The organism is Metapseudomonas phytobenefica (genome assembly GCF_043392685.1).
Classification (GTDB): Bacteria; Pseudomonadota; Gammaproteobacteria; order Pseudomonadales; family Pseudomonadaceae; genus Metapseudomonas.
On the sequence record NZ_JBHZGM010000014.1, the window covers coordinates 1 to 56898 of the forward strand.

A 56898-nucleotide genomic window follows, 5' to 3' on the forward strand; every position below is an offset into this window, starting at 1 on the left:
TGCCTTCCGCTAGCACTTCCCCTTGCCGGGCGTGCAGAGGACTTCCACCTCCAAGTCGTCCAGTTCACCACCACAGTGAACCGAACAGCGCCAGTCACGGCGCTACGCGCCATGCCTGGCGCACCCAAAAGAAAAGGGCCTGCATTTCTGCAGGCCCTTTCGGTATGGCGCACTCAGGAGGATTCGAACCTCCGACCGCCCGGTTCGTAGCCGGGTACTCTATCCAGCTGAGCTATGAGTGCGTGTGGTGCTTTTTGACCAGATCACCTCTGGTTTTTCCAACCATCCGGGGCATGCCGAAGGTTCGGAAGATGGCGCACTCAGGAGGATTCGAACCTCCGACCGCCCGGTTCGTAGCCGGGTACTCTATCCAGCTGAGCTATGAGTGCGTTGTGGGCGCGCATTATAGGGAATTTTCAGCCTTGGTCAACTGTTTTTTCGAGAAGTTTCAATAACTTATCGATCTTACCGCTGACCGCCCTACAACACAGAATATGGCGGAGAAGGGGGGATTCGAACCCCCGACACCCTTTTGAGGTGTACTCCCTTAGCAGGGGAGCGCCTTCGGCCACTCGGCCACCTCTCCGCAACACGGGGCGCATGATATCCATGTTTTCCCCGTTTGCAAAGCAAAAAATGCAGAAAAATTAGTGGCTTGGTTCCTGGTCTTTCTCTTTCTGTATGCGCTGGTAGATTTCTTCGCGATGCACGGCAACCTCCTTGGGAGCATTGACACCAATGCGCACCTGATTACCTTTCACGCCAAGCACGGTCACAGTGACATCGTCACCCACCATCAGGGTCTCTCCGACCCGGCGAGTCAGAATCAGCATTCCTTTCTCCTTACGGATTCGTTTCGGGACAACAGTCTGCAAAAAAGAAATGGTTACGGCCCCGGCACGGAATTGCCGCTGGAGCTTACACCCAAGTATTGACCAGCCCCGGCAAAAGGAAAGTTCCGCCGTAGCGGCCAAAAACGACAAAAGGCGCGGGATGAGCCGCGCCTTTTGGAAATTGCCTTACTCGCCCTGTCGAGACGGGGCGTCCAGCTCGAATGCGGTGTGCAGTGCGCGAACCGCCAGTTCGAGGTACTTCTCTTCGATCACAACGGAAACCTTGATTTCCGAGGTGGAGATCATCTGGATGTTGATGGTTTCCTTGGCCAGGGCCTCGAACATGCGGCTGGCAACGCCCGCGTGGGAACGCATGCCGACACCGACGATGGAGACCTTGGCGATCTTGGTGTCGCCGATCACTTCACGGGCACCGAGCTCGTTGGCGGTCTGTTCCAGCACGCGCAGGGCGTTCTGGTAGTCGTTGCGGTGCACGGTGAAGGTGAAGTCGGTGGTGTTATCGTGCGCGACGTTCTGCACGATCATGTCGACTTCGATGTTGGCGGCACTGATCGGGCCCAGGATCTTGAATGCCACGCCGGGAATGTCCGGCACGCCACGGATGGTCAGCTTGGCTTCGTCGCGGTTGAAGGCGATGCCGGAGATGATCGGCTGTTCCATGGATTCCTCTTCATCAAGGGTAATGAGGGTGCCCGGACCCTCCTGGAAGCTGTGCAGCACGCGCAGCGGGACATTGTATTTGCCGGCGAATTCCACCGAGCGGATCTGCAGCACCTTGGAACCGAGGCTGGCCATTTCCAGCATCTCTTCAAAGGTGATCTTGTCCAGGCGCCGGGCCTGGGGCACCACACGCGGGTCGGTGGTGTAGACGCCATCTACATCGGTGTAGATCTGGCACTCGTCCGCTTTCAGCGCTGCAGCCAGGGCCACGCCGGTGGTATCGGAACCGCCACGGCCAAGGGTGGTGATATTGCCGTGCTCATCCACGCCCTGGAAGCCGGCGACCACGACCACGCGGCCGGCCTTGAGGTCGGCACGGATCTTCTGGTCGTCGATCTGCAGGATGCGCGCCTTGTTGTGGGCGCTGTCGGTGAGAATGCGCACCTGGTTGCCGGTGTAGGAAACCGCCGGCACGCCGCGCTTGATCAGTGCCATGGCCAGCAGGGCGATGGTGACCTGCTCGCCGGTGGAGACCATCACGTCCAGTTCGCGCGGTACCGGCTGCTCGCTGATCTGTTTGGCCAGATCGATCAGGCGGTTGGTTTCGCCGCTCATGGCGGAAACCACGACCACGATGTCATCGCCGCCTTCGCGGAACTTCTTCACCTTCTCGGCCACCTGCTCGATGCGCTCGACAGTGCCGACCGAGGTCCCCCCAAACTTCTGTACGATCAAAGCCATTTCAAAAGCCGCCTAATCCCGTGAAGGGCGCCCATTAAACAATCAACGCAGAACACTGCCAAGGCCCGCCGGGCGTGGGGCGGGCCGCTGGCGGCGGGCCTCAGAGGCCCTGTTCGACGAACGGTGCGGCCAGGGCCAGAGCCTGCTCCAGGGCCGCAGCGTCGGTACCGCCGCCGCGCGCCATGTCAGGACGACCACCGCCCTTGCCGCCAACCGCTGCCGCGGCCTGCTTCATCAAATCGCCGGCTTTGAGTTGGCCGGTCAGGTCCTGGGTGACGCCGGCGACCAGTGTCACCTTGCCCTCCAGCGCACTGCCGAGCAGGATCACCGCACGGCCGAGCTTGTTCTTCAACTGGTCGACCAGCGCCAGCAGCGCGTCGCCGTCCAGTCCGTCCAGACGCGCAGCCAGCACCTTCACGCCTTTCACATCGATGGCGGAAGCAGCCAGGTCGTCGCCAGCGGCGCTCGCCGCCTTGGCCTTGAGCTGTTCCAGCTCTTTTTCGAGCTGACGGTTGCGCTCCAGCAGCGCGGACAGCTTGTCCAGCAGATTGTCGCGGCTGCCTTTGACCAGGCCCGCGGCTTCCTTCAGTTGCTCTTCGGCACCGTTCAGGTAGGCCAGCGCAGCCGCGCCGGTCACCGCTTCGATACGGCGTACGCCAGCGGCCACGCCGCCTTCGCTGATGATCTTGAACAGGCCGATGTCGCCGGTGCGGGACACGTGGGTGCCACCGCAGAGTTCAACGGAGAAATCGCCGCCCATGGTCAGCACGCGGACCTGGTCGCCGTACTTCTCGCCGAACAGGGCCATGGCGCCTTTCGCCTTGGCGGTGTCGATGTCGGTCTCTTCGGTCTCGACTTCGCTGTTCTTGCGGATTTCGGTATTGACGATGTCTTCCAGGGCCTTCAGCTGTTCGGGCTTGATGGCCTCGAAATGGCTGAAGTCGAAGCGCAGGCGCTGGCTGTCCACCAAGGAACCCTTCTGCTGGACGTGATCGCCCAGCACGCGGCGCAGGGCGGCGTGCAGCAGGTGAGTGGCAGAGTGGTTGAGCGCAGTGGCCTGGCGGACGGTGGCGTCGACCTGGGCGGTAACCGCGGCGCCTACGCGCAGGGTGCCGTGATCGACCACGCCGTGGTGCAGGAAGGCGCCGCCAGCCTTGGTGGTATCACGCACGTCGAAACGCAGGCCGCTGGCGGCGATGAAGCCGCAGTCGCCCACCTGGCCGCCGGATTCGGCGTAGAACGGAGTGCGATCCAGGACCAGCACGCCCTCCTCGCCCTCGGCGAGCTGCTCGACGGCCTGGCCGTCCTTGAACAGGGCGATCACCTTGCCTTCACCGTGAGTGCAGACATAGCCGGTGAAATCGGTATCGGCGTCCACCTTGACCAGGGCGTTGTAGTCCATGCCGAAGGCGCTGGAGGCGCGGGCGCGCTCGCGCTGGGCTTCCATTTCGCGCTCGAAGCCGGCTTCGTCGATGGTCAGGCCGCGCTCACGCGCGATGTCGCCGGTCAGGTCGACCGGGAAACCGTAGGTGTCGTACAGCTTGAACAGGGTCTCGCCGGGAATCATCTTGCCCTTCAGGCCGACCAGGTCCTGCTCGAGGATCCTCAGCCCCTGCTCCAGGGTCTTGGCGAACTGTTCTTCCTCGGTCTTGAGCACGCGCTCGATGTGCGCCTGCTGCTGTTTCAGTTCGGGGAAGGCGTCACCCATCTCGGCGACCAGCGCCCCGACGATCCGGTGGAAGAAACTGCCCTTGGCGCCCAGCTTGTTGCCGTGGCGGCAGGCGCGGCGAATGATCCGGCGCAGTACGTAGCCGCGGCCCTCGTTGGACGGCAGCACGCCGTCGGCGATGAGGAAGCTGCAGGAACGGATGTGGTCGGCCACCACTTTCAGCGATGGGGCATCGTCATTGGCGCAGCCGATGGCGTCGGCGGACGCCTTGAGCAGGCTCTGGAACAGGTCGATCTCGTAGTTCGAATGCACGTGCTGCAGCACGGCGCTGATGCGCTCCAGGCCCATGCCGGTATCCACGCTGGGCGCCGGCAGCGGGTGCATCACGCCGTCAGCCGTGCGGTTGAACTGCATGAACACGTTGTTCCAGATCTCGATGTAGCGGTCGCCGTCTTCTTCCGGCGAGCCGGGCGGGCCACCCCAGATTTCCGGGCCGTGGTCGTAGAAGATCTCGGTGCAGGGGCCGCAGGGGCCGGTGTCGCCCATGGCCCAGAAGTTGTCGGACGCGTACGGGGCGCCCTTGTTGTCACCGATACGCACCATGCGCTCGTGGGGAACACCGACTTCCTTGGTCCAGATGTCGTAGGCCTCGTCGTCGCTGGCGTACACGGTGACCCAGAGTTTCTCTTTCGGCAGCTTCAGCCACTTGTCACCGGTGAGGAATTCCCAGGCGTAGTGGATGGCGTCGCGCTTGAAGTAGTCGCCGAAGCTGAAGTTGCCCAGCATTTCGAAGAAGGTGTGGTGGCGCGCAGTGTAGCCGACGTTTTCCAGGTCATTGTGCTTGCCGCCGGCGCGCACGCATTTCTGGCTGGTGGTGGCACGGGTGTAGGCGCGCTTTTCCAGGCCAAGGAAGCAGTCCTTGAACTGGTTCATCCCCGCATTGGTGAACAGCAGGGTCGGGTCATTGCCCGGAATCAGGGAGCTGGAAGCGACACGGGTATGCCCCTTCTCTTCGAAGAAGCTCAGGAAGGCTTCACGGATTTCTGCGCTTTTCATAGGTTCATCCACGGAAACTGCGGCCACGACGGCGGTGCAAATCGTTATCGGCGAAGGGCGGCAAGTGGAAATCGGCGAAAAAGCAGCAGGTTTCAGGAAAATTCCGGCAGTTCCCGCCTGTTTCCAACATTGCACGCGAAACTCGCAGCCGTCTGGCGACAGGCTTACGAATCACCGGCAAAGGGCCGCATTATATCGGCCCTGCGCCAGCGGGATAGTCTCTTTGTGCGATAGAGGGCGGCTATTTGTGCACGTCGCCGGTTCAGACGCGTCGGAACGCGGCGAAAGCCTCGATCACGCAGGTGATATCGGCGGCCTGCACGTCCAGGTGAGTCACCAGACGCAGGCGCGCGGCCGGGCTGACGCGGATGCCTTGCGCAGCGAGGAACTCGGCCAGGGCGCGGGCCTGATCGCCAATTTGCACGTAGACCATGTTGGTCTGCACCGGCTCGATGTCATAACCCAGCTCCCGCAGCCCGGTGCCCAGGCGCTCTGCATTGGCGTGGTCCTCCGCCAGGCGCTCGACCTGGTGATCCAGCGCATAGAGCCCGGCCGCCGCCAGCACCCCGGCCTGGCGCATGCCGCCGCCGACCATCTTGCGCAGGCGCCGGGCCTTGGCGATCAGCGCCGCGCGGCCGCAGAGCACCGCCCCCACCGGCGCACCAAGCCCCTTGGACAGGCACACGGAAACCGAATCGAAATACCGGGTGATCTCGCGGGCATCCACCCCCTGCTTCACCGCCGCGTTGTACAGGCGGGCACCGTCCAGATGCAGGCCCAGGCCGCGACGACGGGTGAGCTCGCGCGCCGCTGCCAGGTACTCCAGCGGCAGGACCTTGCCCTGCATGGTGTTCTCCAGGGCCAGCAGCCGGGTGCGGGCGAAGTGGAAGTCGTCCTGCTTGATGGCGGCCTCCACCTTGCCAAGATCCAGGCTGCCATCGGCCTCGCCCTCGATCGGCTGGGGCTGGATGGAGCCCAGCACGGCGGCGCCACCGCCCTCGTATTTGTAGGTGTGGGCCTGCTGGCCGACGATGTACTCGTCACCGCGTTCACAGTGAGCCATCAGCCCCAGCAGGTTGCTCATGGTGCCGGTCGGTACGAAGAGCGCGGCCTCGAAGCCCAGGCGCTCGGCGAGGCTCGCTTCCAGACGGTTGACGCTGGGATCTTCGCCATAGACATCGTCGCCCAGCTCGGCGCGCTGCATGGCTTCGCGCATGCCGGCGGTGGGTTGGGTGACGGTGTCGCTACGCAGGTCGATCAGGCTCATTCCGGGCTCCTTGGATGGGCGAAGAGCCCGATCCTAAAGCTCGCCGCCAAAGGGGTACAGGTACAGATGGAAAGAAACGCGCAGAACCTGTTCAAGGTCTCGCGGGCCGGAGCCTGCCTTTAATGCAGCGAGGCTGGCGCGCAGCAGAAAGTGGGCCGGTTCTCAGACCTCGGCCGGAACTATCAGTATCCCGGCACGCAGACCGTTCTTCACCCTGGGATTGGGGAAGATGATGCGAGCGCCCTGCTCTTCCACGACCCAGCGGGTGCCGGCGATATCCTCGGCCAGCAGGTAGCCCACGGGCAATTCGCTGAAATTCTCGATATCAGGCGCCAGGTGCAGCTGGAAGGATTCGCTGTGCTTGATGATCTCGCGCGACACCGAGAACAGTTGCAGCCCGTCCAGGCTGTCGCCATCGGTCTTCGGCTCGTTTCCTTCGATCAGCGCCTGCAGACGCGTTTCCAGGCGATCGAGATTGACCTCCTGGTTGCTGCCGAAAGGCCGTGCCTTGCCCAGTTCCAGGGTGAAGGCCTCGGCATCCAGTTGGGCGTAGGTATAGGAGCTGAAGGTGATGCCGGTCTTGTTCTGCAGCAGCACGGCATCGATGCCGGCTTCCCGCAGGCGAGCCAGTTCCTGGCGCGAGTGCTCGCGGCCTTCCACGTAGGGATAGAGGGCGAACTGTTCGATCTTCGAGCCGCGGATGGCGGTGTGCAGGTCGTAGTGCAGGCGAGCGCGATCGGGCTTGCTGAAGAAGGCAGCGGCATAGCGCTCCAGCTCGCCGGCGCGCATGGCTTCGAAGCCGCTGGATTCGGCATGACGGCCATTGAACAGGCGGTTGAGGTCCTGCTCGACGTAACGCTCGCCGCGACGAATGGCTTCGGGGTTGCCCAGCAGGAAGAGAATGCGGGCGCGTGGCTTGAGTTGGCCGCGGGCGATGGCCTGGACCAGGCGGTCCAGGAGTTCGATGGGCGCGGTTTCATTGCCGTGCACACCGGCTGAAAGCAGCAGGTCGAGCCCGCTGTCTTCGGTGGCCGGCGGGGTGACATCCAGCGCCCCCTCGCCCAGCCAGTGCAGGCGCACGCCCCCGGAGGTCAGCTGGATCTTCTCGGTCGGCTCGCGGCCGGCGAGGGTCAGTTCAAGCAGTTTTCCGAGGGCTAGCATCCTGTTACCTCAATGATCGTGATCGCAGTCGGGACCATGGACATGGTCGTCGTCAGCGTCGGCCGGTTCCATTTCCAGCTGCAGGCTGACCAGGTTGGTGGCCAGCGGGCGCAGCAGCAGGTTGGCGTACTCGGTGTCGCCTTCCTCGACGTCCACGCCGATCAGCAGCTGGCCGTTGCCGGCCTGCTGGATCCAGACTTCCTTGCCCTGCCAGACGACGGCAAACCGGGTGCAGGAGGTTTCGAGCTGGGTGCCGTCGGTATCTTCGAGGATGAGTTGCAGGGCGTCGGACATTTCAGGGTTCTCAGTTGAGCTGGAAGGGATAAACAGCGCCCAGTTTAAGGATCTGCGTCAGTTCATCCAATGCCGTCCGGCACTCCACCAGCAATTGCGGGTCGGCCAGGTCGGATTCGCTGAGGCGGTCACGGTAGTGCTTTTCGACCCAGCTGGTCAGGGTGGCGTGGAGTTCCGGGGTCATCATTACCCCCTGGTTCACCGCCGCCAGCTCATTTTCCTTGAGCGCCACGCGCAGGCGCAGGCAGGCCGGACCACCGCCATTCTGCATGCTCTGCTTGAGGTCGAAGACCTTCACTTCGCGGATCGGACCCTGGCTCGAAGTCAGCTCGTTCAGGTAGTTCCAGACGTTGGCGTTGGCACGGCACTCTTCCGGCACGATCAGCAGCATGCTGCCGTCGGCGCGGCTGAGCAGCTGGCTGTTGAACAGGTAGGAGCGCACCGCGTCCTCCACGCTCACCGCGCTGCGCGGCACACGCACCGCCTGGAAACGGCCGCCGCGCTTGCCCAGCTTGCCATCCAGCTCGGCCAGGACCTTGTCGGTCTCGAGGAAGGCATCCTCGTGGTAGAACAGCACTTCGCCATTACCCACCGAGATCACGTCGTTGTGGAACACGCCCTGGTCGATCACCGCAGGGTTCTGCTGAGCGTAGACCACGCCCTCGGCGTCCAGCCCATGGAGACGGGCGATCGCCTGGCTGGCTTCCAGGGTCTGCCGCGCCGGATAGCGTTGCGGGGAGGGGAAGCGGGGGTCGAAGGCGCTGCGGCCGAAGACGAAGAATTCGACACCGGCCTCACCGTAACCCTTGCAGAAACGGGTGTGGTTGGCGGCACCTTCGTCGCCGAACTGGCTGACCGCAGGCAAGGCTGCGTGGTGAGCGAAGAATGTGTCGTTGGCGAACATGGCGCCCAGCACACGACTGGTGGTCGGGTGCTCGATGGAACGATGGAACTTGCAGTTCAGGTTGGCGGCGGTGAAATGCACACGGCCGTCCGCGGTGTCGGCGCTGGAGCTGACGGTGCAGGAGTTGGCAGTCCACATGCTGGAGGCAGAGCTGCAGGCGGCCAGCAGCGGCATGGCTTCCCTGGCAGCCCTGGCGATGACTTGTGCATCGGTGCCGGAGAAGCCCAGGCTGCGCAGGGTGGCGACGTCCTGGCGCTCCTGCGGGGCGAACACGCCCTGCTTGAAGCCCATTTCCATCAGCGCCTTCATCTTACCCAGGCCCTGCAGTGCCGCTTCCTTCGGGTTGGAGACCGCCTGGCTGTTGCTCTGCGAGGCTACGTTACCGTAGGACAGGCCACCATAGTTGTGGGTCGGGCCGACCAGTCCGTCGAAGTTCACTTCATAAGCGTTCACAGGCTGACTCCTGGAGTAAGGGTTGCAGGCAGGGCAAGGGTTTCGCTTTCCAGCGAGGCCACCGGGTAGGCGCAGTAATCAGCGGCGTAGTAGGCGCTGGCGCGATGGTTGCCGGAGGCGCCGACACCACCGAAGGGCGCGCTGCTGGCGGCACCGGTCAGCTGCTTGTTCCAGTTGACGATGCCGGCGCGGCTCTCAATGAGGAACTGCTGGTAGCGCTCGGCGGAGTCCGACAGCAGGCCGGCGGCCAGGCCGTACTGGGTGGCATTGGCTTCGGCGATGGCGGCATCGAAGTCGCGGTAACGGATCACCTGCAGCAGCGGGCCGAAGAACTCTTCGTCCGGACGATCGGCCACGGCGGTCACGTCGAGGATGCCGGGCGTCAGCAGCGCGGCATTTTCCAGCGGCTGGGACATGGCCAGCAGCGCCACTGCACCACCGGCGATCAGATGTTCCTGGGCCTTGAGCAGGTGGCGCGCGGCGTCCAGGGAAATCACCGAACCCATGAAGGGTGCGGGCTGGTCGTCGAAGGCACCGACCCTGATGGTGCTGGCGACACTCACCAGGCGCGCCAGCAGGGCGTCGCCCCAGGCGCCTTCGGGCACCAGCAGGCGGCGGGCGCAGGTGCAGCGCTGGCCGGCGGAAATGAAGGCCGACTGGATGATGGTGTAGACAGCGGCGTCCACGTCCTGGACCTGGTCTACCACCAGCGGGTTGTTACCCCCCATTTCCAGGGCGAGGATCTTGTCCGGACGGCCGGCGAACTGCTGGTGCAGCAGGTTGCCGGTGCGGCTGGAGCCGGTGAAGAACAGGCCGTCGATACCCGGGTTGCCGGCCAGGGCCACGCCGGTTTCACGGGCGCCCTGCACCAGGTTCAGCACGCCAGCGGGCAGACCGGCCTCGACCCAGCATTTCACCGTCAGTTCGGCGACTTTCGGCGTCAGCTCGCTCGGCTTGAAGACCACCGCGTTGCCGGCCAGCAGCGCCGGCACGATGTGCCCGTTGGGCAGGTGGCCCGGGAAGTTGTAGGGACCGAATACAGCCACGACGCCATGGGGCTTGTGGCGCAGCACCGCAGTGGCATCGGCCAGGGGGCCGCTCTTCTCGCCGGTGCGCTCACGGTAGCTCTGGATGGAGATGGCGACCTTGTTGACCATGCTGGTCACTTCGGTGGCCGACTCCCACAGGGGCTTGCCGGTTTCTTCGCCGATGCAGCGGGCCAGCTCGTCGGCATGCTCGCGCAGGGTCACGGCGAACTGCTCGAGAATGGTGATGCGCTCTTCCAGCGGGCGCCGAGCCCAGGCCGGGAAAGCGGCGCGGGCGGCCTTCACGGCTTCGTCCACCTGGGCGGCATTGGCGCCACGGCCCGACCAGACGACCGCCTGGGTGACCGGGTTCAGCGAATCGAAGGCGTCGCCCTGCCCTGCCTGCCAGTTACCAGCGATGAAATGGGTGCTCATTTATACGGACTCCTTGGCCGACAGCGGCACGGCGCGAACCGAGGCGCCGGCAGAGAGTTTCAGACGCTTGGCGGTCAGCGCATCCACCACCAGGGTCCCGGCCGCCAGGCGGGCCGCAGCGGCGGTAATGCGGCAATCTTCGCGCTTGCGGTTGTGGATCAGGAAAGGCGTGGCGTCGTCGCCGGGGGTGCCGATGGCCAGGACCAGGGTCTGGCTGTCGCGCACGGCGCGGATCTTCGACGTTTCGCATTCGATGGCCGGGCCGGCGTCGAAGATGTCGACGTAACCCTGGTAGCTGAATCCTTCCCCTTTGAGCATCGCCAGCGCCGGCTCGGTGTCGCTGTGTACGCGACCGATGACGTTGCGCGCGGCTTCGGAGAGGAAGCAAGTGTAAAGCGGGAATTTGGGCATCAGTTCGGCGATGAAAGCCTTGTTGCCAACGCCGGTGAGATAGTCGGCGCGGGAGAACTCCATCTTGAAGAAATGCCGGCCAAGACTCTCCCAGAACGGGGAAACGCCATTGGCATCGGACATGCCGCGCATCTCGGCGATCACCTTGTCACCGAACAGCTCCGGGAATTCCGCGATGAACAAGAAACGCGCCTTCGACAGCAGGCGCCCCTTCAGACCCGTGCGGTGGCTGGCATGCAGGAACAGCGAGCAGAGCTCGGAATTGCCAGTCAGGTCATTGGCCAGGAACAGGGTGGGGATCTGCCGGTGGATGTGCAGCTCCTGGGAGGCGCTGACGGTCAGGCCGACCCGGTAGTTGTACCAGGGCTCGCGCAGGCCCACGGCGCCAGCCACGGCGGAGATGCCGATGACGGTGCCATCGTCGTCCTCGAGCACGAAGAGGTAATCCGCATCGGCCCGCTCGGCCTCGCCGCGGAATGCCTTTTCCGCCCAGCCGACGCGATGCGACAGGCGCTCCTCATTGGCCGGCAGCGTGGTCAGGCCCGCGCCAGTGCTGCGCGCCAGGTCGATCAGGGCCGGTAAGTCGGCGCTGCGTACGGGACGAACGATCATAGTGCCTCCAGAAAATTCGCTCCCTTCCGTCCGGGAAGGCAGCCGGGGAGAGGGTCGTGCCCTCACCGGCCCCGGCAGGGGCCACCTCCTCCCGGCGGGAGGAGGGTCAAAGACTCAAACCGCGATCAGGCGGACGCTGGCGCCTTCACCGACACCCAGGGCCTCGGCGGCTTCTTCACCGAGCACCACCGGCTTGCCGGGCACCCAGTCGAGTTCGGCGACGATGGCGCGGAAATCCTGCAGCTGGCCGTTGCACACCAGGTACTGGCGGCCGCCATTGCCCTGCTCGCCCAGCTTCACCGGCACCATGCGGCTCTGGGCGATGGAGCGGATGCTCGAAGTGCGGGCGTGGAGGGTCGGGCCACCGTCGAAAATGTCGATGTAGTTGTCGGTCTCGAAACCTTCGCGCATAAGGATGTCGAAGGTGATCTGCGCACGCGGGTGCACCTGGCCCATGGCTTCCTGGGCTTCGTCCGGCAACAGCGGCACGTAGATCGGGTAATGCGGCATCAGTTCGGCGAGGAAGGTGCGGCTCTTCAGGCCGGACAGGCGCTCGGCCTCGCTGTAATTGAGGTCGAAGAAGTTGCGCCCCACGGCATCCCAGAACGGCGACTCGCCGTGTTCGTCGCTGTAGCCGACGATCTCCACCACCACCGCATCGGCGAAGCGCTCCGGGTGGCTGGCCATGAACAGCAGGCGACCACGGGAGTTGAGCTCGGCGACGGGGGTGTTCACCAGGTCGCGCTCGACATAGAAGCTGGTCAGCAGGCTGTTGCCGGTGAGGTCATGGCACAGCGAGAGGACGTGGATCTTGTTGTGGATCTTCAGCTCCCGCGAGGCATGCACGAAGGTCTCGTTACGGAAGCTGTAGAAGGGTTCGGAGAAGCCGGCGGAGGCGACGATCGCCGAGCAGCCCGCCAGGCGGCCGGTGGCGCTGTCCTCGAGGACGAAGAAGTAGCTCTCTTCGCCATTGAAGCTCACCTCGGCAGAGAAGGACGCCTCGGACGCGGCGATCTTCTCGCCCAGCACCTGGGCATCATCCGGCAGGGAAGTGACACCCACGGGGCTATCCGCGGCCAGACGCTGGACTTCAGCGAGATCGGCCATTTGCGCGGGGCGCATCACCAACATGGGGGGTCACTCCTTTTTTCTTGTTGAAAACTCCGAACGAACCCGTGATTCCATCCGGAGAAAAGCCGGGCCCCGATAGCCCGTACTCATGCATCTATTGGTTCCGTCCCTGGGATCGCAGCGCAGCGCTTCCCTGCGCTGCGTCCAGCAGAGGCTTACGCCTGGGTCAGCTTGGCGACGGCGCGCTCGAAGCGGTCGAGGCCTTCGTCGATGTCCGCATCCGGGATCACCAGGCTGGGCGCGAAGCGCACCACGTCGGGGCTTGCCTGCAGAACCATCACGGCTTCCTTCTCGGCAGCGTTCAGCACGTCCTTCGCCTTGCCCTTCCAGGCATCGGAGAGGACCGCGCCGATCAGCAGGCCCAGACCGCGAACCTCGCTGAAGATGCCGTACCTGGTGCCAATGGCTTCGAGACGCGTCTTGAAGCGGTCATGCTTGGCATTGATGCCACTCAGCACTTCCGGGGTGTTGATCACATCCAGCACCGCCTCGGCTACGGCGCACGCCAGCGGGTTGCCGCCGTAGGTGGTGCCGTGGGTGCCAACCGACAGGTGCTTGGCGATTTCGCTGGTGGTGAGCATGGCGCCGATGGGGAAACCGCCGCCCAGGCTCTTGGCGCTGGAGAGGATGTCCGGGGTCACGCCGTAGTGCTGGTAGGCGAACAGGTGGCCGGTACGGCCCATGCCGCTCTGCACTTCGTCGAAGATCAGCAGTGCGTTGTGCTCGTCGCACAGCTTGCGGGCGCCTTCCAGATAGGCCTTATCCGCCGGTAGCACGCCGCCCTCGCCCTGCACAGGTTCCAGGACCACGGCGCAGGTCTTGTCGGAAATCGCCGCCTTCAGGGCTTCCAGGTCGTTGTAAGGCACATGACTGATGCCTTCCATCTTCGGACCGAAGCCGTCGGAGTACTTCGGCTGGCCGCCAACGGTCACGGTGAACAGGGTGCGACCGTGGAAGCTGTTGGTGGCGGAGATGATTTCGTGCTTCTGCGGGCCATAGACGTCATGGGCATAACGACGGGCCAGCTTGAAAGCCGCTTCGTTGGCCTCGGCACCGGAGTTGGCGAGGAACACGCGCTCGGCAAAGGTGGCGTCCACCAGCTTCCTGGCCAGGCGCAGGGCCGGCTCGTTGGTGAAGACATTGGACACGTGCCAGATCTTGTTGGCCTGTTCGGTCAGCGCACTGACCAGCGCGGGGTGCGCATGGCCCAGGGAGTTCACTGCGATACCGCCGGCAAAATCGATCAGCTCGCGACCGGACTGGTCCCAGACCCGGGAACCCTGGCCACGCACCGGAATGAAAGCGGCGGGGGCGTAGTTGGGAACCATCACCTTGTCGAAATCGGCGCGCTCGACCTGCGCATGCTCAACGGACATCAGTTTCTCCTGCCATGAACGGCTAGTGATGAAAGGATTGTAGGGACTGATTCGGGGTTGGCATTGCCGCCATGCGACAACTTCTTACAGCGCCAACCCCGCGAAAACCGGCGCTTATGGAAATGCGACAGAAAGCGTCGGGAAGGCGCAGTTTAAACGCTGATCGCCACCGTCACGCACCCGCAGGGAAAATTTCTCCACGGGGTGACTGATGGGTATCGGAAGACGAGAAAGAAGGAAGTCGTGGGGATTCATTCGCGAAAGGACCCACGGGCCGTTGGCCCTTCGCGAATGAATTCGCCCCCACAAGAACAACCACCCCTTGGGACGGGCAGTGGAGGTGAAGGTCAGCCGCGCTCCGCCACCAGTGCCGGCTGCTGGGCTTCGAAGGGGTTGGCGCCGCGGCGCTGGTTGCGGTCTTCACGCGGGGTGACGCCGAAGAAGTTGCGGTAGGCGCTGGAGAAGTGCGGACCGGACGAGAAGCCGCAGGACAGGCCGATCTGGATGATCGACTTGCTGGTCTGCATCAGCATCTGCCGCGCCTTGTTAAGACGCAGTTCCAGGTAGTACTGGCTGGGCACGCGATTGAGGTACTGCTTGAAGATGCGTTCCAGCTGGCGACGGGAGACGCAGACGTGCTGGGCGATCTCGTCGGTGGTCAGCGGCTCTTCGATATTGGCTTCCATCAGCAACACGGCCTGGGTCAGCTTCGGGTGGCTGGAGCCCAGGCGGTTCTGCAACGGGATGCGCTGGCGCTCGCCGCCTTCGCGGATGCGCTCCACCACCAGCTCTTCGGACACCGCGCCCGCCAGTTCGGCGCCATGGTCGCGGGCCAGCACGGCCAGCAGCAGGTCGAGCACAGCCAGGCCGCCGCAAGCGGTGAGACGGTCGCGGTCCCAGTCGAACAGATGGCTGGTGGCAATCACCCTGGGGAAGCGCTCAGCAAAATCGTCCTGCCAGCGCCAGTGCACCGCGGCGCGATAGCCATCCAGCAGGCCCAGGTGCGCCAGGGGATACACGCCGGCGGAAAGGCCGCCGACCACGCAACCGGTACGCACCGAATGCTTGATCGCCGCGGAAAGTGCCGGAGACAGCTGCGCCGGCGGCTCGTCGGCCACCAGGAACAGGCGCTGCAGGCCATCCAGCTTGCCGGTCCAGGCCTCGCCCGGCAGGCGCCAGGAACCTTCGGCAGCGGGTTCGGCCTGGAGGAAGGAGATCTCGTAAACCACTTCCGGATGCAGTCGCTGGGCGACACGCAGAGCTTCCTCGGCCAGCGCCAGGGTCAGCGCCTTGGTACCGGGCCAGAGGAGAAAGGCGATTCGATGGGCAGTCATGGCAGGCAGCTTAGCAGACCCCGGCAATAGGAAAGAGACTAGGCGAAACAGGGTTTCGAATGCGCTACGGCGGCCCTGGGGCCGCCGCGTCGTGGATCACTTCAAGCTGCCGGAGAGGAACTGCTTGAGGCGCTCGGATTGCGGGTTGGCCAGCACTTCCTTCGGGCAACCGCGCTCTTCCACCAGGCCCTTGTGCAGGAACACCAGCTGGTTGGACACCTCACGGGCGAAACCCATCTCGTGGGTGACCACCACCATGGTGCGGCCTTCCACGGCCAGGTCCTTCATCACCTTCAGCACCTCCCCTACCAGCTCCGGGTCCAGTGCCGAGGTGGGTTCGTCGAACAGCATCACTTCCGGCTCCATGGCCAGGGCACGGGCGATGGCCACGCGCTGCTGCTCGCCGCCGGACATGTGCGCCGGGTAGGCATCCTTGCGATGGGCCACGCCCACCTTGGCCAGGTAGTGTTCGGCCTTCTCGATGGCTTCCTTCTTCGGCACGCTGAGCACATGCACGGGCGCTTCGATCACATTCTCCAGGGCGCTCATGTGCGACCACAGGTTGAAGTGCTGGAACACCATCGCCAGGCGCGAGCGCATGCGCTGCAGCTGCTTGGGATCGGCCGCCTTCAGGCCGCCGTCGCGGTTGGCCACGAGCTTCAGCTCTTCGCCATTGAGGAGGATCTTGCCGCCGTGGGGCTGCTCCAGCATGTTGATGCAGCGCAGGAAGGTACTTTTGCCCGAGCCGCTCGAGCCGATGATGCTGATGACGTCACCGGCCTTGGCCGCCAGGGACACACCCTTGAGCACTTCGTGGCTGCCGTAGCGCTTGTGCAGGTCTTGGACTTCCAGTTTGTACATGGTGGGAACTCTCTGTGCGATTCGTGGGCAGTCAGGCCTTGCGCGGGGCCAGGTAGGCCAAGTAGCGGCGCTCGGCGGCCTTGAACAGGCGCACCAGGATGAAGGTCAGGCAGAGGTAGAACAGGCCGGCGGTGATGAAGGCCTCGAACGGCAGGTAGTACTGCGAGTTCACGGTACGCGCGGCGCCGGTGATGTCGATCAGGGTGACGATCGACGCCAGGCTGGTGGTGTGCAGCATCATGATGACTTCGTTGCTGTACTGCGGCAGGGCGCGACGCAGGGCCGACGGCAGCAGGATGCGGCGATAGAGCTTGGCGCGGGACATGCCCATGGCCTTGGCCGCCTCGATTTCGCCGTGGGGAGTGGCCTTGATGCTGCCGGCGAGGATTTCCGCGGTATAGGCGCTGGTGTTGATGGCAAACGCCAGGCAGGCGCAGAAGGTCGCATTGGACAGGTAGGGCCAGAGCGCGCTCTCGCGCACCCACTCGAACTGGGCCAGGCCGTAATAGATAAGGAACAGCTGCACCAGCATCGGGGTGCCGCGGATCACATAGGTGTAGAGCCACGCGGGGAAGTTCACCCAGGGCTGCTTGGACACCCGCATCAGTGCCAGCGGCATGGCCGCAGCCAAGCCGAGGGCGAGGGAAATGACCAGGAGCTTGAGGGTTACCAGCACGCCGCCGAAGTAGAGCGGCAGGCTCTCCCAGATCACGTTGTAGTCGAAGATCATAGTTCAGCCGCCTTGATGCCCACGGAGTAGCGCCGCTCCATGAAGCGCAGGGCCAGCAGGGAAATGCTGGTCAGCACCAGGTAGAGCGCGGCAACCGCGAGATAGAAGGTGAAGGGTTCACGGGTGGCGTCCGCTGCACTCTTGGCCTTGAACATCATGTCCTGCAGGCCGACCACCGAGATCAGCGCAGTGGCCTTGGTCATCACCAGCCAGTTGTTGGTGAAACCGGGAATAGCCAGGCGGATCATCTGCGGCACCAGGATGCGGAAAAATACCTTGGTCCCGCTCATGCCATAGGCCAGGCCCGCCTCGCCCTGCCCTTTCGGGATCGCCATGAAAGCGCCACGGAAGGTTTCCGACAGGTAGGCGCCGAAGATGAAGCCGAGGGTGAAGACACCGGACCAGAACGGGTCGAGGTCGATGTAGTCCTCGTAGCCGACCATGGGCGCGACGACGTTCACCAGTTGCTGGCCGCCGTAGAAGATCAGCAGGATCAGCACCAGGTCGGGGATGCCGCGAATCACCGTGGCATAAGTTTCGCCCATCAGGGCCAGCCACTTGACCGGGGAAAGCCGGAAGGCCGCACCAATCAGGCCGAGCACCACCGCCAGGGATATGGAAGACAAGGCCAGCAGCAGGGTGAGCCAGGCACCCTCGAGAATGGTCGAGCCGTAGCCGTTGAGCATGGTCAGATCCTCATGCAGCGCGCCGGGTTGCACCGGGCCGCACCGCCACAACGAAAAAGTGGCACAAACCGCAATCTGAAGTTTGTGCCACTTTCAGGGAAAAGCGATTACTCGCCGTAGACGTCGAAGGTGAAGTACTTGTCCTGTACTTCCTTGTACTTGCCATTGGCACGGATGGCGGCAATGGCGGCAGTGATCTTGTCGGCCAGGGCCTTGTCGCCCTTGCGCACGGCGATACCGGCACCTTCACCGAAGTACTTCTGCTCGGTGTAGTCCGGGCCAACCAGGGCGAAGCCCTTGCCGGCATCGGTCTTGAGGAAACCATCGTCGATGTTCACGGCATCGGCCAGGGTGGCGTCCAGGCGGCCGGCGGTCATGTCCAGGAAGATCTCGTTCTGCGAGCTGTAGCGCACCACTTCGATACCGGCGGGTGCGAAGACGTCGGTTGCGTAGCGGTCATAGACGGAAGCGCGCTGCACGCCGACCTTCTTGCCCTTCAGGTCCACCAGCGGGTCATTGATCACGGAGCCGGCCTTCATCGCCAGCTTGACCGGGGTCTGGTAGTACTTGCCGGTGAAGTCCACGGACTTCTTGCGCTCTTCGGTAATGGTCATGGAGGAGAGCACGGCGTCGAACTTGCGTACTTTCAGGGCCGGGATCAGGCCGTCGAACTCCTGCTCGATCCACTGGCACTTGACCTTCATCTCTTCGCACAGGGCGTTGCCGATGTCGTAGTCGAAGCCGGTGATCTTGCCGTCCGGAGTCTTGAAGGCGAAGGGTGGGTAAGCAGCTTCGATACCGATGCGCAGGGGCTTGGCGTCGTCAGCGATAGCAGCCAGCGGCGACAACAGGGACAGCGCCATGGCGCCGAGAAGTGCAATCTTCTTCATGTTATGACTCCTTCAAAGGGATATGGCTTCTGTTGGCAGCGTGACAGTTCGCCCAGACGATCCACGAAATTGTAGAAAGAGTCGTCGTCTTTGCTGGCTGAAGGCCGTAGGCAAAAGGCTCCGACTGAGTGTGCGGCATTCTAGCCACACCCCTGAAGTCGATATTTCTTCAATGCGACAACAAATTACAGAAGGACTGGAGAGGGGGAGAAACAGGATTGACAGGCACGAAGAAAAGTGCAGAAAAGAAAGAGCACAGAACCCCTGAACAAGGCAATTATCGGACCATAAATTCCTGAAGCCTTTTATTTCGCGGCCTGGCGAACTTCATCCTGTTCTTCGGCGCAGAAAAAAGGCCTCGAAAGAGCGCGACTCGTTTCCGATGGAACCAGTTCGGTGCGCCCCGTAACCACGACTGTTACCTGCCCCGCCTCCCCTATCCGGAATCCGATAGGAATTCGGTATTTACCCTTGCAGGCGGATGAATCGCCTCGCGAATTTCAAACCAGCAGAAATGCGAAACCCCGCCGCGGCTTGTGGCCGGGGCGGGGTCTTGCGGCAGGCTCCGATCAGGCGACCTGCATGGTGCGATGAGTGTCGATGAGGTGCTGCACCACTCCGGGATCAGCCAGGGTGGAGATGTCGCCGAGGGAGTCGTATTCGGCGACGGCGATCTTGCGCAGGATACGGCGCATGATCTTGCCCGAGCGGGTCTTCGGAAGGCCCGGAGCCCACTGGATCACATCCGGGGTGGCGATCGGACCGATCTCCTTGCGCACCCAGTTCCTCAGCTCCTGACGCAGCTGCTCGGAAGCTTCCTCACCGGCGTTCAGGGTGACGTAGACATAGATGCCCTGCCCTTTGATGTCATGCGGCACACCAACTACCGCGGCCTCGGCCACTTTCGGGTGGGCGACCATGGCGCTTTCCACCTCGGCAGTGCCCATGCGGTGGCCGGAGACGTTCAGCACGTCATCCACACGACCGGTGATCCAGTAGTAGCCGTCTTCATCACGACGGGCGCCGTCACCGGTGAAGTACATGCCCTTGAAGGTCTTGAAGTAGGTGTCGACGAAGCGGTCGTGGTCGCCGTACAGGGTACGGGCCTGACCCGGCCAGGAATCGATGATTACCAGGTTGCCTTCGGCAGGACCGTCGATCAGGTTGCCCAGGTTGTCCACCAGCGCCGGCTGCACGCCGAAGAAGGGCCGCGCGGCGGAGCCCGGCTTCAACGCATGGGCGCCCGGCAGCGGGGTCATCAGGCAGGCGCCGGTTTCGGTCTGCCACCAGGTGTCGACGATCGGACAGCGGCCTTGGCCGACGTTCTCGTAGTACCAGTGCCAGGCTTCCGGGTTGATCGGCTCACCCACCGAACCCAGCAGGCGCAGGCTGGAGCCATCGGCGCCTTCGACCGCGGCCCGGCCCTCGGCCATCATGGCGCGAATGGCAGTCGGCGCAGTGTAGAGGATGTTCACCTTGTGCTTGTCGACGATCTTCGCCACACGGGTGACATCCGGGTAGTTCGGCACGCCTTCGAACATCAGAGTGGTGGCGCCATTGGCCAGGGGGCCGTAGACCAGGTAGGTGTGGCCGGTCACCCAGCCGATGTCGGCGGTGCACCAGAAGACTTCGCCCGGGCGGTAGTCGAACACGCGCTCGTGGGTCAAAGAGGCATAGACCAGGTAGCCGCCGGTGGTGTGCAGCACGCCCTTGGGCTTACCGGTGGAGCCGGAGGTGTAGAGGATGAACAGCGGGTCCTCGGCGCCCATTTCCTTCGGGATGCAGTGGCTGGAAGCGACCTTCATCAGGTCCTCGTACCAGACGTCGCGATGCTGGTTCCACTTGATCTCGGAGCCGGTGCGCTTGACCACCACGATCTTCTGCACGCTGCTGGTTTCGGGGTTGGTCAGGGCGTCATCGACGTTGGCCTTGAGCGGCACCTTCCTGCCACCGCGCACGCCTTCGTCGGCAGTGATCACCAGTTTGGATTTGCAGTCGATGATGCGGCCAGCCAGGGCTTCGGGGGAGAAGCCGCCGAACACCACGGAATGGATGGCGCCGATGCGGGTACAGGCCAGCATGGCGACCACGGCTTCCGGGATCATCGGCATGTAGATGGTTACCACGTCGCCGCGGTGCACGTCCTGGCCGCGCAAGGCGTTGGCGAACTTGCAGACGCGCTCGTGGAGTTGGCGGTAGGTGATGACTTCGTGCTCGGACGGGTCATCGCCTTCCCAGATGATCGCCGGCTGGTCGCCGCGCTCGGCGAGATGGCGATCCAGGCAGTTTGCGGAGACGTTGAGAGTGCCGTCGGCGAACCACTTGATGTCGACGTGGTGATCGTCGAAGGAGGTCTGCTTCACCTTGGTGAAGGGTTTGATCCAGTCCAGGCGCTTGGCCTGTTCACGCCAGAATCCATCGGGGTTGATGACAGATTGCTGGTACATGGCTTTGTAGGTCGCTTCGTCGGTGAGGGACTGGGCGGCCACTTCAGGGCGGACCGGATACAGAGAAGCAGCACTCATGGGTCTTACCTCGGTGGGTAGTTGTTGTTGTATGGCGCCTTTTGTATCCCCCGCCCTTTCGTAGGGCCATTCGACCATGGTCTTACCAAACCCGGACGATGGTCGAAGGAACGGAAATCGCGTATTGCCGGGCAAGTACGCAGCCACTTATCCACAGCGCAAAAAAAACCGGCCCATATCCAGGGACATGGGCCGGCGAAGCACTATCGGGTCGTTGGTGAGAGCCCGGGATCAACCCGGGGATGGCACGCGGACGACCGGCCGCGTGCCGCACAGTGTCAGAGGTGGGCGTCCTGGTATTCCTTCTCGGCTTCGTCGAAGCGCTTGATCATCGCGGCCGACGGGCCATTGCCGATGCGGCTGAAGATCAGGATGCCGAGGGTGCAGAGGATGAAGCCCGGAACGATTTCATACAGGCCGGTCCAGCCGAAGAAGTTCTTCCACAGCACCACGGTGACGGCACCGAGGATCATGCCGGCCAGCGCGCCGTTGCGGGTCATGCCCTTCCAGATAAGGGACAGGATCACCACCGGACCGAAGGCGGCACCGAAGCCGGCCCAGGCGTAGGACACCAGGCCCAGCACCTTGCTTTCCGGGTTGGAAGCGATGGCAATGGCGATGACGGCCACCAGCAGCACCATGGCGCGGCCGACCCAGACCAGTTCGACCTGGCTGGCGTTCTTGCGGAAGAAGGCCTTGTAGAAGTCTTCGGTCAGGGCGCTGGAGCACACCAGCAGCTGGCAGCTCAGGGTGGACATCACGGCAGCCAGGATGGCGGACAGCAGGACACCGGCGATCCACGGGTTGAAGAGGATCTTGGCCAGCTCGATGAACACGCGCTCATGGTTCTCGCCGACGGCACCCGCCTGGTCCGGATGAGCGGAGAAGTAGGCGATACCGAAGAAACCGACGGCCACGGCACCGGCCAGGCAGAAGATCATCCAGGCCATGGAAATGCGACGGGCATTGGGGATGGACTTGACCGAGTCGGCAGCCATGAAGCGCGCCAGGATGTGCGGCTGGCCGAAGTAGCCCAGACCCCAGGCCAGCAGGGAAATCACGCCGATGAAGGTCGCACCCTTGAGCATGTCGAAGTTGGTCGCGTCCTGCATTTCAATGGCCATGAAGGTCGGGTCGACGCCGCCGGTGGCGATCATCACGATGATCGGGGTGAGGATCAGGGCGAAGATCATCAGGCTGGCCTGGACGGTATCGGTCCAGCTCACCGCCAGGAAGCCACCGACGAAGGTGTAGCAGATGGTGGCGGCGGCACCGGCCCACAGGGCGGTTTCGTAGGAAATGCCGAAGGTGCTCTCGAACAGGCGGGCACCGGCCACGACGCCGGAAGCGCAGTAGATGGTGAAGAACACCAGGATCACCACAGCGGAGAAGATGCGCAGGATGCGGCTGTTGTCTTCGAAGCGGTTGGTGAAGTAGTCGGGCAGGGTCAGCGCGTTGCCGTTGTGCTCGGTCTGCACGCGCAGACGGCCAGCGACCAGCAGCCAGTTGAGGTAGGCACCGACGATCAGGCCAATGGCGATCCAGCTTTCGGAGAGACCGGAGAGGTAGACGGCACCCGGCAAGCCCATCAGCAGCCAGCCGCTCATGTCGGAGGCGCCGGCGGACAGCGCGGTAACGAAGCTGCCGAGACTGCGGCCACCCAGGATGTAGTCGGAAAGGTTGTTGGTGGAGCGATAGGCGGCGAAGCCGATCAGCACCATGGCCGCGATATAGATCACGAAAGTGATCAGCATCGGATTGCTAATACTCATGGGGGTCTCCCCTGCTTGTTTGTTTTTATTCGGGGGCGGCGGGTAGTCCGCTCCCTTGGTTGCTATTTGGCGGCACTCGTGGCGACCACCGGTTTTCTTCCCGACCACCTCGGCCATGGGGCCGATGCAATCCCGATCGGGCGATCGACGCAGGGCATCCGGCCCTGCCGATGCGGCGATAGACCAGCCCCGAAGGACCAGGCCCACCGAACGAATCCGTGACGCTCCCGGTGCACCTGCGAACCGCACTTATGCTCGGTCTAGTACATCCGTCCGGGTTCGCAAGAACTGTTCCCATTTGCCCCCCGGAAGGCGAGTGCGGAATTTAGAGATATGGCACTCCGCCTTTCTTGTCGGATTCTCTGATTTATTTGCGAAAAACTCTGATTCAGGGAACTTTCCGCTAAAAGGTGCAACCCGACGACAACCGCATGAAATGGCGTATTTATCGAAATCCTCCGGTGATTCGATAAAGGCAGGTTGCGCCAGACAGGTACAACTTTTCCCAGACACAAGCAAAATGGTTGCACCCAAATCACGACCTCAGCCGATGGATAACCGGTTGTCGTCGCCCCTGTGGTAATGGCTGGCGAGGAGGGGGTGGTTATTCGCTGCCGCGCAGTCGCCTGGGGGTAAGCCCCAGGTAGCGGCGCATCGCGGTGGTCAGCGCACTCTGGCTGGAAAAGCCGCATTCTTCGGCAATGCGCACCAGCGTCTGGTCACTCTCTCGCAAGAGGCGCGCGGCACGATCGAGGCGGGTCTTGAGCAGGTACTGGTGGGGCGTCAGGCCCAGGCAGTCCTTGAACTGGGCATGAAAGTGGCTCGGGCTCAGGCAGGCCACCTGGGCCAGTTCCGCCACGCTGATCCGGCGCGACAGGTTGTCCCGGATGTAGCCGTCCAGGCGTTCGATATCGAGGCTGCCCACCGGCCGTCGCGTCACCTCGCCAAACAGGCGCAGGTACAGGGCGCGCAGCAGGGTGCCACCGAGGGAACGGGCCAGCATCGGGTCGCTGCCATAGCGGGCGAGTTCGGCGCCGGCGTAGCTCAGGAGGTTCTGGAAGTCGGCGTCCAGCTCCGGATAGCGCGGCGTCTCGAACAGGCGGCCGAGCAGCTCCAGATCTTCGGCGGAAGTACCCTGCTCGTCCAGGTCGAGGATCAGCATGCGATTCTCACCCACCCCGGCAAATTCATGCCCGGCATCTCCCGGCACCAGGCACGCACGCATCCGGCAGACCTCGCCGCCCCTGCCGTCCACCTCGAACTCGGCACGGCCGGCAAGGGACATCACCAGTTGATGATGGTCATGGGTGTGGTGCTGGGCCTGATCGTCCAGGCGCAGGAGGCGGGCTTCGAACATGGGCAACCTGATCAAAATTTGCGCATTCTAGCCGTCGCAACCCGGGTTGCACAGCGCCATCGGGCAGAGACGCAGCGCCGTGCACGGTTGAAAAGCCCCCTGCCCCGCCCCATCTAGCCAGGGTAAGCCAACTGCCAGGTGCCCCCATGAGCGATCAGGACATCAACGCCGACATCGTCGAAGAAGCCACTTCCAGCCAGCGGACAGGCCTGGTATTGCCCGGCCAGAACCTGCCGGACAAGGTCTACATCATTCCCATCCACAACCGTCCGTTCTTCCCGGCCCAGGTGCTGCCGGTGATCGTCAACGAAGAACCCTGGGCGGAGACCCTGGAGCTGGTGGCCAAGACCGGGCATCACTGCCTGGCGCTGTTCTTCATGGAACAGCCGCCGGAAGACCCGCGCCACTTCGACCCCAACGCCCTCCCCGAACACGGCACGCTGGTGCGGGTACACCATGCCAGCCGCGAAGGCGGCAAGTTGCAGTTCGTGGCCCAGGGTCTGTCGCGCGTGCGCATCCGCGGCTGGCTCAAGCGCCACCGCCCGCCCTACCTGGTGGAGGTGGATTATCCACAGAGCCCCCTCGACCCGCGCGACGAGGTCAGGGCCTATGGCATGGCGCTGATCAACGCGATCAAGGAACTGCTGCCGCTCAACCCGTTGTACAGCGAGGAACTGAAGAACTACCTCAACCGCTTCAGTCCCAACGATCCGTCGCCGCTGACCGACTTCGCCGCCGCCCTGACCACCGCGCCTGCCCGGGAGCTGCAGGAGGTGCTGGACACGGTGCCGGTCCTCAAGCGCATGGAGAAGGTACTGCCGCTGCTGCGCAAGGAAGTGGAAATGGCGCGACTGCAGAGCGAGCTGTCCGCCGAGGTGAACCGCAAGATCGGCCAGCACCAGCGCGAGTTCTTCCTCAAGGAACAGCTCAAGGTGATCCAGCAGGAACTGGGCATCACCAAGGACGACCGCAGCGCCGACAGCGAACAGTTCGCCCAGCGCCTGGAAGGCAAGGTGCTGCCCGAGCAGGCGAAGAAGCGCATCGACGAAGAGATGAACAAGCTGGCGATCCTCGAAACCGGGTCGCCGGAGTACGCGGTCACCCGCAATTACCTGGACTGGGCCACCTCGGTCCCCTGGGGCGTCTACGGCGCAGACAAGCTCGACCTCAGGCACGCGCGCAAGGTGCTGGACAAGCACCACGCCGGACTGGACGACGTGAAGAACCGCATTCTCGAGTTCCTCGCGGTCGGCGCCTTCAAGGGTGAAATCACCGGTTCCATCGTGCTGCTGGTGGGCCCGCCCGGCGTGGGCAAGACCAGTATCGGCAAATCCATCGCCGAATCCCTGGGGCGCCCCTTCTATCGCTTCAGCGTCGGCGGCATGCGCGACGAAGCCGAAATCAAAGGCCACCGCCGCACCTACATCGGCGCCCTGCCCGGCAAGCTGGTGCAGGCCCTGAAGGAAGTGGAGGTGATGAACCCGGTGATCATGCTCGACGAGATCGACAAACTCGGCGCCAGCTACCAGGGCGACCCGGCCTCCGCGCTTCTGGAGACCCTGGACCCGGAGCAGAACGTCGAATTCCTCGACCACTACCTGGACCTGCGCCTGGACCTGTCCAAGGTGCTGTTCATCTGCACCGCCAACACCCTGGACTCCATTCCCGGCCCGCTGCTGGACCGCATGGAAACCATTCGCCTGTCCGGCTACATCACCGAAGAGAAACGCGCCATCGCCAAGCGCCACCTCTGGCCGCGCCTGCTGGAGCGTACCGGGGTGCCGAAGGAGCGCCTGTCCATCACCGACGGCGCGATAACCGCGGTGATCGAGGGCTACGCGCGCGAAGCCGGGGTGCGCCAGCTCGAGAAGCAGCTGGGCAAGATCATCCGCAAGTCCGTCGTGCGCCTTCTGGAAGATCCCGAGGCGAAGATCAAGGTCGGCCAGAAGGACCTGGAGCACTACCTGGGGCTGGCGCCTTTCCGCAAGGAACAGCTGTTGTCAGGCGTCGGCGTGATCACCGGGCTGGCCTGGACCAGCCTCGGCGGAGCGACCCTGCCCATCGAGGCGACGCGCATCCACACGCTCAATCGCGGCTTCAAGCTCACCGGCCAGCTGGGCGATGTGATGAAGGAGTCGGCCGAGATCGCCTATAGCTATATCAGCTCGCATCTCAAGCAATACGGCGGCGACGAGGGCTTCTTCGACCAGGCCTTCGTCCACCTCCACGTACCGGAAGGCGCGACACCCAAGGATGGCCCCAGCGCCGGCATCACCATGGCCAGCGCGCTGCTCTCCCTGGCGCGCAACCAGGCGCCGAAGAAGGGCGTAGCCATGACCGGCGAACTGACCCTGACCGGCCAGGTCCTGCCGATCGGGGGAGTACGCGAGAAGGTCATCGCCGCGCGCCGGCAGAAGATCCACGAGCTGATCCTGCCGGAAGCCAACCGTGGCGCCTTCGAGGAACTGCCGGACTACCTCAAGGAAGGCCTGACCGTGCACTTCGCGCGGCGCTTCAGCGACGTGGCAAAGGTCCTGTTCGACTGAGGCTCCACTGTGGGGGAATTCATTGGCGATTGAAATCTCTATGTCTGCGTTAAGTGTTGCTGGAACCGCTGAGCCCGGCTGATTACCGAGTTCTGCTGAGGTTTCTGGTTTCGCCCTCCCGGGCGAGTCCCTTTTCCAATCGACGGAATGCCGCCCATTAAAAAGGAACCCAAAAACTTGCCCCTCTCGCTTCAGGGAGAGGGGCCGGGGGAGAGGAAAGCGTCAGGCGGACGCGGAGACCTGAAACTCCCTGACTAGAGCGTACCCTTCAACACTGCAACAGCTAACGCAGACATAGCCATTGAAATCGCTCCCCGAGATTTCACCTCGGAACCTACGCAAGGGCGGGGTCAGCCGTTATGCTGAGCCCGCCCTTGACCGATGGAGCCTCCGATGTCCCTCGTTCCCTCCCCTCGCCTCCTGTTGCCCCTGGGCCTCGCCCTGCTCGCCGCCTGCGCCCAGCAGAAGACCGGTCCGGTGGTGGTCCAAGACCAGCAGGATGATTGCCCGCTGTCCCTCAGCCAGGGCCAACCCCTGGTGCTGACCCTGCCGAGCAACCCCACCACCGGCTTCCGCTGGGTGATGCGTGATGCCGCCAGCAATGTGCTGCAAAGCCTCGGTCCGGAGGTCTACTCGACACCGGAGGACGCCGGTCTGGTAGGCAGCGCCGGGCAATCCACCTGGCGTTTCAAGGCCAGCCTGCCCGGCGAAGGTCGCTTGCACCTGGAATATCAGCGCCCCTGGGAGACCGGCGTGGCCCCAGCGGAAAGCTTCGACTGCCAGATCAGCGTCAGATGACTGCGCCGTTGGCGTCCGCCGCCTGGCGGGCGCAGCGGCACCTTTCCATAGTGATGCCCTGACGGACTCGCAGGAGCATTCATGGGAACCCTGATCTTCGGACTTGCCGGCGCACTGGCCTTTCTCGGCGGACTCGCGCTGGACCTCGACTGGTTGTGCTTCATCAGCAAACCCGTCCCTGTCATCGCAATGCTGATCTGGTTGCGCCGTGCGCCTGCCGGAGCCTATCGCCGCTGGATCGCCATCGGCCTTGCGCTCTCGCTGCTCGGCGACATGCTGCTGGCATGGCCAGCCGACCTGTTCGTGTTCGGTCTCGGCGCCTTCCTCCTCGCCCACCTGGCCTACCTGCGCGCCTATCTGTTGGGCACCCGCCGGCTGGCCCCGCTCGCATTGCTGATGGCTGCCGGCTGCGGCGCGGCCATCTTCACTCTGCTCGCCTCGGGCGGACTTGGCGCCCTGCTGGTGCCGGTCGCCTGCTACGCCCTGGCCATCAGCGCCATGCTCTGGCGCGCCCTGGCCCGCCTGAGCCATGATCTCGACCGCCAATCGGCACTGCTGGCAGCGGGTGGCGCGGCTCTGTTCGTACTGTCGGACAGCCTGATCGGCATCAACCGTTTCGTCTCTCCCTTCAACGCCGCGAGCTACCTGATCATCCTCAGTTACTGGCTGGGTCAATGGGCAATCGCCGCCTCCGTAGCGGCCATCCGCCCCCCCTTCCCCGCCGCGGAAAACCATCAGCGCCATCCCGGGAAATCGGCTATAGCAAATAGGCGGGTACTCGAATAGGGAGGGTGTGATGGGTAGCCTGGTTCGACTGTGGAGCTTGCTGTGCTGTGCAGTTGCAATCGCCGGTTGCGGTAGTCTTCTGCCCAGCGAACGAGCCGAAGTCCTGTCGCCCTTTCGCAGTTACTCCGATGCGGAGGCCCGTTATTCACAGGCGGTTCCGGGGCGCACATCGCGTCCCGAGCTGTTCTCCCTGGGCTTCGATCCGCTGATCGAGGGGAATGGCAAGATGCTCTCGTTCATCGACGTGCGCCTGATGTTCGTCCAGCCCAACGTGCCTATCGACTACCTGCCCGAAGGCCTGATTAAGTGCCTGGAAGCCAAGGATCGCTGCATCGGCTACGCCTTCGAGTTCACCAAGACCGACACCCAACGGGTGGGCAGCTTCTGGGCGGACGTCTTCAACTTCCGCAAGAACCGCGAGCTGCATGGCTGGACGTTCCGCGCCGTCTTCGTGCTGGTGGATGACGTACTGGTGCACAAGGTGAGCAATGGCGAGCCGAACATCCGTCGCCAGGAGGTCAAGCGCAACCCGCTAGGGCCGTTGCAGGGCGCGGGAGAGTTCTTTTCCGATCAGCTGAAGTGAGGGAGGTTTGGCCGCGTCGCGCAGTCCGTTAGAATGCCGGCCTTTTCCCTTGCTGGTACCGGCCCGTGACCGAAAGTCCCGATCGCATCTACGCCAATCCCCAGGCCCAAGTCGCCGATTTCGCCTTCAATGAAGACGTGGTCCGGGTCTTTCCGGACATGATCAAGCGCTCGGTTCCGGGATATCCCACCATCGTCGAGAACATCGGCGTGCTGGCCGCGCAGTTCGCCCAGCCCAACACCCCGCTGTATGACCTGGGCAGTTCCCTCGGCGCCGTGACCCAGGCCTTGCGCCGCCATGTGAAGACCGATGGCTGCAAGGTCATCGCTGTGGATAACTCCAGCGCCATGGTGGAACGCTGCCGCGAGTACCTGCATGCCCAGGACGCCATGTTCCAGGAGTTGCTGCCGGTGGAAGTGGTCGAGGCCGACATCCTCGCCCTCGAGTTCCAGGCCTGTTCCCTGGTGGCGATGAACTTCACCCTGCAGTTCGTCCCCCGCGAGCACCGCGCCCAGCTCCTTGAGCGCATCCGCCAGGCGCTGCTGCCAGGCGGCGCACTGATCCTCTCGGAGAAGCTGCGCTTCGAAGATGCCGACGAGCACCAGCTGCTCACCGACCTGCATATCGCCTTCAAACGCGCCAACGGCTACAGCGAGCTGGAAATCGCCCAGAAACGCAGCGCGCTGGAAAACGTCATGCACCCGGACAGCCTGGAAGAACACCGCGAACGCCTGCTGGCGGCGGGATTCTCCAAGGTCGTGCCCTGGTTCCAGTGCCTCAACTTCGCTTCGCTGATCGCCCTGCCATGATTCGCACGCTGGACCTCGACGCCCTGCAACAACGACTGGCGGGCACCAAGCTGCAGGACTGGGCAGCCGACCTGCCCGCGCAACTCGACGCCAAGTTGGCGGTCGGCCACGGCGACCTCGAACGCTGGGGCGCGGCGCTCGATGCCCTGCCGCCCCTGCAACCGCAGCAGGTGGAACTGACGCAGCGCTTCCTGCTCGACGGCCCCTGCGACGAAGCCACGCGGGCCGCACTGAAAACCGCACTGCAGGGACTGATTCCCTGGCGCAAAGGTCCCTTCGAAGTATTCGGTGTGCACATCGATACCGAATGGCGTTCGGACTGGAAGTGGTCGCGAGTCGCCCCGCATCTGGACCTGCGCGGACGCCGCGTACTGGATGTCGGCTGCGGCAATGGCTACTACCAGTGGCGCATGCTGGGTGCAGGCGCCGACTGCGTGGTGGGCGTCGATCCCAACTGGCTGTTCTTCTGCCAGTTCCTGGCCATGAAGCGCTTCCTGCCCGACCTCCCCGCCTGGCACCTGCCACTGGCGCTGGAAGAACTGCCGCCGAAGCTGGAAGGCTTCGACACGGTGTTCTCCATGGGCGTGCTCTACCATCGCCGGTCGCCCATCGACCATCTGTTCGACCTCAAGGACTGCCTGCGTCGTGGTGGCGAGCTGGTGCTGGAAACCCTGGTGGTGGAAGGCGACGCCCAGCAGGTGCTGGTCCCCGAGGACCGCTACGCGCAGATGCGCAACGTCTGGTTCCTGCCTTCGGTGCCGGCGCTGGAGCTCTGGCTGCGCCGTGCAGGCTACGTGGATGTCCGTTGCGTGGATGTCAGCTACACCAGCGTGGAAGAACAACGCAGCACCGACTGGATGCGCTTCCAGTCCCTGCCTGAATTCCTCGACCCCGCCGACCACAGCCGCACCATCGAAGGCCTGCCGGCGCCTGCCCGCGCCGTGCTGATCGCGCGCAAGCCCTGACAATCACTGCTTGTGGGGGCATGCACCGCTTTCCGCAGGTTGGGTCGGGCGGCCTCCGCGAGCGAAGCGAAACCCAACGCAGCGGACTCAACCCACGCATCTCCTCGCCCCCCCCACCTACGGGGCCACTGTGCAGCCCTTCGCGATTGAAATCGCTCACACGCGGGTCTCCGCCTGAAACAAATCGCCCCCACAGGAACCGAATCCTGTGGGGGCGAATTCATTCGCGAGGCCAGGCCAGAGGCCTGCGCTGATCAGCCCTTGGCGGCGGCCGAGACGATCAGCTGCTTCATCTCCACTACCGCCTGCTTGAAGCCAACGAACAGCGCGTGGGCCACCAGGGCGTGGCCGATGTTCAGTTCGTTGATGCCGGCGATCGCCGCCACCGGCTCGACGTTGTGGTAATGCAGGCCATGGCCGGCGTTGACGATCAGGCCGAGCTTGAGGCCCAGGGCGACGCCTTCCTGGATGCGCTGCAGTTCGCGGGCGGCTTCTTCCGGGGTGTGGGCGTCGGCATAGCGGCCGGTATGCAGCTCGATAGCCGGAGCCCCGACACGATGCGCGGCCTCAATCTGTTGCGGATCGGCGTCGATGAACAGGGAAACCTCGCTGCCCACCTTCGCCAGGCGCTCCACCGCGGCCTTGATGCGCGCTTCCTGGCCGGCAACGTCGAGGCCGCCTTCGGTGGTCAGTTCCTGACGGGTCTCGGGTACCAGGCAGACATGCTCGGGGCGGATTTCCTCGGCGAAGGCCATCATTTCCTCGGTCACGCCCATCTCGAAGTTCATGCGGGTCTGCAGCACTTCCTTGAGCACGCGCACGTCACGCTCCTGGATGTGCCGGCGGTCTTCGCGCAGATGCACGGTGATGCCGTCGGCGCCGGCTTCCTCGGCGTCCAGGGCCGCCTTGACCGGGTCCGGGTAGCGGGTGCCACGGGCCTGACGGAGGGTGGCGACGTGGTCGATGTTGACGCCGAGAAGTACGCGGTTGGCTTCAGTCACGGGTAGGTTCCTTGATCGTCATGAATAGCTCGCGGCTGACCAGTGGCCGGCCGCCCAGGTGAGGTGCCAGAGCCTGGCGCATCAGGCGCTTGGCCGCGCCGAGTGCGCCCGGGGCGCTCCAGTCGGCTTCGGCCAGGGCGAGAAGTTCGCGGCCCTGGAACAGGCCGGGTTGCAGCTGCGCCACCGGCTCCAGCCCGGCATCGGGCTGCAGGCGGTAGATGCCGTCAGGGGCGATGGGTTGCCCGGCCAGGTCCGTATCCAGGGCGAAACCATAGCCCAGCTCGTCCAGCAGGCGCCATTCGAACGCGCGCAGCAGCGGCTCCAGCGGACGATTGGCGGCAAGCGCCTGGAGGGTTGCGGCGTAATGCTCGAAAAGCGCGGGCTGCGGGTCTTCGGCCGGGAGCAGGCGAATCAGCAGTTCATTGAGATAGAGGCCGCTGAACAGCGCCTCGCCGGCAAGCAGATTGGGGATGCCGGCACTGTCCAGGCGACTGACGTTCTTCAGCTCGCCACGGCCGCGAAATTCCGCTTCCAGCGGCAGGAACGGCCGCGCCAGGGTCCCGGCCTTGCCACGGGCACCACGCAGCACCGCACGCAGGCGCCCTTCGGGGGTGAAGAAGTCGACCAGCGCGCTGCTTTCCCGATAGGCCCTGCTGTGCAGGACGAACGCCGGTAGCGCGCCGGTCATGGGGAGGCTCAGAGGTCGTTGTAGCCCAGGGAACGCAGGGCACGCTCGTCGTCGGACCAGCCGCCCTTCACTTTCACCCAGAGGTTGAGCATGACCTTGGAGTCGAACATGGTTTCCATGTCCTTGCGGGCGTCCTGGCCGATGCGTTTGATGCGCTCACCACCGTCACCGATGATGATTTTCTTCTGGCCGTCGCGCTCCACCAGGATCAGGGCGTGGATGTGCAGGACATGGCCTTCCTGCTTGAACTCTTCGATCTCCACGGTGATCTGGTAGGGCAGCTCGGCGCCGAGCTGACGCATGATCTTCTCGCGCACCAGTTCGGCGGCGAGGAAGCGGCTGCTGCGGTCGGTGATCTGGTCTTCCGGGAAGAAGTGATCGCCTTCGGGCAGGCGTTCGGCCACCAGGCGCTCCAGGGTCTCGAGATTGTGCCCCTGGAGGGCGGAAATCGGCACCAGCTCGGCGTTCGGCAGCTGCTCCTGAAGCCAGGACAGGTGCGGGATCAGGTCGCCCTTCTCGTCCATGCGATCGGTCTTGTTCACCGCGAGCAGCACCGGCCCCTGCACGTACTGCACGCGCTCCAGAACCAGCTGGTCTTCCTCGGTCCAGCGGTCACGGTCGACCACGAAGACGACGACGTCGACGTCCTTAAGCGCCGCCGAGGCGCTACGGTTCATGTAGCGGTTGAGTGCCTTGTCGCTCTTCTTGTGCAGGCCGGGGGTATCCACGTAGATCGCCTGGACATTGCCCTCGGTCTTGATGCCGAGCATGTTGTGGCGAGTGGTCTGCGGCTTGCGCGAGGTGATCGCCAGCTTTTGCCCGAGGATGTGGTTGAGCAGCGTGGACTTGCCCACGTTGGGGCGTCCGACGATGGCAACGTAGCCGCAGCGGGGGGTATCGATATCAGTCATTGCCATTCTCCACGCCCAGGGCGACCAGGGCGGCGGCGGCGGCCACCTGTTCGGCGATCCGGCGGCTGGCGCCCTGGCCCTGGGTCTTGTCATTCAGCAGGTTGACCTGGCACTCGACGAAGAACGTCCGGCAGTGCGGTTCACCCTGGATATCCACCACTTCATAGCGTGGCAATTCACAGGCCCGGGATTGCAGGAATTCCTGCAGGCGGGTCTTGGGATCCTTGTTGGTATCCACCAGGGTCAGGCCTTCGAGCTCGTTGGCCAGCCAGGCAAGAACGCGCTCGCGCGCGGACTCCATGCCGGAATCCAGGTAGATCGCGCCGATCAGCGCTTCCAGTGCGTCGGCGAGGATCGACTCGCGGCGGAAACCGCCACTCTTCAGCTCGCCCGATCCCAGGCGCAGGTATTCGCCCAGTTCGAAGCCACGGGCCAGCAAGGCCAGGGTCTCGCCCTTCACCAGCCGCGCACGCAGCCGCGACAACTGCCCCTCGCGCGCCTGCGGGAAGCGTGCGAACAGGGCTTCGCCGGCGACGAAGTTCAGGATGGCATCGCCGAGAAATTCGAGGCGCTCGTTGTTGCGCCCCGCATAGCTGCGGTGGGTCAGGGCCAGAGTCATCAGACTCTGGTCCTTGAAGGTATAGCCGAGCTTACGCTCGAGACGGCTGAGAGATACGCTCACTGGACTCGCACACGGAATTCTTTGTCGAAGCGCACCACCAGATCGAGGTTTTCGACCAGCGGCTCGCGTTTTTCATACTTGAGGTGGGCCTGGAACTCGTTGTTTTCCAGGGTCACCTTCAGCGCCTTGTCCAGGTCAAGGCCACGGATGCCGTTGACCTGCATGCCCTTGGATACATGGCTGTAGAAGTCGGGAATGGTCCTGATTTCCAGGGCCTTTTCGGTTTCCACCGAACTGATGATTTTCTCCAGGGAGAAGAAATCGAGGTAATGCGGAATGATCTTGAAAGCGGTGCTGGCCAGGAAAGCCACTACGGCCAGGATCAAAAGCCAGCCCAGAACCGACATACCCTTCTGCTTACGCGCGAACGTCATGATCGACCTCAATGTCTGTGTTTTTATGGAGGCCGGTTGGCCCGCAAGCAAGACTATATAGCGACTGCGGCGCTGTCATGAACAACGCCGCAAAACCGCGATGGCGAGGGGGCGGTCAGTGAATCAGGCCCACTCGGGAGAAGTTCGGCATGTTGCGCAACTTCGGATCGGGCCAGCTCATCCACACGGCGAACGCCTTGCCGACGATGTTGCGGTCCGGAACCATGCCGAGCAGATCCTTCGGGATACGGGGATCGTTCCAGTAGCGGCTGTCGTTGGAGTTGTCGCGGTTGTCGCCCATCATGAAGTAGTGCCCCTGGGGCACCACCCACTCGCGGCCCGGCTCCATGCGGTAACGCTTCATTTCCTTGCGGATCAGGTGCTCGGCTTCGCCCAGCTTTTCCTTGTACAGCATGGCGCTGCCCAGGGTGCCCGGCTCCTCGCCCAGCAGCTTTTCGGCCACCGGCTGGCCATTGATCGTCAGGTGCTTGTCGCTGCTGTAGGCGATGCGATCGCCCGGCACGCCGATCACGCGCTTGATGTAGTTGATGTTCGGGTCGCTGGGGTAGCGGAACACCATGACATCACCACGCTGCGGGTCACCTACTTCGATCACCTTGTTGTCCAGCACCGGCAGGCGGATGCCATAGGCGAACTTGTTGACCAGGATGAAATCGCCCACTTCCAGGGTCGGCTTCATGGAGCCGGACGGAATCTGGAAGGGCTCGACCAGGAACGAACGCAGCACCAGCACGATGGCCAGCACGGGGAAGAAGGACTTCCCGTACTCGACCAGCAGCGGTTCCTTGTTCAGCCGGTCGAGCACCTCCGGGTCGGGCTCGCTGACTTGCCCCTCGTAGGCGGCGATCGCGGAGCGCCGGCGCGGCGCCAGCAGCACCAGGTCGATAAGCGCGAGTACGCCGCAGACTGCCACGGCAATAACCAACAACAGCGGGAAATTGATCGACATAGACCCTAGCTATCCACTTTGAGCACAGCGAGGAAGGCTTCCTGCGGGATTTCCACGCTGCCGACCTGCTTCATCCGTTTCTTACCGGCCTTCTGCTTCTCCAGCAGCTTCTTCTTACGGCTGACGTCGCCGCCGTAACACTTGGCCAGAACGTTCTTCCTGAGCGCCTTTACAGTAGTACGTGCAACGATCTGCCCACCGATCGCCGCCTGGATCGCCACGTCGAACATCTGCCGCGGGATCAGTTCCTTCATCTTCTCGGTCAACGCGCGGCCTTTGTAGTGGGCCTGGTCGCGGTGCACGATGAGTGCCAGGGCATCGACCTTCTCACCGTTGATCAGTACGTCCAGCTTCACCAGATTAGCCGGTTCGAAGCGATCGAAGCTGTAGTCCAGCGACGCATAGCCGCGGCTTACCGACTTCAGGCGGTCGAAGAAGTCCAGCACCACCTCGTTCATCGGCAGGTCGTAGCAAACCTGAACCTGGGAGCTGAGGAATTGCATGTCGCGCTGGACGCCACGCTTCTCGATGCACAGGGTAATGACGTTGCCCAGGTGCTCCTGGGGAACCAGGATGTTGGCGCGCACGATGGGTTCGCGCATTTCGTCGATGGACGAGAGGTCGGGCAGCTTGGACGGGTTGTCGACGTAGATGATATCGCCGTTCTTCAGCACGATTTCGAAGACTACGGTCGGTGCGGTGGTGATCAGGTCCAGGTCGTATTCGCGCTCCAGGCGCTCCTGGATGATCTCCATGTGCAGCATGCCGAGGAAGCCGATACGGAAACCGAAGCCCAGGGCCTCGGAGCTTTCCGGCTCGTATTGCAGTGCCGCGTCGTTCAGGGTCAGTTTCTGCAGGGCTTCGCGGAAATCCTCGAAGTCATCGGAGCTGACCGGGAACAGGCCGGCGTAGACCTGCGGCTTGATGCGCTGGAAGCCCGGCAGCACGTCCACGTCGGGGGTGCTGGACAGGGTCAGGGTATCGCCCACCGGAGCGCCGTGAATGTCCTTGATGCCGGCGATGATGAAACCCACCTCGCCAGCCTTGAGGTCGGGCATTTCGGTGTGTTTCGGGGTGAATACACCGACGCTGTCCACCTGGTGGACCTTGCCGGTGGATTTCACCAGGATCTTGTCGCCCTTCTTCACCCGGCCGTGCTTGACCCGCACCAGCGAGACCACGCCCAGGTAGTTGTCGAACCAGGAGTCGATGATCAGGGCCTGCAGCGGTGCGTCGATCTCGCCTTCCGGAGCCGGGATGACTTCCACCAGGCGCTCCAGCACGTCGATCACGCCCATGCCGCTCTTGGCACTGCAGGGAACAGCGTCGGTGGCGTCGATGCCGATGATGTGTTCGATCTCTTCCTTCACCCGCTCCGGTTCGGCCTGGGGCAGGTCCATCTTGTTCAGCACCGGCATGACCTCGAGGCCCTGCTCGATGGCGGTGTAGCAGTTGGCCACGGACTGGGCTTCCACGCCCTGGCCGGCGTCCACCACCAGCAGTGCGCCTTCACAGGCCGCCAGGGAACGGCTGACCTCGTAGGTGAAGTCCACGTGGCCGGGGGTATCGATGAAGTTCAGCTGGTAGGTCTTACCGTTCTGCGCCTTGTAGTGCAGGGTAACGCTGTGGGCCTTGATGGTGATGCCGCGCTCGCGTTCCAGATCCATGGAGTCCAGCACCTGGGCCTCCATCTCGCGGTCGGACAGGCCGCCGCACATCTGGATGAAGCGGTCTGCCAGGGTCGACTTGCCATGGTCGATGTGGGCGATGATGGAGAAATTGCGGATATGACTCAGGTCACTCACGGATGAACACTCGAAAAAGCCGCGAGCAGGCTGCTCGCCGAAAAATAGCGGGGGAGTTTACCTGATCGGCTGCCAGCCCGTCACGCCCATGCGGCGGAAGGCAATGCCTGGTCCTGAAACAGGTTTCCCCCCAGGCCATACAAGCGATTTCAATCGCGAATGAATTCGCTCCACAGAAACGAAAAAGGGCGGCCATTGGCCGCCCTTTCGCACCGCAAGCGCCTTACTCGGACAACTTGAAGGTAATGAAGCTGGCGCGACCCTGACGCAGCACGCGCATGGATACCGAACGATTCTTCGGCAATTCCTTGGCAATCTGCGTGAAGGCCTTGGCAGACGAAATGGGCTGGTTGTTCAGGTGGGTGATCACGTCGCCCGGACGCAACCCCATCATGGCAGCCGGACCGTCCTGGACGTCCTTGATCACTACGCCACCCTGGATGTCCAGGGCCTTTTTCTGCTCGTCGGTCAGCTCGACCACGCTCACGCCCAGGCGATTGCTGCTGCGCTCGACGCCATCGCCGGCCGCTGCGGCCATTTCGTCGCCGTCTTCCGGCAATGCACCGATAGCCATGTCGAGGGTCTTGCGGCTGCCGCCACGCACGACTTCCAGCTTGATCTTGCTACCCGGCTTGAGATTGCCCACCAGGTGCGGCAGGTCGGCGGACACCACGATCGGCTGGCCGTTCATGCTGAGGATGACGTCGCCCACCTGCAGACCGCCCTTGGCAGCGGGACCACCTTCCTGGACCTGGGCCACCAGCGCACCGGCCGGCTTGTCCAGACCGAAGGATTCAGCGAGGTCCTTGTTCACTTCCTGGATGACCACGCCCAGCCAGCCGCGGCTGACCTTGCCTTCGGACTTGAGCTGGTCGGCCACGCTCATGGCGACGTCGATCGGGATGGCGAAGGAAAGGCCCATGAAGCCGCCGGAGCGGGTGAATATCTGCGAGTTGATACCCACTACTTCGCCGTCCAGGTTGAACAACGGACCGCCGGAGTTACCCGGGTTGATGGCCACGTCGGTCTGGATGAACGGTACGTAGTTTTCGTTGGGCAGGCTGCGCCCCTTGGCGCTGACGATACCGGCGGTCACCGAATGGTCGAAACCGAAAGGCGAACCGATGGCCAGCACCCAGCTGCCCACCTTGAGTTCGTCGGACTTGCCGATCTTCACGATCGGCAGGTCCTTGCCCTGGACCTTCAGCAACGCCACGTCGGTACGCGGATCGGCGCCGATGAGCTTGGCTTCCAGTTCGCTACGGTCGGACAGGCGCACGATGATCTCGTCGGCGTCGGCCACCACATGGTTGTTGGTCAGGACGTAACCGTCCCGGGAAATGATGAAGCCGGAACCAAGGGACTGCGCTTCGCGCTGGCGACCGCCCTGCGGATTGCGCGGTACCGGCGGCATGTTGCGTTCGAAGAACTCACGCAGCATGGGTGGCAGGCCTTCGAGGTCGGGCATTACCTGGGCAGCGCTGCGCTGGGGCAGCTTCTGCCGGGTACTGATGTTCACCACCGCCGGGGACGCCTCTTCGACCAGAGGCGTGAAGTCCGGCAGCTCGGCACGAGCCACAAGGGTTTGACCGAGCAGCAGCAGGGCTGCCACGGCGGTCATGCAGGATTTGAGGTTAAGCATCGACATACAGCTCCCGTCGCATAACGAGTGGTATGAACTCGCCGGACCGCCCGGCCCTGCGAGCAAAACACAACACAAAAGCAAAAAGAGCCCGGGGTATCAACCCAAGGCTCGGTGGAACATCGTGAAAAAGACATGCCCTGTCGCAAGGATCATTGTGTCGCGGTGGCCTCCGCTGCCGCTGCCCGCATGGACAGTGCGACCCTCTCGGCGGTCCCCAGCGGGATCTCGCCGACCACGGTCACCATCACGTCGCCATCCGCCGTGCTGACTCGCTTGGACACCATCACCGTCGGCCCCAGCTGGCTGCGCGCGTCTTCGACTACGGCGCCATGCAGTGGCTCGAGGAATACAGAAAAGCGCGCCAGTCCGTCGCTATAAAGCAGGCTGGATACCGGGTCGGACGATACCGGGCTGCGGCGTTCCTGGGCGCTGGTCAGGCTGAAGCCCGGCGGCAGCCAGTCGGAGCGCCATTGGGAGGCTTTCTCGGACTGCGCCTCGGCGGTACGCACCGCCTTGCACGCCGAACCAGGCTGAAGGTCGGCATCCGCCGGAACGGTTGCCGTATCGATACGGGTGAACTGGAAGCGCTCCAGCAGTTGCCCCTTGTCGCTCAGCAACAGGGACTTGAGCGGCAGGCCGGTGTCCCGGTCCAGATGCAGCTCGAAGCCATAACGGTGCTGGTCACGCGGGGTCAGGGTCAGGACCACTGCAGCGTGCCCGGCGACCCGGGATTCGCCGGCAAGGCGCAGGTCATACCATTCGGACAGCTGCTTGGCGTCGAGCGCCCGGGCAGGCCAGACCTGGCCATCGGCCATCTGATCGGAAAGGGAGCCACTCATGCACTGGGTGCGCCCGTTGACGCGCACCACTTCCTGAGCCGGCCCATCGAGCTGCAACAGACGCTCGCGCACCTCCCCACCCTGCTGGACCTGATGCCAGACTTCGTGAGTGGAGAAACTCCCATTTCGCTCGTAGACGAAGGTTCCCTGGAAACTCTGGCGCTGCTCCGCATCAGCGAGCCGCTGCAGCCAGTCCTGAGCGTCGGCGGCATGGGCTGTATGGGTCAGCCAACCGCCAAGCAAGATGAAAACCGGAAGTGCGCGCATGTTCCTCCTCAGCGGCTCTCCAGACTGGCTGCGCGGGCATATGGCAGAGCACTGTCGCTACCGCTCATCGCGGCCTGCTGCGCATGTTGCCGCAGGTACGCCGGCAGACGCTTCTCGTGCCAGCCGGAAGACGGCTGGGTCGCCCCGATGGGCTGTTGCGCCTGTTGGCCATCCTCACTATAGCCAGCCAGCACGGCACCTTGCTGGGCCTGCGGCATGGCCATGGCGGGCTGGCCGGCCTGCTGCTGGGCAAGCTGCTGGGTACCCACGACCTCGTCCTGGTTGTACAGGCGCACACCGGCCAGTACCGCGAGGGTCACCGAAGCGGCCACGGCCAGACGCCCCAGGCTGCGCCACGGGGCACGAACCACCTTGGCAGGCGGTGCGGCCTCCTCGGCCAACGCGGCCGAGACCGCGGCGGCGATGTCCAGGCGCGGCTCCAGCAGCTCCTTGTGCATCACGGCCCGGGCGATCTGGTAACGCGACCAGGTAGCCCGTAGTTCTTGATCTTCGCTGGCGGCGAGAACTCGACGCAGCTCCAGTTCATCCGCCTCGTTATCCATTACCGCGGACAGCGATTCCTGCAAAGCTTCACGACTCATGGCGGTTCCCCTCTTGGCTGTCGCCGCTGTCTCAGGACCCGTGCAACAAAGGTTGCAGGGCTTTATCGATGGCTTCCCGCGCCCTGAAGATGCGGGATCGCACAGTACCGACCGGACACTGCATGACGCTGGCAATGTCTTCGTAACTAAGGCCGTCGAACTCGCGCAGGGTCAACGCCGTGCGCAGATCTTCCGGCAACTGCTGGATGCTCCGGTGCACTGTGGCCTCGATCTCATCCCGAAGCAGGGCTCGCTCCGGCGACTCGATATCCTTGAGGGCGTGGTCACCGTCATAAAACTCGGCGTCCTCTGCACTTACATCGCTATCTGGCGGACGTCTGCCACGTGCCACCAGGTGGTTCTTCGCCGTATTGATGGCGATACGGTACAGCCACGTATAAAACGCACTGTCGCCGCGAAAATTTCCGAGCGCGCGGTAAGCCTTGATGAAGGCTTCCTGAGCTACGTCCTGGGCTTCCTGGGCGTCGTGCACGAATCGCACGATCAACCCGAGAATCTTGTGCTGGTACTTCAGCACCAACAGATCGAAAGCCCGCTTGTCGCCTCGCTGCACCCGTTCGACCAGTTGCTGATCCTGTTCCTGGGTTAGCATGAACACTCCTCGTCGATCGCGAAGGGGTGTTGCGCCAGCCAGTGGATCGGCTTGCCAAAATAGACTCGGGCGTTGCGCAAAAGTTCTCCCCTCCAAGCAAGCTTCCTGCAGATTGTTTTTTCGCCTGCACGGAGTGACGCAGCAGGGCTCGCGGCCATGCTGCGCCGAATATAAGTCGCTTGATCTACAGGCATCCGGGCTGCACATTTCATGTGCATTCGTTGCGTAAATGTAAGCAAGCACCGTCTCTTCAAAATGGTGACCCTGAATGGAACCTGAACGACTAAAAAAGTTCCCTGGCACCAGGCATGGTCATAAGCGCGCTATTGTGCCGCCCCACCCGGCTATATACTAGCTGCCGCTTTTTTCGCGGGAACCGACATGAGCCAACATTTCCAGCATGACGTACTGGTCATCGGCAGCGGCGCCGCTGGCCTGACCCTGGCCCTCACCCTGCCCTCGCACCTGAACATCGTCGTACTGAGCAAGGCCGACCTCAGCAATGGCTCGACCTACTGGGCCCAGGGCGGTGTCGCTGCAGTGCTGGACGATACCGACACGGTCGACTCCCACGTCGAAGACACCCTGGTCGCGGGCGCCGGCCTGTGCCGCGAAGACGCCGTGCGCTTCACGGTAGAACACAGCCGCGCAGCCATCCAATGGCTGATCGACCAGGGCGTGCCCTTCACCCGCGACGATGAAAGCGCTCGCGAGGACGGCGGCTTCGAATTCCACCTGACCCGTGAAGGCGGCCATAGCCACCGGCGCATCATCCATGCCGCCGACGCCACCGGCGCCGCCATCTTCAACACCCTGCTGGAACAGGCCAAGAAGCGCCCGAACATCCAGTTGCTGGAGCAGCGTGTCGCCGTCGACCTGATCACCGAGCGCAAGCTTGGCCGCAAGGGCCAGCGTTGCCTGGGCGCCTACGTTCTGAATCGCACCAATGGCGAAGTGGACACCTTCCACGCCCGCTTCACCGTGCTCGCCTCCGGTGGCGCGGCCAAGGTCTACCTCTATACCAGCAACCCCGACGGCGCCTGTGGCGACGGTATCGCCATGGCCTGGCGCGCCGGTTGCCGGGTGGGCAACCTCGAGTTCAACCAGTTCCACCCCACCTGCCTCTATCACCCGCAGGCGAAGAGCTTCCTGATTACCGAAGCCGTGCGTGGAGAAGGCGGCCTGCTCAGGCTGCCGAACGGCGAGCGCTTCATGCAGCGCTTCCACCCGCGCGCCGAACTGGCCCCGCGGGATGTGGTGGCCCGCGCCATCGACCATGAGATGAAGCGCCTGGGCGTGGACTGCGTCTACCTGGACATCAGCCACAAGCCCGCCGAGTTCGTGAAGAGCCATTTCCCCACCGTCTACGAGCGCTGCCTGGATTTCGGTATCGACATCACCCGCCAGCCCATCCCGGTTGTGCCGGCGGCGCATTACACCTGCGGCGGCGTGGTGGTGGACCAGCACGGGCGCACCGACATTCCCGGCCTCTACGCCATCGGCGAGACCAGCTTCACCGGCCTGCACGGCGCCAACCGCATGGCCAGCAACTCCCTGCTCGAATGTTTCGTCTATGGCCGCTCGGCGGCGGAAGACATGGTCGGGCAACTGGACAAGGTGCCGATGCCCACCAACCTGCCGACCTGGGACGCCAGCCAGGTGACCGACTCGGACGAGGACGTGATCATCGCCCACAACTGGGACGAGCTGCGCCGCTTCATGTGGGACTACGTCGGCATCGTGCGCACCAACAAGCGCCTGCAGCGCGCCCAGCACCGCGTACGCCTGCTGCTCAGCGAGATCGACGAGTTCTACAGCAACTACAAGGTCAGCCGCGACCTGATCGAACTGCGCAACCTGGCACTGGTGGCGGAGCTGATTATCCGGTCGGCCATGCAGCGCCACGAGAGCCGCGGCCTGCATTACACCCTGGACTATCCGGACCTGCTCCCGGAAGCCCGGGACACTATCCTGGTTCCGTCCATCTTCGGCGACTGAACCCCAGCCTCACGCGCAACCGGCGGTGCTGCTCCTCATCGAGGGCATCCGCCGGAATGCACACTCCCCTCCCCCACCAGCTTCCCGACAGGCGGAAACGCAGGATCACCGCCAGCGGCAGCGCCATGCTGTCCGGGCGCAACTGCACCGGGCGCCAGCCGTCGGCCGCGCACCTGAGCTGCCAGCCGTCACCATCCAGGCGCAAACCGGTGAAGGCCTTGGGGGAAGTCAGGAGAATCTGCCTGGGCAGGCAGCACGCGGCATGGGCCACGCAGGCGAGATAGCCGGAGAGCCGCGCCCATGAAGGAATGTCGGCGACCGACAGGGCCAGGACAGCCAGGAACGACAGGATCAGGTAGAAGGCCAGCAGGCGCCGCGACGGGCGCCAGTGGCATTCGAAGACGTCACTTGGGCTGGACACGGTCCAGGATCATGCGAACCATGCGGCGCAGGTCCGCGTCTTCCGGCTCGCCACGCTGCATGAACCAGCCGAACATGTCCTGGTCCTCGCACTCCAGCAGCTTGCGGTAGCGGGCCTGGTCTTCGGCGTCGAGACTCGGATAGACCTCCTGCACGAAGGGGACCAGCAGCACGTCCAGCTCCAGCATGCCGCGACGGCTGTGCCAGAAGAGTCGGTTCAGTTCAATTGAGTCGGCCATCACAGCGCCTCCGGGAATGAGGCGCGCATTATAACCTCAGCCGCCGCCCCGGGAACCCGCTGACAAGCCCCCGGCGGAACTCTATGATGGCGCCCCAGACTTTTTTCCTGCGATCCGCAATGGCCGACTCAGCATTCTTCTGTCCGCTCCCCCATGAAGGCCTGCTCGCCGTCCGCGGCGTGGACGCCGCAAAATTCCTCCAGGGCCAGGTCACCTGCAACCTCAATTACCTGGACCAGGCCACCAGCAGCCTGGGTGCCCGCTGCACCCCCAAGGGCCGGATGATCTCCAGCTTCCGCATCATCCAGGAAGGCGATGGTTTCCTCCTGGCCATGGCCAGCGACCTGCTCGAAGCGCAACTGGCCGACCTGAAGAAATATGCCGTCTTCTCCAAATCCACCCTGGGCGACGAAAGCGCCGACTGGGTGCGCTTCGGCCTCAGCCAGGGCGACGGCGCGCTGCTCGCCCTCGGCCTGGACCTGCCGCAGACCGCCGACAGCGTCGCCCGTGAAGGCAACCTGATCGCCATTCGCCTTGCCGATGGCCGCGTGGAACTCTGGGCGCCGCGCGCAGAAGCCGCCGCCCTGGAAAGCCGCCTGGCCGCCCAGCTGCCGCAGGCGCCGCTGGATGCCTGGCTGCTGGCCCAGGTGCGCGCCGGCATCGGCCAGGTCTTCGGCAGCACCCGCGAGCTGTTCATTCCGCAGATGATCAACCTCCAGGCCCTTGGCGGCGTCAGCTTCAAGAAAGGCTGCTACACCGGCCAGGAAATTGTCGCCCGCATGCAGTACCTGGGCAAACTCAAGCGCCGCCTCTACCGCCTGGCGCAGGCCGAAGGCGAGCTGCCGCAGCCCGGCGCCGAGCTGTTCTCCCCGGTTCACCAGAGTTCGGTCGGTGAAGTGGTGCTGGCGGCCCCGGCCGCGAGCGGCAGCGAACTGCTTGCCGTGCTTCAGGAAGATGCCGTGAACGATGGCCGCATCCACCTGGGCGCCGCCGACGGCCCCACGCTGAGCCTGCTGAGCCTGCCCTACACCCTGGACGCCGACCGCGACATCCAACGCTAGCCCGCCCCCAGCCGGCCACTGACGAGAAACTCAATGAGCAAGCTTGCCGACAAAGTCCAACAGGAACTCATCCAGGCCATCGAAAGCGATGAGCTGGTACTGCCGACCCTGCCGGAAGTTGCACTGAAAGTGCGCGAAACTGCCGAAGACCCGAACGCGAGCATCCATGACCTGGCCAGGGTGATCGGCAACGACACCGCGCTGACCGCCCGCATCATCAAGGTGGTGAACAGCCCGCTGCTGCGCACTAACAAGGAAATCACCGATCTGCAGATGGCCATCAGCCGCCTGGGCATGAACTACACCAGCAACCTGGCCACAGGCCTGGCGATGGAGCAGATGTTCCAGGCCACGTCCGATGTGATCGACCGCAAGATGCGCGAAGTGTGGAACAAGAGCAGTGAAATCGCCGGCATCTGCCATGTGCTCTGCCGTCACTACACCCGCCTGATGCCCGACCAGGCCACCCTGGCCGGCCTGGTGCACCAGATCGGCGTGCTGCCCATCCTCACCTATGCTGAAGAGCACAACGAGCTGCTGGCCGACTCCATCAGCCTCAACCACGTGATCGAACGCATCCATCCGCTGATCGGCGACCGCATCCTGCGCGCCTGGGAATTCCCGGAGCCGATCGCCGCCGTGCCCAGCCAGTACCTGGATTTCAGCCGCAGCTCGGCGCGCGTCGACTACGTCGACATCGTCCAGGTTGCCACCCTGCAGAGCTACCTCGGCAGCGAGCATCCCTACACCCAGCTGGACTGGAGCCAGGTGTCCGCCTTCGCCAAACTCGGCCTCGACCCGAATGTCGACATGCAGGCCGACGAAGACCTTTCCGCCGCCATGGAAGCGGCCATGGGCATGCTCCAATAACGCCTTGCGCGCATACCTCCATTCAGCGCTGGACGCAGGTTCCCCCTTGTTGCTGGATGGGGGCGAATCCGTCCATCGCAAAAGGTCGATCTCTTCATCTCGGTCTGGAGCCGTAGGGTGCGCTGTGCGCACCGCCTTCAGGCCCCATCTCGGCACCCGGCCCAACCGCCGGTGCGCACGGCGCACCCTACCCGGCCGACCCCGAGCGGCTTGCAGCCATTTTCGCGAATGAATTCGCACCCACAATCATTCCCTCACAGCGCTTCCTGATCAGGCCGGCGGGAAACTCACCCGCACCTTGAGCCCGCCAATGTCGCCATCGTGAAGGCTGATCTCGGCCCGATGGGCACGGCAGATCTCGCCGACGATCGCCAGCCCCAGTCCCGCGCCGCGGCTCTGCACATTGCGCCGATAGAAGCGCTGGAACACCTTGTCGCGATCTTCCGGCGGAATGCCGCTGCCGTCGTCCTCCACCTCCAGCACCGCGGGCGCGCGCACCCGCAGGATCACGTTGCCGCCCTTGGGCGTATGGGCCAGGGCGTTGTCCACCAGGTTGCAGAGCAGTTCGTTGAGCAGCGTCGGCTCGCCCATCACCCAGGCCTGATCCTCCGCTTCCAGCGCCAGCGCGATGCCGCGCGCGTGGGCCAGCGGGGCCAGCGCCATTCCCAGCTCACGCGCCAGCTGGCCCAGCTCGATGCGCTCGGCGCCGCCTTCGGCGATGGCCCGCGCACCGCTTTCAATGCGCGCCAGGGACAGCAACTGGTTGGCCAGGTGGGTCAGGCGATCGGTGTTCTGCGCCGCCTCTTCCAGGGTCGCTCGCCAGATCGCCGGGTCCTGCTCGCGCAGGCCCAGTTCTACCCGCGCCTTGAGGGCGGCCAGCGGCGTACGCAGTTCGTGGGAGGCATCCGCGATGAAATCCGCCTGGCGCTGGAACAGGCCGCGCAGACGTTCGGTGAACTGGTTGAGGGCATCCACCAAGGGGCGCAATTCACGCTGCACCGCGACCTCCGGCAGCGGCCGCAGGTCGTCGACCTCGCGCTCCTCCACCGCCAGGCGCAGCTTGTTCAGCGGTTGCAGCGAGGCGCTGACCGCCAGCCACACCAGCCCCAACGCCGCCGCCACCAGCAGCGCCAGGCGCCACAGGCTGTCCACCAGCAGCCCCCTGGCCAGGCGCTCGCGGGCGCTTTCGGTTTCGGCGACGCGTATCTCGGCGATCCCGTTCAAGCGCGGCTCGCTCACCGGCTGCAACAGGCTCACCACCCGCACCCCGACCCCTTCGTACTCGGCGTCATAGAAGCGCGCCAGCGCGGGGTAATCGTCTGTGCGCTGGGTACCTGGCGGTGGCGGCGGCAGGTGTTCGTAACCCGAAACCAGCTTTCCGTCCGGGTCGATCACCTGGTAGAAGATGCGCCCGGCGCTGTCATAGGCGAAGACGTCCAGGGCCACGTAGGGGACGTCCGCCTTCAAACGGCCGTCGTTCTCATAGAGGCCATCGGCTATGGCCCGGGCCGACGCCAGCAAGGTGCGGTCGTAGGCGGTATCGGCGGCCTCGCGGGCATTCCAGTAGGAACTCAGGCTGGCAATCAGCAGCAGGCCACCCAGCATCAGCGCCAGGCGGCGCAGCAGCCGCCCGCGCAGGCTGCCGGCCTCACGCATCCTGGCTCTCCAGCAGGTAGCCCAGGCCCCGGAAGGTGACGATTCGCACGGCGCTGCCTTCCAGCTTCTTGCGCAGGCGATGGATGTAGATCTCGATGGCATCGGGGCTGGCTTCCTCATCCAGCCCGAACACCTGGGAAGCCAGCTGCTCCTTGCTCATCACCCGCCCCGGCCGCGCGATCAGTGCCTCCAGCACCGATTGCTCGCGCGAGGTCAGGCTGAGGACTTCATCGGCGAGGCTGAAGCGCCGGGTGCCCAGGTCATACACCAGCGCACCGCAACGCTGTTGCTGCTCGCCGCCGAGCACGCTGCGGCGCAGCAGTGCCTTGACCCGCGCCTCCAGCTCGGTCAGCTCGAAAGGTTTGGCCAGATAGTCGTCGGCACCGAGGTTGAGGCCATGGACCCGGTCCTTCACCTCGCCACGCGCGGTGAGCATCAGCACCGGCAGCGTCTTGCCGCGTCCGCGCAGGCGCGCCAGCACCTCGAAGCCATCCATGCGCGGCAATCCCACGTCCAGTACCGCCAAGGCGTAGTCCTCGCTGGCCAGGGCCAGGTCGGCGGCAATGCCATCGTGCAGCACGTCCACCGTCCAGCCCGCACCCTTGAGCGCCTGGGCAACGCTTGCAGCCAACTGGGGATGGTCTTCGACCAGCAGGATTCGCACGACAAAGTCTCCGAAATGGCAGCGATCGCCCAGCAGTTTAACGGGCCGCCAGGCACTGTGAATGCCACGCAAGGTTTCTTTCACATTGAAAGGCTGGTGAAAGTTTCGCTGCATAGCATCGCGGCAGGGTGGCAGGGACCACCCGTAAAAAGCCGGCCCGTGGTTGCGCCGGATGAAAAGAACAACAATGGAGACCACCCGATGCTCACTGCCGCACGGCAGGCGCTTGCGCCTGTTTGCACCCTCAGCCTCGCCATCGCAAGCTGCACCCTGGCCAGCCAGGCCCATGCCGAATTCTTCAAGGACAGCTCGGCGACCCTCGAAGCCCGCAACATCTACCTGAACCGCGACTTCCGCGACGGCGCCGGCCAGTCCAAGCGCGAGGAATGGGCGCAGGGCTTCATCCTCAATGTCGAATCCGGCTACACCGAAGGCACCGTCGGCGTGGGCCTCGACGCCCTCGGCATGCTCGGCATCAAGCTCGATTCCGGCCCCGGCCGCAGCGGTACCGACCTGCTGCCGGTGCAGGACGACGGCGGCACCCCGGACGAGTACAGCAAGCTCGGCCTGACCGCCAAGGTCCGCGCCTCGAAGAGCGAGCTGCGCCTGGGCACCCACATTCCCGAACTGCCGGTGGTGAAGGCCAGCAACAGCCGTATCCTGCCCCAGGTATTCGAAGGTGGCCTACTCACCTCGAAGGAAATCAGCAACCTGACCTTCACCGGTGGCCGCCTCAACGAGGTCAAGGACCGCGCCTCGACCAACTCCGAAGACCTGGCCATCAACAACAAGAACAAGCGCTTCGCCGCAGCCGCCACCGGCGATCACTTCGACCTCGGCGGCCTGGACTACGCCTTCACCGAGCGCTTCACCGGTCGCTACTTCTTCGCCGAGCTGGAAGATGTCTACCGCCAGAACTTCTTCGGCCTGCTGGCCAGCCAGCCGCTGGGCGCCGGTACCCTGAGCGCCGACCTGCGCTACGCCATCAGCGACGACAGCGGCCGCGCCGAGGCCGGCAAGGTGGACAACCGCGCCCTCAACGGCATGCTCAGCTACGGCCTGGGCAGCCACAAGCTCGGCCTGGGCTTCCAGCGCATGAGCGGCGACACCGGTTACGCCTACATCGATGGCAGCGACCCCTTTCTGGTCAACTTCGTGCAGATCAACGACTTCGCCAACGCCGACCAGCGCTCCTGGCAGGCCCGCTACGACCTGGACTTCGCCGCCCTGGGCGTGCCCGGCCTGAGCTTCATGACCCGCTACGTCACCAGCGACAACGCCCAGATCACCGGCAGCAGCGAGGAGGGCCGGGAATGGGAACGCGATATCGAGTTCAAGTACGTGGTCCCCAGCGGCAGCCTGAAGAACCTGACCTTCCGCGCCCGCCACGCCGGCTTCCGCTCCAATTTCGCCCGCGATGCGGATGAACTCCGCCTGATCGTCAGTTACGCACTGCCCATCTGGTGAACCACAATAAAACTCCACAGGAGACTCCGATGAAGACTGCCCTCTCCCGCATCGCCCTGATCACCTCGGGCCTGCTGCTGTCGACCCAGCTGCTGGCCGAGCCCAAGCGCCCCGAGTGCATCGCCCCGGCCAAGCCCGGCGGCGGCTTCGACCTCACCTGCAAGCTGGCCCAGAGCGGCCTGAAGGATGGCGGCCTGCTCAAGGCGCCGATGCGTGTCACCTACATGCCCGGCGGCGTCGGCGCCGTGGCCTACAACGCCGTGGTCGCCCAGCGGCCTAAGGATGCCGGCACCATCACGGCCTTCTCCTCCGGATCCTTGCTGAACCTGGCCCAGGGCAAGTTCGGTCGCTACGACGAGAACGCCGTGCGCTGGCTGGCGGGCATCGGCACCGATTACGGCGCCATTTCCGTACGCGCTGACTCCCCCTACCAGACTCTGGGCGACCTGGTGGAAGCCGTGAAAAAGGACCCCGCCGCCATCGTCTTCGGTGCCGGCGCCACCATCGGCGGCCAGGACTGGATGCAGACCGCGCTGATCGCTCGCGCCGCCGGCATCGACCCGCAGAAGCTGCGCTACGTGGCCTTCGAGGGCGGCGGCGAGACCCTCACCGCCATGCTCGGCGGCCACGTGCAGGTAACCAGCAGCGGCCTGGGTGAAATCACCCCGCAACTGGCCGCCGGCAAGATCCGCATCCTCGCCGTCCTCTCCGACCAGCGCCTGCCGGGCAAGCTGGCGGAAATCCCCACCGCCAGGGAGCAGGGCTTTGACATCGTCTGGCCGGTGATCCGCGGCTTCTACATGGGCCCGGAAGTCAGCGACGAGGATTTCAACTGGTGGAAGCAGCAGTTCGACACCCTGCTGGCCAGCGAGGACTTCGCCAAGCTGCGTGAACAGCGCGACCTGTTCCCCCTGAGCCTCACCGGCGACCAGTTGAAGACCTACGTCTTCGACCAGGTCAAGCAGTACAAGCAGCTCGCCGGCGAGTTCGGCCTGGCGCAGTAATTCGCCCCTCAAGATCGGGTGAAGCGGTCGACACCCTCACCCCCGGCCCCTCTCCCAATGGGAGAGGGGAGATCAATGAATCCTAGGTAAACCGCCATGTACGTACGAATCTTCGCTGCGGTCTGGCTGCTCGTCTGTGCCTTGCTCGCCATGGTCGCCTGGGGCTTCCAGGCCCCCTTCAGCTACGACCCGGTCGGCCCGCGCGCCTACCCTCTGCTGTTGCTGTTCCTGATGGCCAGCGCCGCCATCTGGCTGATCTACAAGCCAGGCGAGGCCGAGGACCGGCCGATTTCCTGGTCCCTGGCGCGCAAGGTGGCGATTTTCGTCATCGCCCTGTTCGCCTACGGGCTGCTCTTCGAGTCCCTGGGCTTCGTCGTCAGCACCACCCTGATGGGCTTCGGCCTCGGCATGCTGTTCAACGGCCGCCTGCTGCCGAGCCTGGCCAGCGGCCTGCTGATGGGTGCCCTGCTCTACGGTCTGTTCGACTACCTGCTGGACGTTCCGCTGCCCCTGGGGCTGCTGGTGTTCCTGGAGAACTGAAATGGAAACCCTGAACTTCCTGGCCCAGGGCTTCGACGTCGCCCTGCGTCCGATCAACCTCCTGGTGGCCCTGTTCGGCGCCTTCATCGGCACCGTGGTCGGCCTGTTGCCGGGCCTGGGACCGATCAACGGCGTGGCGATCCTGCTGCCTCTGGCCTTCGCCCTCGGCCTGCCGCCGGAAACCGCGCTGATCCTGCTGGCCGCCGTGTACCTGGGCTGCGAGTACGGCGGGCGCATCTCGGCCATCCTGCTCAACGTGCCGGGCGACGCCGCGGCCATCATGACCACCCTCGACGGCTATCCGCTGGCCCGCCAGGGCAAGGCCGGCATCGCCCTCTCGCTGTCGGCGGTGAGTTCCTTCATCGGCAGCACCATCGCCACCATGGGCGTAGTGCTCTTCGCACCGATCCTGGCCAACTGGGCGGTGGCCTTCGGGCCGGCGGAGTACTTCATGCTGATGGTCTTCGCCATCGCCTGCCTGGGCGGCATGGTCGGCGACAAGCCGGTCAAGACCCTGCTCTCGGCGCTGATCGGCCTCGGCCTGGCCACAGTGGGCGTGGACGCCACCACCGGCGTCTACCGCTTCACCTTCGACAGCGTCGGCCTGTCCGACGGTATCCAGTTCGTGATCGTCGTCATCGGCCTGTTCAGCGTCAGCGAAATGCTGCTGATGCTCGAACACACCAGCACCGGCCAACAGGCGGTGAAGACCAGCGGACGCATGCTGTTCAACCTGAAGGAGTTCACCTTCACCTGGTGGAGCAGCGTGCGCAGCTCCCTGGCCGGCTTCGTCATCGGCGTGCTGCCGGGCGCCGGCGCCACCATCGCCAGCGCCATCACCTACATGAGCGAGAAGCGCATGGCCGGCAGCAGCGGCCGCTTCGGCGAGGGTGACCTGCGTGGCGTGGCGGCCCCGGAAGCGGCCAACAACGCTTCGGCCTGCGGTTCGCTGATCCCCATGCTGACCCTCGGCGTGCCGGGCTCGGGCACCACCGCGGTGATGATCGGTGCCCTGACCCTGTACAACATCACCCCCGGCCCACTGCTGTTCGAGCAGCAGCCCGATGTGGTCTGGGGCCTGATCGCCTCGCTGTTCATCGGCAACGTCATCCTGCTGGTGATGAACATCCCGCTGGTGGGCCTGTTCGCCCGCATGCTCAGCGTGCCGACCTGGATCCTGGTGCCGGCGATCACCGTGGTCAGCGTGGTGGGGGTGTACGCCGTGCACAGCACCACCTTCGACCTGGTGCTGATGGCGGCCCTCGGGGTGTTCGGCTACCTGCTGCGCAAGATGGACTTCCCGCTGTCGTCGCTGATCCTCGGCTTCGTCCTCGGCGAGCTGATGGAATCCAACCTGCGCCGCGCCCTGTCCATCACCAACGGCGACCTCGGCATCCTCTGGAGCAGCCCGATCACCATCGCCCTCTGGGTACTCACCGCCGTGATGCTGGCCCTGCCGGGCCTGCGCTGGATGCGCGCACGCCGCGCCAGGGCGAAGCTGGCCCATGCCTAAGTGGCTGCTCACGCCGCTGGCTGGCGCCGCCGGCGGCTGGTTGGCCAGCCTGATCGGCTGGCCGCTGCCGTGGATGGTGGGTTCGCTGCTGGCGGTGATCGCTGTGCGCTGCGTCGGCAACCTGCCGCTGGCGGAAGTGCCGGGCGCACGCAAGTGTGGCCAATGGGTGGTGGGTGTGGGCATTGGCCTGCACTTCTCCCCGGCGGTGATCGAGCAGGTGCTGGCCAACGGCGCACTCATCCTGGCCGGTGCCGTGGCCACCACGCTGTCCAGCGTCATCGGCATCAGCCTGATGCTGCGCAGCGGCGAGGACCGCGCCACTGCGTTCTTCGCCAGCATGCCGGGGGGCGCCAGCGAAATGGTCAACCTCGGCCAGCGCAATGGCGCGGTGCTCAGCCGCGTCGCCGCCGGCCAGAGCCTGCGCCTGCTGCTGGTGGTCCTGAGCGTGCCTGCCTTGTTCCAGCTGTTCGTCGGCGTTCCCGCCGTGCAGCATCCGGCCGCATCGGTGGACTGGGGCTGGCTGGCGCTGCTGCTGGCCGGCGGTGCGCTGCTGGCCCTGCTGATGCAGCGCTTCCGCCAGCCCAATCCCTGGCTGATCGGCCCGTTGCTGGTCAGCGCCGGGATGAGCATCGGCTTCGATCTGCAACTGGGCCTGCCACAGGGTGCCAGCCAGCTTGGCCAATGGCTTATCGGCAGCGCCCTGGGCTGCCACTTCGACCGCGCCTTCTTCAAGCGTGCGCCTTCTTTTATCGCCCGCACCCTGCTGGCCACCTCCCTGGGCATGGCCTTCGCGGCGCTCGCCGCCGAACTGCTGGGCTGGCTGGACGGGCTCGACCATCGCTCGCTGATGCTGGGCATGATGCCGGGCGGCATCGCCGAACTCAGCCTCACCGCCGAAGCCCTGCAGCTCTCGGTGCCGCTGGTCACCGCCTTGCAGGTGTTGCGACTGCTCCTGGTGCTGTTCCTCGCCGAGCCGGTGTTCCGACGCTGGCAGAGGCACAAGACCCACGCTTAGCCCGCCTCGCGCGGGCTTTTTTTGCGTGCGTGAAAGGTCTGGTGATTCGCAACGAATCGTAGCCCGGGTGAAATCCGGGAGCGGCGGAGGAACTTCCCCCGGATTTCATCCAGGCTACGGAACTGGCACTCCGCGAACGAAGCGAAATCCGACGCAGCGGACTTGCCCTGCGGTGTTGGGCCTCGTTCCTCGGACCAGCCTACGGGACTGATTGGCATGAAATCTTCCACAGGCAAATCGCACACCGATCGCAACATCCGGTTGCGTGCCCGCCTTCAACCGCCATGCGACAGGCCTATGCTCTCCCCTATGCACCTGCTGCCAAGGCCGACTTCCATGTCCGCATGCGTCACCCCGCTTCGTTGCGTGCTGCTTGCCATAACCTTCCTGCTGGCGGCGGCCTGTAGCCGCCTGGACCTGGCCTATCGCAACCTCGACCTGATCATTCCCTGGTGGATCGGCACCTACGTCAGCCTCGACGACTCCCAGGAAGCCTGGCTGGAGCCACGCCTGCAGAAGCACCTCGCCTGGCATTGCAGCACCCAGTTGCCGGAGTACGTCGCCTGGCTGGAACAACTGACCCAGCTCAGCCGGCAGCCCAAGCTGACGGCCAGGGACGTACAGGGCCAGTTCGCGCTGGTGCGCGATGCCGCGCACGACATCGCCGTGGAGATCACCCCCACCGCGCTGGGTCTGGCACAAAGTCTCTCCCCGCAGCAGATGGGCGAGTTCTACGTCGCCCTGGACGAGCGCAATGCTGAACAGCGCAAGGAGCACGTCGCGCCACCGCTCAAGGCTCAGGTGGCCGCGCGATCAAAGCGCATGCGCGAGCGCGTCGAACAATGGATGGGACCGCTGCGACCGAGCCAGCAGGCGCGCATCGAAACCTGGGCCAGGGATCAGGGCGACTACAACCGGATCTGGGCCGAGAACCGTGAAAACTGGCTGAAGGAACTGCGCAATGCGCTTTATGGCCGTCATAACGCGGACTTCCCGGGGCGCCTCACCACCCTGCTGCAGAACCCGGAAAGCTTCTGGACGGCGAATTACCGCAAGGCCTATCCCGCAGTGGAAGCCTCCCTGGCACGCCTGCTCAGCGACCTGTTCAATAGCGCCGACGAGCGCCAGCGCAATGCCTTACGCCAGCACATCGGCGAGCTGGTCGCGGACCTCAGGGGACTCGACTGCTACCCGCGCTGAGTGCCCGGCCTCAGAGCGCGGGCAGACTCCAGTCGATAGGTTCCAGATCGTGCTGGATGAGGAACTTGTTGCAGCGGCTGAAGTGGCCATTGCCGAGAAAGCCCCGGTAGGCCGACAGCGGCGACGGATGCGCCGACTTCAGGATCAGGTGCTTGGTGGGGTCGATCAGCCGCTCCTTGCTCTGCGCATGGGAACCCCAGAGCAGGAAGACGAGGTGCGGGCGTTTCTGGCTGACGACTTCGATCACCTTGTCGGTGAACGGCTGCCAGCCGGCGCCGGCATGGGACCCGGCGCGCGCCTGTTCGACGGTGAGGGAGGTGTTGAGCAGCAGCACGCCCTGCTCCGCCCAGGACTGCAGGTAACCATGGGACGGAATGTCGATGTTCAGGTCGCGCTTGAGTTCCTTGTAGATGTTCTGCAGTGACGGCGGCGCCGGCACGCCCGGTTGCACCGAGAAGCACAGGCCGTGGGCCTGGCCCGGACCGTGGTAGGGATCCTGGCCGATGATGACCACTTTCACCTTCTCCAGCGGCGTGGAGTTCAGCGCATTGAAGATCAGCGGTCCCGGCGGGAAGATCACCTTGCCGGCGGCCTTCTCCTGACGCAGGAAATCGCCCAGGGCCTTCATGTAGGGCTTCTCGAACTCGTCCCGCAGGGCTTCTTTCCAGCTCTCTTCGAGCTTGATCCGGTCGTCGCTATCAGTCATCGCTCAGTCTGTTCCGTGGCGCTTGCCGGGGCGCTTCCCGCCCGGTGGTCGGGCACCCTATGAAATGCCCACTACCCTTGTCAATCAAGGACGCCCGGAGCCAGCCCACATGGACAATCGCCACGACACCGTGAAACTCGCGCTCTACGAACGCTTTCTGAATGACGCCAGTGCGCTGCCGCCGATGCCGGATACCTCCCTGCGCCTGCGCCAGTTGCATGCGTGTGAAACGACTTCCCCCGAGCAGGTCAGCGCCCTGCTGGAAAGCAGCCCGACCCTGGCTGAACGCCTGATGGAGTTCGCCAGCCTGCCGCTGCTCGGCCACGTCCGCCCCTGCCCCCGGCTGCTGGACCTGGTCAGGCAGCTGGACGGCAGGCGCCTGGCCAACCTGGTGCTGGCCTTCGAGCTGCAGCAGTTGTTCGACGGTGACGAACCCAGCCTGTGCAAGGTCTTCAGCAAGCGCTGGAACCTCAGCCTGCAACGGGCTGCCCTGAGCGCCGGCCTGGCCCAGCAGCTGCCCCACCTGCAGGAGGTGGACGCCCTGCTGGCCGGCCTGCTGCAGGACGTCGGCAGCCTGCCATTGCTCCAGGAACTGCACCACTGGCCACAGGTGTCGCGCCTGGAGGTCGATCTGCAACGGCTTTGCGAACAGCTCTCCGCCGAACTGGGCGTTCTGCTGCTGAGCGCCTGGAAATTGCCCGGCAACCTGCAGGACTGCGCGCGCCTGCGTCGTGACTGGTGCCGCCAGCACAAGGGCGCGGTGGACCTGGCGGACGTGGTCCAGGTTGCCAGCCAGCTGCTCGAAGAACCCCGGCAGGACGACCGCCTCGCTCGGCTGCCCGCCTACCAGCGCATGGAACTGCCGACGCCGCGCCTCCTGCGCGCGGAACTCGCGGAAGTGGTGGCGCTGTGGCTGAAGCTGCTGGGTGGCAGGCCTCTGGAGGCAGACTGAGCGGTAGTCGAGATACGGGGCTGCTGCGCAGCCCCTGGCGATTGAAATCGCCCCCGCAGGAGTCCGTGCGGTTCACCCCTGGTGCAAGGCCCGGTAATGACTGGGCGCCATCCCCACCACCTTGCGGAACAGCCGCGAGAAGTAATAGACGTCTTCGTAGCCGAGTTGCTCGGCGATCTGCTTCACCCCCTGATTGCCCTCGTCGAGCAGGCGGCAGGCGTGAGCCATCTTCAGCTGGATGAAGTCCTGGATCGGCGCGTGCCCCGTCAGGGCCCGGTAGGTCTTGGCGAAGTGGAAGCGCGACAGCTTGAACTGCGCCGCCAGCTGGTCGAGGTTGAGGCTGTCGTGCAGGTGGGCACGCATCACCGCCTGCACCGCATCCACGTCCAGTACCCGCCCCGACTTGAGATACCCCCGCACTGGCAACACCGCCAGGGAGGTCAACAAGGTCTGCAACTGGTGGGCGGCATGGACGAAATGCGGCAGGTTCAGGCCCTGCTTGCGC

52 protein-coding genes and 3 tRNA genes (1 of these 55 only partly in view) are annotated in these 56898 nt (G+C 64.3%); 16 read left to right on the plus strand and 39 right to left on the minus strand.

Features of this window, described 5'->3' with window-relative positions:
• Positions 1-165: 165 nt before the first annotated feature.
• From ACFW0B_RS13020 to ACFW0B_RS13125, 22 genes are all read right to left on the minus strand, one after another.
• Positions 166-242, minus strand: a tRNA-Arg gene (locus tag ACFW0B_RS13020).
• Positions 243-312: 70 nt separating this feature from the next.
• Positions 313-389: transfer RNA gene (locus ACFW0B_RS13025), tRNA-Arg, on the minus strand.
• Between the two features lie 106 nt (positions 390-495).
• Positions 496-586 (minus strand) — tRNA-Ser (locus tag ACFW0B_RS13030).
• Positions 587-647: 61 nt separating this feature from the next.
• Positions 648-833 carry a carbon storage regulator CsrA gene (gene csrA, locus ACFW0B_RS13035; RefSeq protein WP_003283978.1) on the minus strand — a complete coding sequence of 62 codons (186 nt, stop codon included), beginning with the start codon at positions 831-833 and terminating at the stop codon, positions 648-650.
• A gap of 186 nt (positions 834-1019) precedes the next feature.
• Complete coding sequence (locus ACFW0B_RS13040; RefSeq protein ID WP_449148741.1) at positions 1020-2255, minus strand: aspartate kinase; 1236 nt, start codon at positions 2253-2255, stop codon at positions 1020-1022.
• A gap of 100 nt (positions 2256-2355) precedes the next feature.
• Entirely contained in the window at positions 2356-4980 is a 2625-nt protein-coding gene (gene alaS, locus ACFW0B_RS13045; protein ID WP_449148743.1) for an alanine--tRNA ligase, read from the minus strand.
• A 262-nt stretch (positions 4981-5242) separates the two neighbouring features.
• The gene (ltaE, locus tag ACFW0B_RS13050) at positions 5243-6247 is read right to left on the minus strand and encodes a low-specificity L-threonine aldolase (protein WP_449148745.1); all 1005 of its coding nucleotides are present in this window, start codon (positions 6245-6247) and stop codon (positions 5243-5245) included.
• A gap of 162 nt (positions 6248-6409) precedes the next feature.
• The gene (astE, locus tag ACFW0B_RS13055) at positions 6410-7408 is read right to left on the minus strand and encodes a succinylglutamate desuccinylase (protein WP_449148747.1); all 999 of its coding nucleotides are present in this window, start codon (positions 7406-7408) and stop codon (positions 6410-6412) included.
• A 9-nt stretch (positions 7409-7417) separates the two neighbouring features.
• Complete coding sequence (locus tag ACFW0B_RS13060) at positions 7418-7702, minus strand: hypothetical protein (protein ID WP_044870573.1); 285 nt, start codon at positions 7700-7702, stop codon at positions 7418-7420.
• A gap of 10 nt (positions 7703-7712) precedes the next feature.
• The gene (gene astB / locus ACFW0B_RS13065) at positions 7713-9059 is read right to left on the minus strand and encodes an N-succinylarginine dihydrolase (protein ID WP_449148749.1); all 1347 of its coding nucleotides are present in this window, start codon (positions 9057-9059) and stop codon (positions 7713-7715) included.
• On the minus strand, positions 9056-10519 hold the full coding sequence (gene astD / locus ACFW0B_RS13070; protein WP_449148751.1) for a succinylglutamate-semialdehyde dehydrogenase: 1464 nt from the start codon (positions 10517-10519) through the stop codon (positions 9056-9058). The genes astB and astD overlap by 4 nt, the downstream gene beginning before the upstream one ends.
• Positions 10520-11542, minus strand: a complete 1023-nt coding sequence (gene astA / locus ACFW0B_RS13075) for an arginine N-succinyltransferase (protein WP_449148753.1) — start codon at positions 11540-11542, stop codon at positions 10520-10522.
• A gap of 114 nt (positions 11543-11656) precedes the next feature.
• Complete coding sequence (gene aruF / locus ACFW0B_RS13080) at positions 11657-12673, minus strand: arginine/ornithine succinyltransferase subunit alpha (protein ID WP_449148755.1); 1017 nt, start codon at positions 12671-12673, stop codon at positions 11657-11659.
• Positions 12674-12828: 155 nt separating this feature from the next.
• Positions 12829-14049, minus strand: a complete 1221-nt coding sequence (locus ACFW0B_RS13085; RefSeq protein WP_449148757.1) for an aspartate aminotransferase family protein — start codon at positions 14047-14049, stop codon at positions 12829-12831.
• Between the two features lie 347 nt (positions 14050-14396).
• Complete coding sequence (gene argR / locus ACFW0B_RS13090) at positions 14397-15383, minus strand: transcriptional regulator ArgR (protein WP_449148759.1); 987 nt, start codon at positions 15381-15383, stop codon at positions 14397-14399.
• 96 nt (positions 15384-15479) lie between these two features.
• Positions 15480-16244: an arginine/ornithine transport ATP-binding protein AotP gene (gene aotP, locus ACFW0B_RS13095; protein ID WP_449148761.1), complete on the minus strand. Its 765-nt coding sequence runs from the start codon at positions 16242-16244 to the stop codon at positions 15480-15482.
• A 31-nt stretch (positions 16245-16275) separates the two neighbouring features.
• A complete protein-coding gene (locus ACFW0B_RS13100; protein ID WP_449148763.1) occupies positions 16276-16974 on the minus strand; it encodes an ABC transporter permease in 699 nt (232 codons plus the stop codon).
• A complete protein-coding gene (locus tag ACFW0B_RS13105) occupies positions 16971-17660 on the minus strand; it encodes an ABC transporter permease (protein WP_449148766.1) in 690 nt (229 codons plus the stop codon). Before ACFW0B_RS13105 ends, ACFW0B_RS13100 begins: the two co-directional genes overlap by 4 nt.
• A gap of 107 nt (positions 17661-17767) precedes the next feature.
• Positions 17768-18550 carry an ABC transporter substrate-binding protein gene (locus tag ACFW0B_RS13110; RefSeq protein WP_449148768.1) on the minus strand — a complete coding sequence of 261 codons (783 nt, stop codon included), beginning with the start codon at positions 18548-18550 and terminating at the stop codon, positions 17768-17770.
• A 569-nt stretch (positions 18551-19119) separates the two neighbouring features.
• Complete coding sequence (gene acs, locus ACFW0B_RS13115) at positions 19120-21075, minus strand: acetate--CoA ligase (protein WP_449148770.1); 1956 nt, start codon at positions 21073-21075, stop codon at positions 19120-19122.
• Positions 21076-21353: 278 nt separating this feature from the next.
• On the minus strand, positions 21354-22847 hold the full coding sequence (gene putP / locus ACFW0B_RS13120; RefSeq protein WP_449148772.1) for a sodium/proline symporter PutP: 1494 nt from the start codon (positions 22845-22847) through the stop codon (positions 21354-21356).
• A 604-nt stretch (positions 22848-23451) separates the two neighbouring features.
• Entirely contained in the window at positions 23452-24204 is a 753-nt protein-coding gene (locus ACFW0B_RS13125; RefSeq protein ID WP_449148774.1) for a helix-turn-helix domain-containing protein, read from the minus strand.
• A gap of 146 nt (positions 24205-24350) precedes the next feature.
• Here ACFW0B_RS13125 and lon point away from each other — a divergent pair, with 146 nt between their 5' ends.
• The 6 genes from lon to cmoB all read left to right on the plus strand — a co-directional run bounded on the left by lon (position 24351) and on the right by cmoB (position 30691).
• The gene (lon, locus tag ACFW0B_RS13130) at positions 24351-26750 is read left to right on the plus strand and encodes an endopeptidase La (protein WP_449148776.1); all 2400 of its coding nucleotides are present in this window, start codon (positions 24351-24353) and stop codon (positions 26748-26750) included.
• 393 nt (positions 26751-27143) lie between these two features.
• Positions 27144-27548 carry a protease inhibitor I42 family protein gene (locus tag ACFW0B_RS13135; RefSeq protein ID WP_449148778.1) on the plus strand — a complete coding sequence of 135 codons (405 nt, stop codon included), beginning with the start codon at positions 27144-27146 and terminating at the stop codon, positions 27546-27548.
• 81 nt (positions 27549-27629) lie between these two features.
• Positions 27630-28334, plus strand: coding sequence for a lysoplasmalogenase (locus ACFW0B_RS13140; RefSeq protein WP_449148780.1), 705 nt, complete (start codon positions 27630-27632; stop codon positions 28332-28334).
• Positions 28335-28344: 10 nt separating this feature from the next.
• Entirely contained in the window at positions 28345-28917 is a 573-nt protein-coding gene (locus tag ACFW0B_RS13145) for a hypothetical protein (RefSeq protein WP_449148782.1), read from the plus strand.
• A 65-nt stretch (positions 28918-28982) separates the two neighbouring features.
• Positions 28983-29726 (plus strand): carboxy-S-adenosyl-L-methionine synthase CmoA, encoded by a 744-nt coding sequence (gene cmoA, locus ACFW0B_RS13150; RefSeq protein ID WP_449148784.1) that lies wholly within the window; start codon positions 28983-28985, stop codon positions 29724-29726.
• The gene (gene cmoB / locus ACFW0B_RS13155; protein WP_449148786.1) at positions 29723-30691 is read left to right on the plus strand and encodes a tRNA 5-methoxyuridine(34)/uridine 5-oxyacetic acid(34) synthase CmoB; all 969 of its coding nucleotides are present in this window, start codon (positions 29723-29725) and stop codon (positions 30689-30691) included. Before cmoA ends, cmoB begins: the two co-directional genes overlap by 4 nt.
• Positions 30692-30945: 254 nt before the next feature.
• Here the strand turns inward: cmoB and pdxJ are convergent, their stop codons facing one another.
• From pdxJ to rpoE, 11 genes are all read right to left on the minus strand, one after another.
• Positions 30946-31692 carry a pyridoxine 5'-phosphate synthase gene (gene pdxJ / locus ACFW0B_RS13160; RefSeq protein WP_449148788.1) on the minus strand — a complete coding sequence of 249 codons (747 nt, stop codon included), beginning with the start codon at positions 31690-31692 and terminating at the stop codon, positions 30946-30948.
• A complete protein-coding gene (gene recO / locus ACFW0B_RS13165; RefSeq protein WP_449148790.1) occupies positions 31685-32380 on the minus strand; it encodes a DNA repair protein RecO in 696 nt (231 codons plus the stop codon). The genes pdxJ and recO overlap by 8 nt, the downstream gene beginning before the upstream one ends.
• A gap of 8 nt (positions 32381-32388) precedes the next feature.
• Positions 32389-33291, minus strand: coding sequence for a GTPase Era (gene era, locus ACFW0B_RS13170; protein ID WP_449148792.1), 903 nt, complete (start codon positions 33289-33291; stop codon positions 32389-32391).
• Positions 33284-33973 (minus strand): ribonuclease III, encoded by a 690-nt coding sequence (rnc, locus tag ACFW0B_RS13175; RefSeq protein ID WP_449148794.1) that lies wholly within the window; start codon positions 33971-33973, stop codon positions 33284-33286. Before rnc ends, era begins: the two co-directional genes overlap by 8 nt.
• Positions 33970-34347, minus strand: coding sequence for a DUF4845 domain-containing protein (locus tag ACFW0B_RS13180; RefSeq protein WP_449148796.1), 378 nt, complete (start codon positions 34345-34347; stop codon positions 33970-33972). Before ACFW0B_RS13180 ends, rnc begins: the two co-directional genes overlap by 4 nt.
• 115 nt (positions 34348-34462) lie before the next feature.
• Positions 34463-35317, minus strand: a complete 855-nt coding sequence (gene lepB / locus ACFW0B_RS13185; protein ID WP_449148798.1) for a signal peptidase I — start codon at positions 35315-35317, stop codon at positions 34463-34465.
• Between the two features lie 5 nt (positions 35318-35322).
• Positions 35323-37122 (minus strand): translation elongation factor 4, encoded by a 1800-nt coding sequence (lepA, locus tag ACFW0B_RS13190; protein ID WP_449148800.1) that lies wholly within the window; start codon positions 37120-37122, stop codon positions 35323-35325.
• 223 nt (positions 37123-37345) lie between these two features.
• Positions 37346-38770: a DegQ family serine endoprotease gene (locus tag ACFW0B_RS13195; protein WP_459251711.1), complete on the minus strand. Its 1425-nt coding sequence runs from the start codon at positions 38768-38770 to the stop codon at positions 37346-37348.
• 146 nt (positions 38771-38916) lie between these two features.
• Positions 38917-39873 (minus strand): MucB/RseB C-terminal domain-containing protein, encoded by a 957-nt coding sequence (locus tag ACFW0B_RS13200; protein ID WP_449148802.1) that lies wholly within the window; start codon positions 39871-39873, stop codon positions 38917-38919.
• A gap of 8 nt (positions 39874-39881) precedes the next feature.
• Complete coding sequence (locus ACFW0B_RS13205; protein ID WP_449148804.1) at positions 39882-40475, minus strand: sigma-E factor negative regulatory protein; 594 nt, start codon at positions 40473-40475, stop codon at positions 39882-39884.
• 31 nt (positions 40476-40506) lie between these two features.
• On the minus strand, positions 40507-41088 hold the full coding sequence (gene rpoE / locus ACFW0B_RS13210; RefSeq protein ID WP_449148806.1) for an RNA polymerase sigma factor RpoE: 582 nt from the start codon (positions 41086-41088) through the stop codon (positions 40507-40509).
• A 381-nt stretch (positions 41089-41469) separates the two neighbouring features.
• On the opposite strand from rpoE, the gene nadB reads away from it, so the two are divergent.
• Positions 41470-43086: an L-aspartate oxidase gene (nadB, locus tag ACFW0B_RS13215; RefSeq protein WP_449148808.1), complete on the plus strand. Its 1617-nt coding sequence runs from the start codon at positions 41470-41472 to the stop codon at positions 43084-43086.
• Here nadB and ACFW0B_RS13220 read toward each other — a convergent pair.
• Positions 43055-43507, minus strand: coding sequence for a protein YgfX (locus ACFW0B_RS13220; RefSeq protein WP_449148810.1), 453 nt, complete (start codon positions 43505-43507; stop codon positions 43055-43057). The genes nadB and ACFW0B_RS13220 overlap by 32 nt on opposite strands.
• Positions 43491-43745 carry an FAD assembly factor SdhE gene (locus tag ACFW0B_RS13225; RefSeq protein ID WP_151132420.1) on the minus strand — a complete coding sequence of 85 codons (255 nt, stop codon included), beginning with the start codon at positions 43743-43745 and terminating at the stop codon, positions 43491-43493. Before ACFW0B_RS13225 ends, ACFW0B_RS13220 begins: the two co-directional genes overlap by 17 nt.
• Before the next feature lie 119 nt (positions 43746-43864).
• Between ACFW0B_RS13225 and ygfZ the strand changes: the two genes are divergently transcribed.
• Positions 43865-44806, plus strand: coding sequence for a CAF17-like 4Fe-4S cluster assembly/insertion protein YgfZ (gene ygfZ, locus ACFW0B_RS13230; RefSeq protein WP_449148812.1), 942 nt, complete (start codon positions 43865-43867; stop codon positions 44804-44806).
• A gap of 33 nt (positions 44807-44839) precedes the next feature.
• Positions 44840-45676, plus strand: a complete 837-nt coding sequence (locus ACFW0B_RS13235; protein WP_449148814.1) for an HDOD domain-containing protein — start codon at positions 44840-44842, stop codon at positions 45674-45676.
• 270 nt (positions 45677-45946) lie between these two features.
• Here ACFW0B_RS13235 and ACFW0B_RS13240 read toward each other — a convergent pair whose 3' ends face one another.
• Together ACFW0B_RS13240 and ACFW0B_RS13245 are read right to left on the minus strand one after the other, a co-directional pair.
• Complete coding sequence (locus tag ACFW0B_RS13240; RefSeq protein WP_449148816.1) at positions 45947-47332, minus strand: sensor histidine kinase; 1386 nt, start codon at positions 47330-47332, stop codon at positions 45947-45949.
• Positions 47325-47996, minus strand: coding sequence for a response regulator (locus tag ACFW0B_RS13245; protein WP_449148818.1), 672 nt, complete (start codon positions 47994-47996; stop codon positions 47325-47327). The genes ACFW0B_RS13240 and ACFW0B_RS13245 overlap by 8 nt, the downstream gene beginning before the upstream one ends.
• 201 nt (positions 47997-48197) lie before the next feature.
• Here ACFW0B_RS13245 and ACFW0B_RS13250 point away from each other — a divergent pair, with 201 nt between their 5' ends.
• From ACFW0B_RS13250 to ACFW0B_RS13275, 6 genes are all read left to right on the plus strand, one after another.
• Complete coding sequence (locus tag ACFW0B_RS13250; RefSeq protein WP_449148820.1) at positions 48198-49463, plus strand: OprD family porin; 1266 nt, start codon at positions 48198-48200, stop codon at positions 49461-49463.
• A gap of 29 nt (positions 49464-49492) precedes the next feature.
• Positions 49493-50467: a tripartite tricarboxylate transporter substrate binding protein gene (locus ACFW0B_RS13255; protein WP_449148822.1), complete on the plus strand. Its 975-nt coding sequence runs from the start codon at positions 49493-49495 to the stop codon at positions 50465-50467.
• Between the two features lie 96 nt (positions 50468-50563).
• Positions 50564-51007 (plus strand): tripartite tricarboxylate transporter TctB family protein, encoded by a 444-nt coding sequence (locus ACFW0B_RS13260; RefSeq protein ID WP_449148824.1) that lies wholly within the window; start codon positions 50564-50566, stop codon positions 51005-51007.
• A gap of 1 nt (position 51008) precedes the next feature.
• Complete coding sequence (locus ACFW0B_RS13265; RefSeq protein WP_449148826.1) at positions 51009-52520, plus strand: tripartite tricarboxylate transporter permease; 1512 nt, start codon at positions 51009-51011, stop codon at positions 52518-52520.
• Entirely contained in the window at positions 52513-53535 is a 1023-nt protein-coding gene (locus tag ACFW0B_RS13270) for an AbrB family transcriptional regulator (protein ID WP_449148828.1), read from the plus strand. Before ACFW0B_RS13265 ends, ACFW0B_RS13270 begins: the two co-directional genes overlap by 8 nt.
• Positions 53536-53871: 336 nt before the next feature.
• Positions 53872-54735 (plus strand): DUF6279 family lipoprotein, encoded by an 864-nt coding sequence (locus tag ACFW0B_RS13275; RefSeq protein WP_449148830.1) that lies wholly within the window; start codon positions 53872-53874, stop codon positions 54733-54735.
• A 10-nt stretch (positions 54736-54745) separates the two neighbouring features.
• On the opposite strand, the gene ung is transcribed toward ACFW0B_RS13275, so the two are convergent.
• On the minus strand, positions 54746-55441 hold the full coding sequence (ung, locus tag ACFW0B_RS13280) for a uracil-DNA glycosylase (protein WP_449148832.1): 696 nt from the start codon (positions 55439-55441) through the stop codon (positions 54746-54748).
• A gap of 109 nt (positions 55442-55550) precedes the next feature.
• On the opposite strand from ung, the gene ACFW0B_RS13285 reads away from it, so the two are divergent.
• Positions 55551-56393: an HDOD domain-containing protein gene (locus tag ACFW0B_RS13285; protein WP_449148834.1), complete on the plus strand. Its 843-nt coding sequence runs from the start codon at positions 55551-55553 to the stop codon at positions 56391-56393.
• Positions 56394-56465: 72 nt separating this feature from the next.
• Here ACFW0B_RS13285 and ACFW0B_RS13290 read toward each other — a convergent pair whose 3' ends face one another.
• Positions 56466-56898, minus strand: the final stretch of a protein-coding gene (locus tag ACFW0B_RS13290) for an AraC family ligand binding domain-containing protein (RefSeq protein WP_449148836.1). The gene runs 449 nt beyond the window's last position; the window shows 433 of its 882 coding nt (coding positions 450-882); the start codon falls outside the window, past its right edge — the gene reads right to left on this strand; the stop codon is at positions 56466-56468.

Coding starts and splice junctions, on each gene's coding strand:
- csrA (WP_003283978.1), bottom strand. CDS start 833: ATGCTGATTCTGACTCGCCGGGTCGGAGAGACCCTGATGGTGGGTGAC.
- ACFW0B_RS13040 (WP_449148741.1), bottom strand. CDS start 2,255: ATGGCTTTGATCGTACAGAAGTTTGGGGGGACCTCGGTCGGCACTGTC.
- alaS (WP_449148743.1), bottom strand. CDS start 4,980: ATGAAAAGCGCAGAAATCCGTGAAGCCTTCCTGAGCTTCTTCGAAGAG.
- ltaE (WP_449148745.1), bottom strand. CDS start 6,247: ATGAGCCTGATCGACCTGCGTAGCGACACCGTCACCCAACCCACCGCC.
- astE (WP_449148747.1), bottom strand. CDS start 7,408: ATGCTAGCCCTCGGAAAACTGCTTGAACTGACCCTCGCCGGCCGCGAG.
- ACFW0B_RS13060 (WP_044870573.1), bottom strand. CDS start 7,702: ATGTCCGACGCCCTGCAACTCATCCTCGAAGATACCGACGGCACCCAG.
- astD (WP_449148751.1), bottom strand. CDS start 10,519: ATGAGCACCCATTTCATCGCTGGTAACTGGCAGGCAGGGCAGGGCGAC.
- astA (WP_449148753.1), bottom strand. CDS start 11,542: ATGATCGTTCGTCCCGTACGCAGCGCCGACTTACCGGCCCTGATCGAC.
- aruF (WP_449148755.1), bottom strand. CDS start 12,673: ATGTTGGTGATGCGCCCCGCGCAAATGGCCGATCTCGCTGAAGTCCAG.
- ACFW0B_RS13085 (WP_449148757.1), bottom strand. CDS start 14,049: ATGTCCGTTGAGCATGCGCAGGTCGAGCGCGCCGATTTCGACAAGGTG.
- argR (WP_449148759.1), bottom strand. CDS start 15,383: ATGACTGCCCATCGAATCGCCTTTCTCCTCTGGCCCGGTACCAAGGCG.
- aotP (WP_449148761.1), bottom strand. CDS start 16,244: ATGTACAAACTGGAAGTCCAAGACCTGCACAAGCGCTACGGCAGCCAC.
- ACFW0B_RS13100 (WP_449148763.1), bottom strand. CDS start 16,974: ATGATCTTCGACTACAACGTGATCTGGGAGAGCCTGCCGCTCTACTTC.
- ACFW0B_RS13105 (WP_449148766.1), bottom strand. CDS start 17,660: ATGCTCAACGGCTACGGCTCGACCATTCTCGAGGGTGCCTGGCTCACC.
- ACFW0B_RS13110 (WP_449148768.1), bottom strand. CDS start 18,550: ATGAAGAAGATTGCACTTCTCGGCGCCATGGCGCTGTCCCTGTTGTCG.
- acs (WP_449148770.1), bottom strand. CDS start 21,075: ATGAGTGCTGCTTCTCTGTATCCGGTCCGCCCTGAAGTGGCCGCCCAG.
- putP (WP_449148772.1), bottom strand. CDS start 22,847: ATGAGTATTAGCAATCCGATGCTGATCACTTTCGTGATCTATATCGCG.
- ACFW0B_RS13125 (WP_449148774.1), bottom strand. CDS start 24,204: ATGTTCGAAGCCCGCCTCCTGCGCCTGGACGATCAGGCCCAGCACCAC.
- lon (WP_449148776.1), top strand. CDS start 24,351: ATGAGCGATCAGGACATCAACGCCGACATCGTCGAAGAAGCCACTTCC.
- ACFW0B_RS13135 (WP_449148778.1), top strand. CDS start 27,144: ATGTCCCTCGTTCCCTCCCCTCGCCTCCTGTTGCCCCTGGGCCTCGCC.
- ACFW0B_RS13140 (WP_449148780.1), top strand. CDS start 27,630: ATGGGAACCCTGATCTTCGGACTTGCCGGCGCACTGGCCTTTCTCGGC.
- ACFW0B_RS13145 (WP_449148782.1), top strand. CDS start 28,345: ATGGGTAGCCTGGTTCGACTGTGGAGCTTGCTGTGCTGTGCAGTTGCA.
- cmoB (WP_449148786.1), top strand. CDS start 29,723: ATGATTCGCACGCTGGACCTCGACGCCCTGCAACAACGACTGGCGGGC.
- recO (WP_449148790.1), bottom strand. CDS start 32,380: ATGACCGGCGCGCTACCGGCGTTCGTCCTGCACAGCAGGGCCTATCGG.
- era (WP_449148792.1), bottom strand. CDS start 33,291: ATGACTGATATCGATACCCCCCGCTGCGGCTACGTTGCCATCGTCGGA.
- ACFW0B_RS13180 (WP_449148796.1), bottom strand. CDS start 34,347: ATGACGTTCGCGCGTAAGCAGAAGGGTATGTCGGTTCTGGGCTGGCTT.
- lepB (WP_449148798.1), bottom strand. CDS start 35,317: ATGTCGATCAATTTCCCGCTGTTGTTGGTTATTGCCGTGGCAGTCTGC.
- ACFW0B_RS13195 (WP_459251711.1), bottom strand. CDS start 38,770: ATGTCGATGCTTAACCTCAAATCCTGCATGACCGCCGTGGCAGCCCTG.
- ACFW0B_RS13200 (WP_449148802.1), bottom strand. CDS start 39,873: ATGCGCGCACTTCCGGTTTTCATCTTGCTTGGCGGTTGGCTGACCCAT.
- ACFW0B_RS13205 (WP_449148804.1), bottom strand. CDS start 40,475: ATGAGTCGTGAAGCTTTGCAGGAATCGCTGTCCGCGGTAATGGATAAC.
- rpoE (WP_449148806.1), bottom strand. CDS start 41,088: ATGCTAACCCAGGAACAGGATCAGCAACTGGTCGAACGGGTGCAGCGA.
- nadB (WP_449148808.1), top strand. CDS start 41,470: ATGAGCCAACATTTCCAGCATGACGTACTGGTCATCGGCAGCGGCGCC.
- ACFW0B_RS13225 (WP_151132420.1), bottom strand. CDS start 43,745: ATGGCCGACTCAATTGAACTGAACCGACTCTTCTGGCACAGCCGTCGC.
- ygfZ (WP_449148812.1), top strand. CDS start 43,865: ATGGCCGACTCAGCATTCTTCTGTCCGCTCCCCCATGAAGGCCTGCTC.
- ACFW0B_RS13235 (WP_449148814.1), top strand. CDS start 44,840: ATGAGCAAGCTTGCCGACAAAGTCCAACAGGAACTCATCCAGGCCATC.
- ACFW0B_RS13240 (WP_449148816.1), bottom strand. CDS start 47,332: ATGCGTGAGGCCGGCAGCCTGCGCGGGCGGCTGCTGCGCCGCCTGGCG.
- ACFW0B_RS13250 (WP_449148820.1), top strand. CDS start 48,198: ATGCTCACTGCCGCACGGCAGGCGCTTGCGCCTGTTTGCACCCTCAGC.
- ACFW0B_RS13255 (WP_449148822.1), top strand. CDS start 49,493: ATGAAGACTGCCCTCTCCCGCATCGCCCTGATCACCTCGGGCCTGCTG.
- ACFW0B_RS13260 (WP_449148824.1), top strand. CDS start 50,564: ATGTACGTACGAATCTTCGCTGCGGTCTGGCTGCTCGTCTGTGCCTTG.
- ACFW0B_RS13265 (WP_449148826.1), top strand. CDS start 51,009: ATGGAAACCCTGAACTTCCTGGCCCAGGGCTTCGACGTCGCCCTGCGT.
- ACFW0B_RS13270 (WP_449148828.1), top strand. CDS start 52,513: ATGCCTAAGTGGCTGCTCACGCCGCTGGCTGGCGCCGCCGGCGGCTGG.
- ACFW0B_RS13275 (WP_449148830.1), top strand. CDS start 53,872: ATGTCCGCATGCGTCACCCCGCTTCGTTGCGTGCTGCTTGCCATAACC.
- ung (WP_449148832.1), bottom strand. CDS start 55,441: ATGACTGATAGCGACGACCGGATCAAGCTCGAAGAGAGCTGGAAAGAA.
- ACFW0B_RS13285 (WP_449148834.1), top strand. CDS start 55,551: ATGGACAATCGCCACGACACCGTGAAACTCGCGCTCTACGAACGCTTT.